A 57,671-nucleotide genomic window follows, 5' to 3' on the forward strand; every position below is an offset into this window, starting at 1 on the left:
TGCCGGGCGGAGCCGCGAACGATATTTCGCGGATAGAGCGGCATCAACGGCGCGCGGCATGCGCGAACGGCCATTGGTGCAATGTGGGTGGTAACACGGTTATTCGATCGTCCCTATGTCTGAATAGACAAGGGGCGATTTTTGCTTTTTCAACGCCATCACGATGCGGTATAAGGGCATTTTTGACATTAAGGGAGTGTTTTTGCAGTGAATATTATCGACGAGCTTGAATGGCGCGATGCCATCAATCAGCAGACGGACGCCGAAGGCCTCCGGGAATTGACGAGCCAAAAATCGGTCTCGTTGTACTGCGGGGTGGACCCGACCGGCGACAGCATGCATATCGGCCACTTGATCCCGTTTATGGTGCTGAAGCGGTTCCAGCTTGCCGGCCATCGCCCGGTGATTTTGATCGGCGGGGCCACCGGCACGATCGGCGATCCGAGCGGGCGTCAAACGGAGCGTTCGCTGCAATCGCTGGAACAAGTGCAGGCCAACGTGGACGCGCTGACCGCGCAGCTGAAAAAATTGTTCATGACCGAAGGCGACAATCAAATCCGGTTCGTCAACAACTACGACTGGACGCATCAAATCAACGTCATCGAATTTTTGCGCGATTACGGCAAAAACTTCAGCATCAACGCGATGCTTGCGAAGGATGTCGTGGCCAGCCGGCTTGAAAGCGGCATTTCCTTTACCGAATTTTCGTACCAAATCCTGCAGTCGCTCGATTTCCTCCATCTGTACCGGCATGAGGACGTGCAGCTGCAAATCGGCGGCTCCGACCAATGGGGAAATATCACGAGCGGGCTGGACCTCATCCGCAAAAAGGAAGGGCCCGAAGCGAAAGCGTTCGGCTTGACGATTCCGCTAATGCTCAAAGCCGACGGCACGAAATTCGGCAAGACGGCGGGCGGCGCAATCTGGCTGGATCCGAACAAAACGACGCCGTTCGAGTTCTACCAGTTCTGGGCGAACACCGACGACCGCGACGTCGTGAAATATTTGAAATACTTTACGTTCCTGTCCAAAGAAGAAATCGAGGAGCTCGCGCGCAAGGTCGAAACCGAGCCGCATAAACGCGAAGCCCAAAAAACGCTGGCCGAAGAGATGACCCGGTTCGTTCACGGCGAGGAGCTGCTGGAGCAGGCCAAGCGCATTACGGCCGCTTTGTTCAGCGGCGACATCAAATCGCTGACCGCCGATGAAATCGAGCAGGGCTTCAAAGAAATGCCGACGTTCGAAGCGGCGAAGGAATCGAAAAACATCGTCGACTGGCTGGTCGATCTGGGCATCGAGCCGTCCAAACGACAGGCGCGCGAGGATATCAACAACGGCGCCATTTCGATGAACGGCGAGCGGGTGACGGACTTGACGCTGGAAGTGACGGCGGATCACGCGATCGGCGGCCGGTTTATCATCATCCGGAAAGGCAAGAAAAACTACAGCCTGGTGAAAATATCTTAAGTTAAAAAAGCGGAAAGCTTCCTAAGAAAAATGGTCATAGCCCCGTCAAGTAGACAATAAAAAAAGAGAAATTTTCATTAAGCGGCGACTTTTTCCCGAAATTCAATCGGGGAGAGGTCGCCGAGTTTGTTTTGGAAACGTTTCTTGTTGTAAAACGAAATGTACTCCGTAATTTGGACCCTTGCTTCCTCTAGATTTTGTGGCTTCTCCAAATACAACTTTTCGGTTTTAAGATGAGAAAAGAAGGACTCGACGCAAGCGTTGGCGATATTATAGCTGCTAGTACATAAAGCAAAAAGGACTTCCGGATTGATCGGAGGTCCTTTTTTTAGGTTAATTAGTAGAAATTGTCTCAAGGTATTCTTTATCATTGCGATTATTAAATAAAGTTACATTACTTAGTGATTTTTTTTTCTAAGGACCTGTAGCTTTCTTGAAGTTTATTTATTTCCTCTTTCATTGATTTATAAGTGGAATATACCGATGAACCAATGATGATAAGAAGAATGCCAGCAATAGGAAGGAGGTAGCGTAAAATATAAATATTATAATAATACATATCTGGGGTATCTGATCTTGTTGTTCTAGGAATAAAAAGTAATAAGCCTGCTATGATTAGTATAATTCCAACAATGATAGAAAATCCAAAGAACCATTTACTTTTCGATGAATCCAATAATATCACTCCTAATTAAAATAAAGCAGTTGAGTAAAAATACTAATATCGCTCAACCGCTTTGCCGAACAATAAATTAACCTTTGTAATTTGATAAATAATAAAGCTGTGGCCCAAAATCTTTTAAAGATGCCGTTGGGCTCACCTGACCATAGTAGTAAATATCAAAGGTCCAAAGAAATTTAGCAAGTGATTGATAGTTCTGTGTTAGTCCAGTATCAATAGTTGAAATTGTTGCATTTAATTGTAAAGTAATCATTATATTTATCCCAATATACGCCCTTGGATTTCAAAATTGCCATACCCGCTGTTTTAGGATATTGCCCGTTTTCTGGATAGTAAGATATGCTTTGCTCGTTTTCTTCTCGGGAATTTTTTTGAGAAAATGAAATTGGAATAGAGGCACTTGCTAATTTTCCTGCAAGTCCAATTCCTAAGTCAAACGATACGTCTGCAACCCCTGTTTGTTTTGAATACGTTCCTGTCCACTTAGAGTAGTTCACGGTTGTATTATATCCTGGTGCAATATGACCTTTCAAATCATTTACTGATGCTTTGCCATTGTGAATAGTAAAATTGGAAGTATTGGAATATAACGCGCTGTCTATATAAGTACTTTCTTTTAGGGTCAGTGTTGTGTATGCGGTAGATACTGTCGCTCATTCATACAACAACGACATCACCCTTTTTCAAATCGACGCCGAGCACGTTGTTATCCTGTTTGACGGTACGGTCCATTTTGGAAATATTGAAGCGGTAACGCAGCATTTCCTTTACGGTGTTTGGCACCAGCTCCCGGTTCGCCGGACTTGCCCGTAGATCATATGCCCCATACTGGAAGCGGCCGCAATGACAATGCCGTGCTTCGGAGCAACAACCGCTGCATAAAAAAACGGTTCGATCGCAAACTTTTATAAAAGACCAACGAAAAGTGGGGACTGGCGTTGCAGCGAAACATGTTTGGGTATTCTGTCCGCATGATGCTTTTATGCTTTTTGTTTAACTGGGTATGGGGCGCTCAAACGGATTCGGCGTTTGCAGAACCTTCACTTCCCATCGTCGCCGACGAAGGGGAATTCGCCATCGAGGTTTATCCCGACAAACATCGGCTTATCGTCAAAAGAAAGGGCCTGATCGTCAAGAAATATGCCGTCGCGGTTGGAAACCCCTCCACCCCAACCCCGATCGGAGAATACAAAGTGGTTTACAAAGGAACAAACTGGGGACCGGCTTTCGGCCCCAGATGGCTTGGATTAAACGTTCCTTGGGGCATTTACGGCATTCACGGCACCAATAAAGCCTATTCCATCGGCCAGCACGCAAGCCACGGCTGCGTCCGCATGAACAACGCCGACGTGATTCGTTTGTACGACATGATTCCGATCGGGACGAAAGTCACGATCCACGGCCATGTCTTGGGCGAACCGCAACAAAATCCGAGAGACCTCGCCGAAGGCGACGTCGGCGGGGACGTGCAGCTCATCCAATCCCGCCTGAAAAGCGCGGGATACTTTCATGGCGCATGCGACGGAAGGTTCGGCCCTGGGACCACCGCCGCCGTCAAAAGATTGCAGCGCGAACGTCAATGGAGGCAGGATGGCGTCGTTTCGCGGAAAATTTACGAGGAGCTCGGATTGTGGGAGTAAACTGGATGGTTCAAACGGGCGGGTCAATGGATGGTGTCAGGACCCGACCGTTTGATTATAATGAGACATGTTCAGGTAGGACCCATGGTAGGAGGGGAAAGATGTTCTGGTTATTGGTGATGGCCGTGCTCGTGATGGCGGCCGGTTTTGTCGCAACCATGATGATCGGGCAATCGAAGAGCAATAAAGAGAGCGATCCGAATTACTTCAAGCACACGGGGAAAAAGTGGGGGCGCCTCAGCGGAATTTATGTCGCCTGCATCATCGTGCTTGCCGTCATCATGATTATGGTTGGAACGGGCAAATCATAAAAGGACACATGGAAAAACGGCCGCGCTTCGAACCGCGCGGCCGTTTTTATTTTGCTTTTTTTACGGTCGGGTAGGAATCGGTCAATCCGCGCAGAGCTTCGGCGAATTTTGCGATTCCCGGGCCGATCTCTTCCGCTTTTGCCCGTCCGAACGTAAACCTGACGTACCCCGAATCGGAGCCGTACACGCTACCCGGCACGAACACGACCCCCTTTTTGATCGCCTCTTCCAGCAGCTTGGCATCGCTCACTCTTGGAACGAGTCGGCACCACAGGTGGATGCCGCCTTGCGGAACATGAAAACGGACGGAATCCGGCAGTTCTTGTTGAAGAGCCTCGACGAGCAGGTCCCGCTTCCGCCGGAGCTGCGTGCGCAAACGATGCAGATGCGGTTCGAAATAAGGCGATTCCAGGAACCGGGCCGCAACCTGCTGCGGTATGACGCTGAGTCCGAAATCCATTTGCTGCCTGGCATCCGCAAGCCGTTCCACGATGGAATGGGGGGCGACCATCCAGCCGACGCGCAGGCCGGCAGCGGCCATTTTGCTAAAAGAGCCGATATGCAGAATCGAGCCGACCCGATCCATGGATTTCAGCGGCGAACGGGGGATGCCTGCATAATCCGTCAAGCTGTAGGGATCGTCCTCCACGATCGGCAGGCCGAGTTCGCTTGCGACTTCCAGCAGCGCTCCGCGCCTCTCGTCCGACAAAAGCGTCCCCGTCGGATTTTGGAAATTCGGGTTGACGAATATCATTTTGATGCGGTGTTTTTTGTGCAGCGAGCGGATCTCCTCCGGCAGGATCCCCTCCTCGTCGGCCGGAAGGCGGACCAGCCGGAGCCCTGCGGACTGGAACATCGGCAGCGAATAATGATACGACGGATCTTCGATCGCCACCGCGTCCCCGGGAGACAATAAACATTGCGTGATCAAATAAAGCGACTGCTGGGATCCCGAAGTGATCAAAATCGACGATTCCGTCGCCTGGATTCCGCGATACCGGTCCAGGTACGATGCGACGGCTTGCCTTAAAGGCATGTATCCTTGCGGGTGGTCGTACCCCAAGTATGAAGGATAGGGATTAGTTCCCATCAGTTCGGTCATTTCCTCGATCGGCGCCAAATCCGCGGACAACTCTCCGCTCGCAAAATCGATCAGCGCCGGGTTTTGCTGAAGCGCTTCGCGTATGCGCCGCAAAAACGGCAAGTTCGGCAAAAAACTCCCGCCTTCGGCATACCGCTTCCAGTTCGGGGTATGTTTGGGCACGGCCCCCCATTTGAATTTGCTTACCCGCGTCCCGCTCCCCGGCCGGCTTTCGATAATCCCCATGGAGCGAAGCTCGCCGAACGCCAAAATGACCGTGCTCCGGTTGACCCCAAGCTGTTCGGCCAGTTTCCTTTCGGACGGGAGCAGGCTCCCCGGAGGAAATTCGCCGTAAGAAATCCGCTGCTCGAGATGATCCGCAATTTGTTCGTAGAGCGGTTTTGGGTTATTTCGGTCGGGCTTCCACATCGTTTTTTCACTTCCTACGGCAAATAATAACTTGTCTTTGCTTATTATCATACCATCTGCCCGCGAAAAATCAGGATGCCTTTTTAACGTAAGGTTGACAATTCTTTGCCCGTTCGGCGGGGGGACAGCGCGCGGCAGTCTTTTTGCGTGGCTGCAGGCTTGGAGCCGAGGCCTTTTTTAGGCATAAAGAGGGTTGATAACCATTCAAAAAATTCGGCATTTTCGCTCCATGAAACGGGTAGGAGGGCTAGAGACATCGGCGCATAGGCCCTTTACAAGAAAATTATGGTTTGATAGAATGGCACTATTCTATTGTTAACCAATTTTAATATAATAGGTTGACGATTGGTAAGAGATCAAGCTCTTCGACGTGAACGGCCGGCGGTCGTCTTGATGCCGCCTTGTCTTCGGCTGCGCGGCATCGACCGGAAAACGATCCGGCTGAGAACCGGTCAAAGCGGTTTTATCCATAAATGATAAGGGGGATTCATTCCATGAACATGATTTCGGTCAACCCGTGGCGGGAGCTTGCCCAAAAAGCGCTGAACGGAGAACGGATATCGATGGAGGAGGCTTTGGCGGTGCTCCGATCCGACGACGATGAGCTGCTGCCGATCCTGCAGGCGGCTTTTGAGGTGCGAAAGCATTACTACGGAAAAAAAGTGAAGCTGAATATGATCATTAACGCCAAAAGCGGCCTTTGTCCCGAAAATTGCGGGTATTGCTCGCAATCGATCGTATCGACGGCGCCGATCGAAAAATACACCCTTCTGGACAAGGAAACGCTGTTGGCCGGGGCGCGCGAAGCCATGTCGCGCAAGGCGGGAACGTACTGCATCGTCGCTTCCGGCAGAGGCCCGACGGACCGGGAGCTGGATCAGGTGGTCGATGCGGTCAAGGAAATCCGGGAAACGATGCCGCTCAAAATTTGCGCTTGCCTGGGCCTGCTGAAGGAAGGCCAGGCCGAGCGCCTTGCGGAGGCAGGCGTGCACCGGTACAACCACAATCTGAATACCAGCCGAACGAACTATCCATCGATTACGACGACGCATACCTACGACCAGCGCGTGGAGACAGTGGAGAAGGTAAAAGCTCACGGGATGTCCCCTTGTTCCGGCGTCATTATCGGCATGGGGGAAACCGAGGGGGAAATCGTCGAAATGGCGTACGCGCTTCGGGAGCTGGACGCCGATTCGATTCCGGTCAACTTCCTGAATGCCATACCCGGGACTCCGCTGGAAAACGCGGGACGCACGGCGCCGATCAAAGCGCTCAAGGTGTTGGCGTTGTTCCGGTTCATTTGCCCGTCAAAAGAAATCCGCGTCGCCGGGGGGCGCGAGGTCAACCTTCGTTCCCTGCAGCCGCTGGCGTTGTATGCCGCCAATTCGCTTTTTGTCGGCGATTATCTGACGACGGCAGGCCAGGAAGTTACGGCGGATCACCAGATTATCGAGGATTTGGGATTTGAGATCGAGCTGAATGCCCTGTAAAAGGCCCAAGTTTCTAACGGATTGGGTCTTCGCAAACGGTTTGCCGAAATGTATAATGTTTACGAGGAGCGGTTCAGCATGCCTGGAGGCGTTGCTGCAACGTACGACGTTCTTTGGAAGCAAGCGGCGGCCGACTGAAAAAGAGGTTTCACCGGGGGTTCACGACTTTGTTCGGCGGATCCCCGGTTTATACATATCATATTTGAAAACGGTTACAAACCCTTCTTGATGACGGCCGCCGGCTCATGAATGCTCGATTGCGCTCCTGCTCCATGCTCCATTGTCTTTCAAAAATTGAATCGGCGGGGTGAACGTTAGTGAGGAAAATCAGTGTACTTTTGGCTGTCAGCATGTTTTTGTTTTTATTTTCTCCCGGGAATTTCGGCGCATCGGTTCAAAAAGCACGGGCCGAGACGGCCAACTTGCTGGTCAACGGCGGTTTTGAGCAGACGGCCTCCGCGCCGGACGCCAGCTGGAGCGGCGTGACAAGCCCGGCTCCCGCCTATTGGGCATTATGGATACCGACGGGAAGCGGCAAAGCCCCGAACCAGACCGCACGCGTGTACTTGGATTCAACCACGCGCCATGAAGGCATGCAGTCGATCGCCTTCGACGCGTTCGAAACGAGCAGGATATCCGTCAACCAAAAAGTGACGAACATTGCCGCGGGGAAATCCTACAAATTAAGCATGTGGGTGAAAACGGAGAACGTGATCGGAACCGGGGCCTATTTCAGGACGCAGTTTTACAATACAAGCAAAGTCGGGGACGGTCCGGCTTCGGCCAAGCTGCTGGGCACCAACGATTGGACGCTGCAGCAGGTCTACATGACCATTCCCGCAGGCGTGACCAAGCTGGTCATCGAACCGTTTCTCGAAACCGGGACGGGGAAAGTCTGGTTCGACGACGTAGTTTTGGAGGAATATGACGGGATCACGGGGCTGGCGCTGGATCAAACGGCCGTATCGATGGGGATCGGGGAATCCTTGGCGCTTGGATTGACGAAGACACCAGCCGATGCGGCGGATCAAACGGTCGTCTGGAGTTCAAGCAACCCGGATGCGGTTGCCGTGGATTCCGCGGGGAAGCTTTCGGCGATCGCGGCCGGTACGGCAACGATCACGGCAGCCACACCGGACGGAAGCGTCAAAGCGCAATGCCTGGTGAACGTCGAATCGGCCGAAACCGCCGAAGCTTACCGCCAATTGCGGCTCAAATGGGCTGAAAAATTAACGGGCGGTTCCGGGAACCTTGGCGGTGACCCGAACGTAAGGGAGGCCGTCGCCAGCATCGACGACAGCGTTTCGAATGACGCCGGCAGCGGGTATTGGGATCTTTTGAACCAAACGGAAGGCCGGACCTATTTGTGGAGCGACTTGAAAAGCGCGACGGACTCGGCGCAAATTTCAAGCGCCTACGGCAGAATCCGGACGATGGCCGTCGCTTATTCCACGCCAGGCTCAAGGCTTTACCATAACGCCGGATTAAGGGACGCGATCGTCGGCGCTTTGGACTGGATGTACGCGAACCGTTACAACGAGAGGAAAAGCGCCTACGGGAACTGGTGGGATTGGGAGATCGGCGCTCCGCAAATTTTGAACGATGCCGTCGCGCTGATGTACGACGAGCTGACGCCGCAGCAAATCGCCAATTACATGAAGGCTGTCGATGCGTTTGATCCCGATCCGAAAAAAGGGACCGTGCTGGGCGTCAAAGGTACGACCATGACCGGCGCCAATTTGCTGGACAAAGCGCTTGTCGTCACCGTTCGCGGAGTCATCGGCAAAAACAGCGCTAAAATCACGCTCGGCCGGGATGCCATCGGACCGGAATTTGCTTACGCGAGCCATGGCGACGGGGTGTACAAGGACGGATCGCTCGTTCAGCACTCGAATATCGCCTACACCGCGGGATACGGGGCCGTCTGGCTCAGCCGCGCCGCCGACATGACGTACCTGTTGAACGGATCGCCGTGGCCGGTGACGGATCCGAACGTAAACAACGTATACCGCTGGGTAACGGATACGTTCGAGCCCGTTATTTATAAAGGTTTGTACATGGACATGGTGAACGGCAGGGGGATATCCCGGGAAGGATCGGGCAGCGCCCGCGGCACGATCGTCACGCTTCTGCGGCTTGCCGAAGGGGCGCCGGCGGAAGTCGCCGCCTCCATCAAAAGCATGGCCAAGGAATGGATCAGCAAAGACACGACGTATGCCGACTATTATGCCGGTTTGCCCGTCTACGACTTGATCCTTGTGAAGCAGCTGATGAACGATGCGGCGGTTCAGCCGCGCGGCGAACTGGTCAAAAGCCGGGTGTTTGCCGGCATGGACCGCGTCGTGCATTTGCGGGAGGGGTACGGGTTCGGGCTAAGCCTGTTTTCCAACCGCATCTCCGCATTCGAAAAAGGAAACAACGAAAACTTGAAAGGCTGGTATACGGGAATCGGCATGACCTATGTCTATGACCGGGATCTGAAGCAATTCCGGGACGGCTTTTGGCCGACCGTGAACTCGTTCCGCCTCCCCGGCACGACGACGGACGGATCGGGAGAAGGGATGACGCCCGGGGAATGGAAAAGCTATATGAACACCAAAACATGGGTCGGCGGGACCTCGATCGACGGTCTTTACAGCGCCGCCGGCATGGATTTTTCCCTGTCGCAGGTCACGGGAAGCAGCCTTACGGGGAAAAAGTCGTGGTTCATGTTCGACGACGAAATCGTCGCGCTGGGCGCGGGGATCACGAGCACGACGGCCGGACCCCAACCGGTCGAAACGATCGTCGACAACCGAAAACTGAACGCGGCCGGCGACAACGCGCTTACGGTCAACGGGGTAAGGCAGCCGGACGGCCTCGGCTGGTCCGAAACGCTTAGCGGCGTCAAATGGGCGCATCTTGCGGGCAACGTGCCGGGTTCGGACATGGGCTATTATTTCCCCGGCACCCCGCAGCTTCACGCTTTGCGCGAATCCCGAACGGGATCATGGAGCCAAATCAACAGCGGCCAGTCCAAAACGCCGATCACCCGGAATTACCTCAGCCTGGCGTTCGAACATGGAACGAAACCCGCGAACGCGAATTATGCCTATATCCTGCTCCCAGGCAAAGACGCCGCCGCCACGGCAGCGTACAGCAGCAATCCTCAGGTGGAAATCATGAGCAATACGGCCGAGCTGCAGGCCGTCAAGCAAAAAAGGCTCGGCATGACGGCAGCCAACTTCTGGGTTCCGGGGACGATCGGTACGATCACCGCCAAAAATCCGGCGTCGGTTATGCTGAAGCAGACCGGCGGAGAGATTACACTGGCCCTGTCGGACCCGACCCAGCAGCAAAGCACGATCACGGTCGAGCTTCGCCAAGCCGGCCTTTCGCCGGTCGCGAAAGACGACTCGGTTCAGGTAACGCAAAACGGCGGCATAACAACCATCGTGGCGGATGTGAAGGGCTCCATCGGACGAACGCATACCGTGACGTTCCAAAACGTGTTGCCCTCGGCGGGCAGCCATCGGTATTTGGGGCATGAATGGCCTGCCGGCCAGGAAAATTAACGGCCGATCCCCAAAAAAAACGCAGCCTTGATCAAGGCTGCGTTTTTGCGCTTACGGACGGGATCGATGCAGGGGATGACAGCCCAAAATCAACCGGTATTCGGGTAGACGAATATCACGATTCCCATCCATGCGCATATCCTGGAATGAATTAAAGACGAGGAGTGAAGCCTTGATGAAATTATCATTGGAGACGGCGAAACGGCTGCTCTCCGCAGCGGAGCAAAAATCCCGGCAAATGGGCCTGGCAAGCAATATCGCGATTGTGGACGACGGCGGAAATCTGGTCGCTTTTCAGCGCATGGACCATGCCCGCCTGGCCGGAATCGGGATTGCACAGGATAAAGCTTGGACAAGTGCCAGCATGCAAATACCGACGGCGAACCTGTCGCAAGCGGCGCAGCCCGGCGGGCCTTCCTACGGGATCAACACCACCAACCGCGGCCGCGTCGTCATTCTCGCCGGAGGGATTCCGTTAAAAGTCGGCGAGGAGATCGTCGGCGGCATCGGCGTCAGCGGGGGCACCAGCGTGCAGGATGCCGAGATTGCCAATGCGGCAGTGCAGGCTTTTCAAGCGATGCAGGCAAATCCCGGAGGAAACGTTAACGTCCGCGCCCGCATCGGATCCGTTCGGTTTTAAGCCGGGTTATACCGTCGGAAGCTTTGTGCAGCCTGCCGCAGCCGCCCTTTCATAAGGGCGGTTTTCGTGTTGTCCGAGGGCATGGATGCGTTCGAGTTGCATCATTTTCCCAACCGCTTTCGGTCCGGGCTTTAAGGTTCGTTTAATCTTCAAAAGGTATACTTGCGCGTAACCGCACATGAAGGAGGAGTTTCCATGGGCAAACCGCGCATTGAAGAATGGACGCAGCTGAGGAGCCTTGCTTTTTTGGCTATCGTCATGCAGCACTCGATCGCGGAGTACATTTACAGGGCCGATATTGAACCGGCCGACTCCACGATGCTGACGATGATGTACCATCTGACCCGATTCGGAACGCCGACCTTTGTTTTTTTATCGGCCGTGCTGATGTTTTATAACTATGACGGGAAGCTGAATTATTTTGCGTTTATCCGCAAAAGGCTTGAGACCGTCTTCGTCCCATTCCTGTTCTGGACGATCGTTTACTGGCTTTACGTCCGCGCATTTACGCCGTCGTTCTGGCAAAAAGGAGGACAAGACTGGGGCAGCCTGCTGCGGGAGCTGGTCCAGCCGCAAATCGGCTACCAATTATGGTTTATTCTGATGATCATTCAATTTTATATTTGTTTTCCGCTGCTGGCCGCGCTTTATAGAGGCGCCAAAAACAAAATCAACCTTTTGGAGGAAGGAAGACGCACCGGGAGCGTTTTGGCGGTCCTGGCCTTCGTCGGCGCAAGTTATATCATCCTCCTGTATCTGTCCTACTACCGGATGGGCTACTGGGCAGGACAAATCGGAAGCCCTTGGGCAGCGTTGTTAACGCACCGCAGCTATTCGTTTCTCATGTACGGATTTTATTTTGTGCTTGGCGCGGTATGCGCCGCAAACATCGGGAACTGGCGGGCATGGTGCATGAAACTGCTGCCATGGTGCGGAATGGTTTTTCTGGGAATGTACATCCGTCTCGGCTATGACGTGCTGCGGGGCTCCGGCGAAACCGTCAACCTGAACATTTCCACGTATCTGAAGCCTTCGACCTTTATCATCATCATGGCCCAAATGCTGCTTTTGTACGGGCTGCTGCTTCTTCTGCGGGAGCGGAACCAAGCCTTTTTGCGCCTGCTTTCATGGATCGGCACCTATTCGTTCGGGGGTTATCTTGCGCATGCGTTGGTGATTTACGTCATCGCTTATTTTACCCGTCCCCTGAACCTTGCGGGCAGTCATCTGCCGTTTGCGCTGCTTACCTTTGCATTGACGGTTCTGGCTTCGCTCGGCATCAGCTATGCGTTGTCCCGCATGCCGGGGGCCCGCTGGATCGTGGGAGCAGGGCGCCGCAAGCCGCTTCGGGGCAACAAAGTCAACGATTACCGGGGCGATTCGCGCACCGTCTTCGGGGCAGGCAACAGGTAATACGACTGACCAAGGCAAGCTCCGGGCCATCCGGACAACTTCATATCAAGCGAGGATGCACCTCCGGAAAGAGGCATCGGCATGAACCGTTTCAGTTCGACCGGCGCATTTCCAGGGGTGTTTTTTTTGTTTCCCGAGTCCCATTGTGAATATTTCCCCGTCATTTAGAGGAATGTATCCCCTTACAAAATTTGCAACTAATGTATGATAAGAACAGACAGCATAAGTCGAACAGCGCATATGAAAAAACCATATTGAGGGGGATTTGCAAGTGAAAAGGTCTTCATTGATTCTTTTGAGCATGCTGGTCGTGTTTACGATGTTCCTGGCCGCATGCGGCAAAACCGAGGAGAAAAACACGGCGACCGAACAACCGAAAACGGAATCGGAAAAGCCGAAGGAAGAGGCGCCGAAAAAAGACGTATCGCTCCGCATATTCTCGACATTCGGCGGCACTGACGCCGCGCGCGAAGCCTTCCAGGCCGCGATCGACGAATTCGTGTCGAAAAATCCGAACGTCAAAGTTGAAAACGATACCATGTCGGCCAACGACGACGGCTTCAGAACGAAAGTCAACACGGACATGAACTCCGGCAACGAGCCTGACCTGCTGTTCTACTTCGTCGGCGCCGACGCTCAAGGCTTTGTGGACGCAGGCAAAGTGGTTCCGATGAACGACATTTTGGATGCGAACCCGGAATGGAAGGCGGGCTTCAACCCGACGGCGCTCGAAAACACGAGAATGCAGGACGGCAACATTTACGCCATTCCGTTAACGGGCTACTATGAAGGCTTATTCGTGAATAAAAAGATTTTTGCCGATAACAACCTGGAGCTGCCGACGGACTGGGATAAGCTGAAAACAGCCGTTTCGACTCTTTCCAAAAAAGGAATCATCCCGCTTGCGGCTCCGTTTGACCAATCGCACTATGTCATCGAACATTTTATACTCTCGGCCGCAGGAGCGAAGGGGCATGACAGCGGTCTGGCCAACGGCATCGATCCGAACTGGGAGAAAGGCTACGCTGCAATGAAAGAACTGTACGATCTGGGCGCTTTCCCTAAAGATGCGGCCACCATTGATCTCAGCATGGCTTCCAACTATTACGCTGAAGGCAAAGCCGCAATGATCATTGAGGGTTCGTGGGCGTCGGGAGCATGGAAAGACCCTGCCGTTATTGATAATACGACCATTCTTCCGTTCCCAGCCATGCCAGGCGGAGTCGGCACGGGCAAAGAAATTATCGGCGGTTACGGAAGCGGATTCTATCTTTCCAAAGCAACATACGATAATGCGGACAAGAAAGACGCAGCGATCGAATTGCTGAAGCACATGACTTCTAAAGACGTTATCGAAAAAATTTCCCTTGCCAACGGCGGTCTTCCGGCTGCTGCAGGCGTAGAGACCAAGGGCGCAACCCAAGTAGCCAATGACGGTTTTGCTTTGGCTGCCAGCGCACCTTCGGTAAGCAGACCGATCGACAACGTGGTTGCACCTGAGACGTTCTCGACGCTGCGTGCTGGCGTTGCTGCCGTCGTAACCGGCAAAAAGACTCCGGCCGACGTGTTGAAGGAAGCCAAAGAAATCGAGGATGCCAATAAAAAATAAGGACAGTTTCTACACGTCCTATAGAACGACATCAACGGATCGTTCATTCAATGAGCGACAAGAGAGAGTGATTTCCTGCTTAACAACGCCGTCTCTTTTGAGGCGGCGTCCTCTTTTAGGCACCTCGGATGCTATAGAAAATAAACTCAAGTGGTGATAAAGATGAAGGGCGATCGAAAGTATATCTGGATCTTTTTGTTCCCGATGGCTGCGTTTTTGACCGTATTTTTGTATTATCCGTTTTTCAAAAGCTTGTATTTCAGCTTTTACCGGACCAAAGGTTTTTTCGATAAAAAGTTTATCGGTTGGGACAACTACGAACGTTTAATTTCCGACAAGCTGCTGGGCGCTGCAACGCTGCACACGCTTGAAATCATGCTTTACGTCCTCGTTTTCCAGGTGGGGATCGCCTTGCTGCTGGCGGTCATGGTAGACAACATTACGAAGCTGAAGGGTTTTTTCCGGTCCGTGTTCTTTTTCCCCGTCGTCATTTCCGGTACGGCGATCTCGCTGTTGTTCGTGTTGTTTTATAACTACAATTTCGGACTGCTCAACAACGTGCTTGCCGGTTTAGGCTTCGAGAAAGTGCTGTGGCTCAGCGAGACCAATGCGCTCAAGGCGATCGCGGTTCCGACCGTATGGCATTACGTCGGTTTTTATTTCGTCCTGTTCGTGACGGCAATGTCCAAAATTCCCGAGGATTATTACGACGCTGGCAAAATCGAAGGCATTACCGGCTTCAAGAAAATGGTCAGGCTCACCATTCCGCTCATTTTGAGCGACATCAAGGTCGTCATAACGCTCGCCATCACGGGCACCTTGAAAGTATTCGATTTCGTGTGGGTCATTTCCAGGGCGCAAAACGGCACCGACGTGTTGGGGACATACATGTACAAAAAGGCGATGGTCGACCAGAACTTCGGTTACGGGTCGACGGTTGCAATTTACATGGTCGTGCTCGGGGTCGTGATCGCCTTGATAGCCAATCGTTTGTTAAAAAGCGAAGAAATCACATATTAAGCTGTTATTAGGGGTGTAATCGTTATGCAGCCAGCTATGAAGAGCAAAAAACGTTTCAAACTCAGCACGGCGCTGATGTACATCGTACTTTCGGCCTGGGCGATGACGACGATTTATCCGTTGTTCTGGATCGTCAACAACTCGTTCAAGGAATCCCGGGACGTGATGAACAAATCCTTTTCGCTCGCCCTGGAACCCGTGTTCATCAACTATACGACCGCATTCGACCGGATCAATATCGGCAGAAGCTACGTGAACAGCCTGATCATGTCGGGAGGCACGGTCCTGTTCGTGCTGCTGTTCGGCGGATTGGCCGCCTACGTCTTGTCCAGGTTTACGTTTCGGGGCAAACGGTTTATTTTCTCCATTTTGTACGCGACGTTGTTGGTGCCCGCATTCGCGACGGTCGTGCCTGTATATGAGCTTTTGATCAAAACAAGCCTGGTGAATACGTACTGGGGGCTGATTTTGCCGCAAACGGCCGGCAATCTGACCTTTGCGACGCTTGTCATTGCCGGGTATATGTCAACGATCGCCAAGGAACTTGAAGAAGCGGCATTTATGGACGGCTGCAACCGGTGGCAGATGTTCACGAAAATTTTCATGCCCGTTTCAAGGCCGGCGTTTGCGTCGGTCAGCATTTTCGTATTTTTATGGTCGTATAACGATCTGTTCTCTGCGCTCATTTTCGTCAACAAAGAGAAGGTTCGCCCGATCGTCGCGCTGCTCAGCGAAATCAGCTCGCAGTACGGAACCGACTTTGGCCTCATGGCGACGGCGGTAACCCTGACGGTCATGCCGATCCTGTTCATCTATCTCTTTATTTCCAAATTCATCGAAAAGGGCTTGACCGAAGGAGCCGTAAAAGGTTAGAAACGGGATTCATGCTTGAAAAAGGAATAAGCAATTTCAAAGATTCAACGATTAAACGGCAGAAATGTCGTTTTTTTCTTCATGTGCCGGTGGTTTGTTTAACCCGCCTTGGAGTGCCGGGCCCAGGACGCCCGAGGGCGGTGATCCGGGAGGATTTTGCAAGGATTGACAATGTTTTATCCGCAGTTTGACAGCATTTTTGGCGGAAGTATGAAAAAATAAAATTGTTTTCATAGATTCAAATTTTATTATTGACCAGCGTATAAAATCCAACATAATATTATCTGTATACAGATATTATTCTAAAATTTGTATTTTTCTTCCACCTAAGGAAACGCTGGCAAACGGCAGTTACTGACGAAAATTTACGGCTGATTGCAGGAAACAACAGCGATTGCATACATAGAGCTTTTTGCCGTCCGACGTCACGAAAGAGAAATACCGCCCGAATAAGAGCATGAAAAGCCTAAGAAGAGCATAGTTGAGCCGAGAGGATGGTAGAGCATCGACTCGTACCGATAAGAGCAACCAAAATGACAGGGAGGTAACCGGAATTCATGAATAGCACGGAATCAACGCAAATTTCCATCGAGGAAGCCAGGCAGAGGCTTTACCATATGGTGGATCAATACGGAGAGGTATGGAATCCCAAGGTGATCCGGTAGTCGATGGTGCTTGACGAACTGATCAACTGCTACAACAGGGCGATGAAAGATAAACGAGCGGAAAAACCGATCGCATAACCGGGAGGTTTTCGGCGTCTTTTTCGGGCTTATCTATCTTTCTGCGCTGCAATGAAGCAATTAAGCGTTAAATAAAATGCTTGCCACCCGGGTTCAGGTTGTAATACAATGCATTTAATTTCATTCGACGACACAAGCCATGAAGGAAAGAGTAAGCGGAGAACGTATTAACAGGGACGGCATGCCGGTAGACTGAGAGCATCCGAATCACCGCACCCGCCGAAGTTCATTCCGGAGCCGGCATCTGAACGTCTGTTTTCCGCAGACCGTAGGCATGCCCGTATACCTTGCGTTAAAAGGCCAGAAGTGAGATATGCCGCTATTGTTTTCGGGCATGTCTAATAAGGGTGGTACCGCGACTCCTCGTCCCTTGACGGACAGGGGTCTTTTTGTTTTTCAAAAATCGAATCCAAGGGATAAAGGAGAGACGTACGATGAGTCAAGGACGTTTGGAACAATTGCGCACGAAACTGGATGAGGTGAATCTGCAGCTGCTTGCGCTTCTGTCGGAGCGGGCCAAAATCGCCCAGGAGCTGGGCGTCGAAAAAGAAAAGCAGGGCGTCCCGAAATTCGACCCGGTCCGGGAGAAGGAAATGCTGGAGAAGCTGGTAGCCAGCAACGATGGGCCGTTTGACCATGAAACGGTACGGCATCTGTTCAAGCAAATTTTTCAAGCGTCATTGTCCCTTCAGCAGGTGGACCATAAGAAACATCTCCTCGTCAGCCGGAAAAAGAAACCGGAAAATACGCTCATACAACTGGGCGACGTCACGATCGGCGGCGGCAAACCGGTCATGATCGCCGGGCCGTGTTCGGTCGAAAGCTACGAGCAGGTCCGCACCGTCGCCAAAGCGCTCAAGGAGGCAGGGATGACCGTCATGCGCGGAGGCGCGTTCAAGCCGAGAACGTCTCCTTACGACTTCCAGGGGCTTGGCATCGAAGGGCTGAAAATATTGAAGGAGGTCGCGGACGAGTTCGGCCTGAAGACGATCAGCGAAATCGTGGACCCGGCGCATATCGAGCTGGCTTGCGATTATATCGATGTCATTCAGATCGGCGCAAGAAACATGCAAAACTTCGAGCTGCTGAAAGCCGCCGGCGACGTGCGGACGCCGATCCTTCTAAAACGCGGACTTGCGGCTACGTTGGATGAATTCGTGCATGCGGCCGAATACATCGTGTCCCGCGGCAACAGCCAGGTCATGCTGATCGAACGCGGCATCCGGACCTATGAGAAGGCGACCCGCAACACGCTCGACATTTCGGCGGTGCCGATCCTGAAGCAGGAAACCCACCTTCCGGTACTGGTCGACGTCACGCATTCGACGGGACGCAAAGACATTTTGGCTCCTTGCGCCAAAGCGGCGTTGGCCGCAGGAGCGGACGGCGTCATGGTCGAGGTGCACCCGGATCCGGCGACGGCTTTGTCCGACGCGGCGCAGCAGCTCAACATTCCTCAGTTCCATGACTTTTATGCGGAGGTGCAAAAATCGGGGCTGCTGTAAAACGGGCGATCCCGCTTTCGAGGCTCCCGAAGGGTTCGCTTCAATCCCCTTTTTCCCCGGCATAATTCGGGTCCCTCCAAGCATATATTTGTAGCTGGTTTAAGCCTTTTGCCGCTTTCCGTTCCATGAGACGGATCCGTTTTTCGAAGCTTGCAAAAGGCCCGGCTACAATAACGCTGAAGGGGGCTTTCGCATGAACGACGAGGCGCTGTTCGAACACAGGTTTTGGCTGCAAATTTTAGGGGATCATGCCAGGTTTATCTTCAATGGGCTGTCATCCAAGGAAACGGAGGACGTCCGGACGGCGGACCGGTTTATCCGGCAGTTCGACCAGCTGCTGGCGCAGTCGCGGAGCTTGGGGCCGGAGCAGGATTTGAAGCAGCTGAACGAGCAGGCATATCAAGCCGCGGCCGAGCTGCGGTCCTTCAAATTAAGCCTCCTGGACCGCGTGCTTCTCCGCCAAATCGATATCGGCTTATCCCCGACCTTCATCAACCACATGATCAACGAGCTGGAGGAGTACGAAAGGATTTTGAAGGAGCTGCTTGCGGGAAAGCCGGTGCCGCGTTATCATCCGCTGCATCACGACCTGCTGTGGCTGCCGGATGCGGCCTTTCATTCCGCGTCGATCGCATCCGATCTGGACGGGGTCGAAAGAAGGCTGATCCGCAAAAGCAAGGAATTCGAACAGCATTTTAATGAATTTTATTTAAAGGCGCTGGAGCTGGTCGGCTATTTGCGCACGTTAAAACCGACGTATCCTTCGATCAAAAAGTTCCATACCGACGTTGACGTGGAAATGTCCGCATTCATGGCGTTTCTGCTGGAGGTGGAGGAGCTGGATATCAGCGCCGAACTGTTGACCCGCCTGAACAAACTCGTTCCGGATCACATGTACAGGGAAGAATGTTATTATTTGCAGAAGCTTTCCCAGTTCGGGGAAGTGCCAAGGCCCGATTGCGATCCGGCCAAGCCGAGGGTGGAGTAGGGCCTGCGGCCGCGGGCAGGAGGTCCGGCGATAAGCTAAGGGAAGGTCAAGAAAAAACTAAGCCCCGCAAAAGGAGCAGCCGATGGTGCTCGTGTGCGGGGCTTTTTTGGATTGCCACTACCGTTTTTCGATGATCAGCGGCACGATTTGGCCTGCGTTGACGTCGATGAGGCCGCGGTCGGTAATTTTCAAATACGGGCTGACGGGCAGCGAGTGGGTCGCGATGGACATGATCGGGTTGTAATGCTTGTATCCAAGCGCCTGCATCGCCTCCCGCAGCTGCTTGACCGATTCGGCCGCCGCTCCGAGCGGCTCTTCCGTAAGGATGCCTCCGACAGGCAGATGCATGTTGGCCATCACTTCGCCGTCCAAGACGACGCAGAACCCGCCCTGCTGCCGGATGACAGTGTTTGCCGCCAGAAGCATGTCCGCCACGTTATGGCCGACAACCAGCAGATTATGGTTGTCATGGGAATACGTCGTGGCGACCGCGCCTTTTTGGATCGTATCGCCGTTTATGAATCCGAATGCTTTGCCGCCGTGTTTGCCGTAACGCTCGAACGTGGCGATCATGCCGCAGCCGGTGCCTTCCCATTTCAGGCGTCCGCCGACCGCGTCGAATTCGATATGGCTTTCCTGGGTAAACGTCGAGCCGTCCCGCACGGTCATCACCCGGCATAGATAGGTGCCGTCTTCCGCATCAACCTGAGCGGCGAAATCCGCTTCGTTCAGCTCGCTAAGCTGCACGCTCCGGTAAAAATGCTCCGGAAACCGGTACCGGGTTGCCTGCAGCGGGGATGGATTAGACGCCGAATAGGCTTCCTTGCCGTTTTTAAACACCGTTTCCAGCTGCATGCTCTCGAGATTGGCGATCAGCTGAAAATCCGCGATTTTCCCCGGCGCGATCGTTCCCCGGTCGTACAGCCGCATCCGGCGGGAAGGGGAGAAGGTAGCGGCGTAAATCGCCTTTTCGGGCGCCATGCCCATGCCGATCGCTTTGCGGACGATATGGTTCAGGTGTCCGCGGGCTTCGAACGAATCGGCCATCACGTCATCGGTCACGAAGCAGAAGCGTTCGGATACGTCGTGTTGGATGAGATAATCCATAATTTCCGGCGTCATCGACTTCTCCTGGATTTCGATAAACATGCCTGCGCCGATCCTTTCCTTCAGCCCTTCCACCGTCTGGTGCGTATGGTCGGAATCGACGCCGGCGGAGATGACGCGCTGCAGGTCCAGGTCAAGCAGCTTCGGCACATGCCCTTCGATGACCAGCTCCGGATGCCGTTCTTTCATATGCTTTAAAATCCGGTTCGTTTTGCAGTCCGGGTCGGCGATGATATCCACGTAGTTCATGATTTCGCCCAAACAGATGACGTCGCCGGTCGCCAGCAAAGCCTCCATGTCCTCGATTTCGATGGAGCCGCCCGAGGTTTCCAGCGAGGTGGCCGGAACCGAGCTTGGGATCGCGTAAAACATGTCCACCGCGCATTCCCGGCTTGCTTTGATCATTTCCAGCACCCCGCCCAGGCCAAAAACGTTGGCCATTTCATGCGGCTCCGGCACGATCGTGGTCACGCCGTTCCGAAGCAGCCCCTCCGAAAAGGAAGCGGGCGTGACCATCGTGCTTTCTATATGAAGATGGATATCGATAAAACCCGGGATCATGTACAGTCCGCTGGCATCGATCACCTGTTTGGCGCGGAACGTTTCTTCCCCGCGCGGGCCGATATACATGAATTTCCCGTCTTTGACGGCGACGTTGGCTTCCGTCCATTGCTTGAAGTAGCTGTTGTATACTTTGGGATTGAGCAGAAGCAGGTCTGGCTGCATGATAAATTCCCCCTATGGTTATTCGACAAGTACAAGCTTCTCCGATGGAAACAACAGGCGGATTTCCTGCCCATTGGCAAAGGGCTGCTGCATTTCCTTGTTGACCGTAAATTCGCCAAGCGGAGTGACGACGACATACTGGTAGCTGCGGCCCAGATACGTGCTGACCTTGACCTTGCCCGTCAGCACGTTGTCGCCGGGCTGAATTTCCGCAAGCGTTCCGGCGATGAGATCGTCGGGGCGGATTGCGCCTTTCATCGTTGCGGGCATGCCGGGCGCTTTGGCGGCGTGAAAATGGTAGTCCCCGCTGCGCAGGCTGTAGAACGAACCTTCGTCTTCGCGTTCCTCGAAAGCGATAAAATTGTTGAAACCGATAAACCGGGCAACGAATTCGGTTTTCGGATATTGGAAAATGACCGAAGGCTGATCGAGCTGTTCGATAATTCCTTTGTTCATGACGGCCACCCGGTCGGAAATGGAAAAACACTCCTCTTGGTCATGGGATACGTATATGGCCGTAATGCCAAGCTCCTGCTGAATGCGGCGAATTTCGACGCGCATGTTGACCCGGAGGTTGGCGTCCAGGTTGGACAGCGGCTCGTCGAACAGCAGCAGGTCCGGTTCGATCACCAGCGCACGCGCGATGGCGACCCGCTGCTTTTGCCCGCCGGAAAGGGCCTGCGGGAAGCGGCTCTCGAAGCCGCCCAGGCTGACGATTTCCAGCATTCGCATGACCCGTTTTTTGATTTCGTCTTCTTTGACCTTGCGCAGCCGCAGGCCGAACGCCACGTTGTCGTAGACGGACATGTGCGGGAACAGCGCGTAGCTTTGGAAGACGAATCCGAAATTGCGTTTGTTGATCGGGACGCGGGTATAATCTTTTCCCCCGAAGGCAAAGCGGCCGTCCGTGGCGTCGAGAAAACCGGCGATGAGCCGGAGCGTCGTCGTTTTTCCGCAGCCGCTCGGGCCCAGCAAAGAGATCAGGTGGCCTTTTTCGACGGAGAGATTGAAGTCCTTCAAAATGTATTGCTGGTCATAAGCGACCGATACGTTTTCAAGTTGCAGTAAAGACATCGTCTTACGCCTCCATTTATTGTTTGGTGAAGTAGGTCAGACCCAGCAGCCTTTCGATCAGGAACATGAATCCGGCGGTAATGAGCATCAGCAGCACCGAAATGGCCGCGATGGTAGGATCGAAATAGTTCTCGACGTACGTGAGCATTTGGATCGGCAGCGTGCTGACGCCGGGTCCTGTCATGAACAGCGAAATGTCCACGTTGTTGAACGATTCCAGAAAAGCGAGCAGCACCGATGCGATGATGCCGGACTTGATATTCGGCAGGACGATTTTGAAAAAGGTGGCCAGACGGCTGGAGCCAAGGCTGTGCGCCGCTTCTTCCACCGCAAAATCGAAGCCGGCGAGGCTTGCCCCGATGACCCGGATAATGAACGGCAGCATAATGACGGTATGGCCGATCAGCAGCGACGCATAAATCGGAATGTGAAAGGCGATCACGACGTATTTCAGCAGCGTGAAGCCAAGGACGATGCCGGGAATGAGCAGCGGGGACAGGAACACCGCGTTCAGCGTCTCCTTGCCCCGGAACGACGCGCGGTTCAGCGCGTAGGCGGCCGGAATTCCGAGCAAAATGGCCAGCACGTTCCCCAGCAGGGATACCAGAATCGAGGTTTTGAACGTGCTCATGAACATCTCGACTTCGAAAATATTTTGGTACCATTTCAGCGAAAATCCGGTCGGCGGGAACTTCAGGACCGTTCCCGGCTCAAAGGAGGTCACGGCGATAATGACGAGCGGCCCGAGCAAAAACAAATAGACGATAAAGGTAAACAGGGAAAGCCCCGGGTTTTTGGTTTTCATGCGTCTCTACCCCTTCGGTTTGAATTTAGCCGCCGCTTTGTTCATCAGCCCGATGACGACAAACGTGATGATCATCATGATGGTTGCGATGGCCGAAGCGGCCTGCCAATCGTTCAGCGTAATCGCGTTTTGGTACAAAAACGTGGCGACGACGCGTTTTTTGCCGCCGAGCAGGGCAGGCGTGGTATAAGCGGTCAGGCTGCCGACAAACACGAGAATGCTGCCGACGATCAGCCCCGGAATGCTGAGCGGGACGACGATTTTGCGGAACGCGGTCAGCCTGGAAGCGCCCAGGCTTTGAGCCGCCCGCACCAAATCGTGATCGATCGATTCCATGACGCCGACGAGCGTAATGAGAATAAGCGGCAGGAACAGGTGGACCAGGCCGATAATCATTGCCGCCGGCGTATAAAGAATGCTGAGCGGTTCATCGATGATGCCAAGGGCCGTCAGCAGATTGTTCACCAGACCGTTTTTGCCGAGGATGATCATCCAGCTGAAGGAGCGGACGACCGAACTCGTCAATAACGGGAAAATCGCAAGCGCAAGCATGATGCCTTTTTTGCGCGGCGGAAGTTTGGACAAATAATATGCGACCGGAAAACCGATCAAAATGCACAGCAAGGTGGTCATGACGCTGACGAGCAGGGTCGTGCCCAAAATATCGAGGAAATACGCGTCTTTAAAAAACTGCGCGTAGATGCCTGCGGTAAAGCCGCCGTCCTTGAAGAAGGTCGATCCGACCGTCAGGATGAGCGGAACGATCATGAACAACGTCAAAAACAGCAGGCCGGGTGCCAATAGCACGTACAAGTATCGCTTTTTCATGAATGCAATCTCCCGTTTTTAAATTTATCAAAGACGGAGCAGCCGTTTGCGCTTGATAAAATCAACCGCGCAGGACGCCGATCAAGCGGCGGATGAATTCTTCCGCATCGGCCTCCAGGCAGACGTCGACGTTCGGCTCCCGCTGCAGGCGGTTCTGAAAATCGCATACCGTTTGTCCGTCGCATAGTTCGCTTCTGGTTTCCACGTCGACGTAATGCCGCGCGGATCGGACCAGTTCGGGCCAGATGGCCGCCCCGACGGCCAGCGGGTCATGCATGGCGCAGGCCTGGACGCCGTTTCGCTCGAAATAGCGCTTCATATAATCCGCCGTGCTGGCGCGGACATAGCTGGCGATTTCCGAGGATCCCATGGCGTCGATATGCTCGCTTGACAGCAAAGCCGTGCGCGTCACGTCGAGACCGACCATCAGGAGGCGCGGAAACCCGGCCTGGAAAACGAGCTTGGCCGCCTCCGGGTCGACGTGCATGTTGTACTCCGCCACAGGCGTAATGTTGCCGTACGTTTGGACGGCGCCGCCCATGACGACGACTTCCTTCAGATCATGAACGAGCCCCGGATATTTGGCCAAGGCCAGCGCGACGTTGGTCAGCGGGCCGGTGGCGATCAGCGTCACTTCCCCCGGGTAACGCCGGGCCTGTTCGATGATGAAATCGGGACCGAACAGGCTCCGGTCGACGCGATCGGCAGGGCGCATATCGGCCAGTGCCCCGCCAAGGCCGTCCCGGCCATGGACCCGGTGCTCGAACAGCCGGTCGCGCAAAAGCGGACGGGATGCCCCGGGGTATACCGCAATGGAGGGCGCGGCGTGGATCAGCTCCAGTATTTTGCAGGTATTGGCCGTTGCCGTTTCGAGCGACACGTTGCCGTTCACCGTCGTAATCCCGAGCACGTCCAGCTCGCCGCTCCGGATCGCAAGCATAATGCCAAGCGCATCGTCGATGCCTGTATCTACGTCCAATATGGCTTTCTTCACGTGGATTCCCCTTTCGTGGCTTGAATAAAAAGGGCAGGGGCAAGCAGCCCCTGCCGTACAAATGCTGCACGGACCCGCAAACGCTTAGCGGGTGACTTCCCGGTTAAAGCGGTCGGTCCATGTTTTCAAATGGCTGTTCACGAACCCCATATCGAGCTTTTGCAGCTTCTCGACGACTTCGGGTCCGTAGGTTACGCCTTTGGCTTCTTCGGCCGTCAGTTTTACGTTTTTATTGGCAGGGGAATCGACCTTGGCTTTCGCCGCTTTTTCCTGTACCTCCTGGCTCAGCTGCCAGTCGATGAATTCTTCGGCCAATGCCTTGTTTTTGCTGCCTTTGACGACGTTCAGCGTATTGATGATGGCATAAGCGCCTTCTTTCGGCGTGACGAATTCGATGCCGGGAACGGCTTTTTGCAGGTCGCCCACGTACATTTGCATGATCGGCCCGGCAGCGGCTTCGCCTTGGGTAAACATGTTCACGAATTCGGAGGTTTTGCTGTAGTATTTCACGACGCTCGGATTCAGCGCGGTCAATCGTTCGAAAGCTTTGTCTTCGTTAAACTCGGCGCTTCCCGCAACTTTGGAGGCGGCGTCGACCATCATCGGGCCGCTGGTGGACGTGATGCTCGGCATCGTCAGCTTGCCTTTCAGCTCGGGTTTCCACAAATCGCTCCAAGACTCGATTTTCATGCCGGCCGCTTTCGGATCGTAGGCGATGCCGAGTTGGCCGACCGTATAGGCAGGACCGTATTCCTCCCCGTTTGGCGCTTTGGCGATGTCATAAATTTGATCCAGGTTTTTGAGGCGGCTGCGGTCGATTTTTTCGAAGGCGCCCGCTTCGATGCCCTGCTGCGCGTAATAATCCGACAAGTAGATGACGTCGACGTCGGAGCTTCCTTGAAGGATTTTGCTGAGCCGGTCGGCATTGTTTCCCGTTTCCAGAACGATGTCGACGTTGTGCGCCTTTTCGAACGGTTCATAAACTTCCTTATTATAGAAGTCTTCCGCAAAGCCCCAAGTCGAGACGACGAGTTTTTGCTTCTTGGCGCCGGACGAATCTCCTCCGTCCCCGTTTGTGCTGCCGCATCCGGCCAGGACAAGCGCGGAAAGGCTGCAGGCAAGTAGTCCTTTGATCCATGTTTTTTTCACGATGATTCACTCCCGTATAATTTTTGGTTAAATTTGTATATTTCAGAAAAAAGAAAAGCGCCCTAGGTAGAATGAATCTCTAACTAGAGCGCTTTTTCAATGTAAACAAAGAAATAGCGGCATCCGTTTGCTTTCCTGGCACGGGCAGTCCTTAAGATAAATCAAAAGGAAAGCGCCGCGGGTTATGAATCTGTTTTTAAAATAATGTTCGTGACCGCCCACTGCGTTGCGGGATCGTAGTCCCGAAGAAGAGCTTCGATCCGGAGATCCAGCTCATCCTCCAGTCGGGATTTCAGCTTTTTCTTGTAGATCATCGACATATAAAAGTCGACTTCGTATTTCAAAGCCGGAACCTCGCCTTCCAGAACGGTGGAGCGGGGAGAACGACGGTGCCGGGCATAAATCGCGATCGCCTCGGGATGGATGCTTGTCCTCAGCAAGGAAGTTCCAAAGCCGAACAGTTCCTTCGAGACATCATTGTATACCTGGCTCAGCTTCTGCTTGAATTCGTTGGAATCGGAATGAACCATTGGTCACCTTCAAACTATGAAATATTTTTGGTGATAAGGAGTTCACGAGATTTATAATACAAAAAAAACGAAGAATTATCAAGTTATTGTTCGGATTTTATGTGAATTACTCACTATTTTTATTAGGTATTTCCTTAAAAACGACTCATTTACGAACTTTTCTCGGGACGAGAGGTGTTTTTGCCGATAGAGGAACTATCGAAAGAGTAGCGGAAGACTCGGGAGGGGGAGCGGGCTTAACAAACGGCGGCGCGGGCCAAACGCAGGAAAGCTGGGCGAAAAACATTCTGGCGGGCATCTCGATTTGCGGAAAATATGGACCGGTTGAAATCTCCAAAAAACCTTATAACGACGGGGATTTCCTGCTTTTTTGCAAAACCGGAATGTTCCGTCTCCGAAAATATTGCGAAGCCGATCAAAAAATGTTGCTTGCCTTCGTTTGAAACGGCCCATTATGATGAATCCAGCGGAAGCGGGCCCGCAAGACCGCGAGACCGATGAAGAAAGGGGAAGACCATGAAAGCCGTTCGACAACCGGGCGGGCGCATGTCGTTCCGATGGCGCGACAATATGCAGCTCTACCTGATAATGCTTCCCGTTCTTGTCCATATTTTTATATTCAGCTACATTCCGATGTACGGCGTCATCATTGCTTTTCAAAATTATTACCCGGGAAAACCTTTTTTCTCGCTGCATGAGACCGATTGGGTGGGCTTTCAGCATTTCATCGATTTTTTTAACGGCCCGTATTTCGGCAGATTGATGCGCAACACGTTTTTGCTCAGCTTTTATTTTCTCGTGTTCGGTTTCTGGGTGCCGATTCTGTTCGCTTTGCTGCTGAACGAGTTGAAAAGCGGCGTATTCAAAAAATACGTGCAGACGGCCAGTTATTTGCCCCACTTCATTTCGAACGTCGTCGTGGCGGGCATGGTTTTGTCCTTTATCAATACGGACGGCATCGTCAACGCGATCGTCAAACTGTTTGGCGGCACGCCGGTGGCGCTGAATACCGAACCCGGCTATTTTACGGCGATTTATACCATCACAAGCATTTGGAAATCGTTCGGATGGAGCAGCATTTTGTATTTGGCGGCCATGTCCTCCGTCGATCCTCATTTATATGAAGCAGCCAAAATGGACGGAGCAAACCGTTTCAAGCAAATGCTCCATATTACGCTGCCGTCCATCCGGCCGACGATTTTTATTTTGCTTATTTTCGCGATCGGCAATCTGCTTTCGGCAAACAGCGAGTTCATCCTGCTTATTTACAACCCGATGGTATACGAGACGGCGGATGTCATCGGCACGTATTTGTACCGCGACGGTTTGCTGGGCGGAAACTTCAGCTCGGGGACGGCGGTCGGATTGTTTATTTCGCTCATTAACTTCACGCTGCTGTACATCGCCAATTCGCTCAGCCGCAAATATTCCGATTACGCCTTATGGTAAGGGGGAGTACGATGGCCGCCTCGGTCAGAAGAAATCCGAACAAGATCAAGCAGGGTTCTGTAGCGGTCGACATTGTTTTGTATGCGCTTGCGCTTTTTATTTGCCTCATTACGCTGTATCCTTTTTATCTCGTCATCATCATGTCCATCAGTTCGCCGACGGAAGTGGCAGCCATGAACGTGTTTTGGTACCCGAAAGGATTTTTTCTCGATTCCTATAAACTGATCGTCAGCGACACGAAAATGTGGTGGGCATACTCCAATACGCTCATCTACGTGGCCGCAGGGACGTTGTTGAACTGCCTTACGGCTGTTTTAGGCGCATACCCGCTAACGGTACGCACGCTAAAAGGGCGAAAATGGCTCGTCGCTTTCCTGCTGATCCCGATGTATTTCGGCGGCGGGTTGATTCCTTCCTATCTGCTGGTCAACAAGCTTGGATTGTACAATACGATGTTTGCGGTGATCATCCCCGGCATGGTCAGCATTTGGAACATCATTCTCGTCAGAACCTTTTTTACGACCATTCCGGACGGACTCAAGGAATCGGCATTTATCGACGGCGCTTCCCATTTGCAGCTGCTGTTCCGCGTAATTCTGCCCATTTCCAAACCGATTCTGGCGGTCATCGCCATTTATTCGGTCGTCGGCATTTGGAACAGCTGGTTCGACGCGCTCGTGTATTTGCCGAACGAAAAGCTGCACCCGCTGCAAATGTATTTGTACCGCGTCGTCGTGCAGCAATCGGTCGATTTGAAAATGCTGTCGCTTGAGGATACGAAAAATGCCGTGGCCAACATGCTTTCCAATATCCAACTGAAATACGCGATCATCGTGTTCACCACGCTGCCGGTCATTTTTACGTACCCGTTTTTCCAAAGGTATTTCATTAAAGGAGCGCTTCTCGGCTCGTTAAAAGAATAGGCTGCGACCATTCAAAGGGGGAAAACGCAATGAAAAAGTGGAAAAAACCGTTCGTATCCGCTATGATGGCGGTTGTTTTAATCATATCCGTAACCGCTTGCAACAGCGGCGGCAGCAACGGCGGCGGGGCCGACAGCAAAAAAGAGGAAGCCGGCGGCAATCCCGAAACCGGGCAGAAAACCGGCAAGCTCCGGCTGCTCGGGCCGGCCGGCTCGAACAAATATATCAAATTCGAGGACAGGGAGAAGTATCCGGTATGGAAGGAAGTCGACAAGATGCTCACCGATGCCGGCTTGCAATTGGATTACGAGCTGGTTCCGGCGGAGCAATACAAAGTGACCATTCAAACCCGGATGGCTTCCGGTTCTTCTCTTCCCGACATCGTGAATATCTCGGCTCTGGACAACACGACGGTACTGAATTTGGCAAAGCAGGGCGTGCTGCTTGATCTGAATCCGCTGATCGAGAAGTACAGCAACGGCAACATCAAAAAAATGTACAACGAGGAAATGACTTTCGCCAAAAAATCGACGACATCGCCTGACGGCAGCATGTACTGGTTTAGCAATCTGCACAAAAAAACATACCAGGGAAATATACCGGCCCCGGTATCCCTGACCATGCTGCTCCGCAAAGATTGGCTGGATAAGCTGAATCTTCCGGTTCCAAAAACAGCCGAGGAATATTCGCAAACCTTAAAAGCATTCCGGGAAAAGGATGCCAACGGAAACGGCAAGCAGGACGAGGTTCTGGTTTACGATCCAAGCGCGTTTAACGGCGCCATCGCTCAATGGTTCGGGCTGGGCACGGATATCACGGCGGTGGATGTCGAAAACAAAAAGGTGGTATCGCCATGGTATCAAGACGGCATCAAAGATTACTTCCGCTACCTGCAGCAGTTAGTAAAAGAAGGCGTTCTCGATACGAGCCTGATCGGGGCGACAGGGGAGCAAAAGCAGCAAAAAATGACGGAAAACCAGGTGGCTTCCTTAACCGACTACAACCTGGAAACGTACCAGGAGCCGACGATCAATGGCGGCGGCGAATTCCTGCCGCTCATGCCGCTCCAAGCGGTTGACAACATCACTCCGGCAGCCCAATTGGAACCGCCGTTCCTCGTATGGCAGAAATATGCGATTACGAAAGACTGCAAGGATGTGGAAGCCGCGATCAAGTTTTTCGATACGATCTATTCGGAGAAATACGCAGATCTTCTGTATTGGGGAATTGAAGGTCAAACGTACAAAAAGGACGCCAACGGGGCAAAAGTATATATCAACAATGTATCGGAAGAAGAGCTGGCCAAAATGGGTCAGGCCACGGGCCGTCAGCTGTTCGGGGATACCGTCTTCCCTCGCGTTCAATTCGCCAACCTCGAGTTTGAGCTGATCGACAAACCTCAGCACAAAATCGATAACGAGTTAAACATCCTGAACTACAAGCCGTATTTCGTCAACATGAACGACATGTATTTGGCCATCCCGGACGATCAGCAGCTCGAAAAGAAGACGAAAATTTTGACCAACTTGACGACGTACTCGCAGGAGCTTGCGACCAAGCTGGCTCTCGGTCAGAAATCGCTCGACAATTGGGATCAATATATCTCCGAGCTGAAGAAGCTCGGGCTGGACGATTTGATCGAAATCAACCAGCAGCTGCTTGACCGGTACAACAGCATCCAATAACGTTAACGGCAACGTCGAACATCCAATAGGGAAAATGGCGGTTATTCGCAAAACGCGCGAAAAGATCGCCGTTTTCCTGCTTTTGCTTTTTATCGTTTGCGTCATACCAACCGGAGGAGGGGTTGTTTTTGCGCTATAAAGGTTTCGGAAGCGGAACGTTCCGCAACATCTTTTTGTCGTATACCGCGATCCTGATCATTCCCATCATCGTATTCAGCTCGCTTAACGTGCAGCGGAACATGATGGAGGAAAAACAACAGCAGCGCCAAAAACAGGCGGCGGATGCCAGCCGGATCGCGGATCTCGTCGACAATAAGCTGAACGAGCTGAAAAACATGGGCAAAATGCTGGGCAACGAAGCCTGGGTGAAAAAGCTGATGCAAAATACGAACGTATACGATCAGGAATTCGACTTGTTCAAGATGCTGGAGATCCGCAAAAGTCTCGATAACGATATCAATTCGCTTGGCATCCTCTCCTTCGGCATGGTCGTGTTCCCCGAAAAAGGCCAGGTTTTGACGCCATGGGGCATTTATCCGGAAGACCGCTTTTTTCAGGGGGTCGCCGCATTCGACGGGCAAACGGAGCGGAAGCTTCAGGCCGCGTTGGCCGAGCAGCAGTATTTCAAGATCATGCCGCCTGTGGACATGAAATTATGGGGCAGCGGCAAGCGGGTCATTCCGGTGCTGCAAAGCCTGGAGGTCGTCAACCATCCGCGCGCGGTTTTGGTCCTTTTTATTGACAGCGCTTACTTTTCCGGTTATATGCATCGTTTTGCCGGGATCGAATCCAAGGAGATCGTCATGTCGTCGCATGGCGCCTTGATTTACCGCCAAACGCGCAGCGCGCCTGGAGACCTTCAGGCCGATTCGGGCCGTTATGCGTTTGAGCTGCCGTCCAAGGCCGGCGATTTGCGGTACACGATTACCTATACCGACAGCAGCGTGATCGGCATCAACAATCTTGTCGGCTCGCTGCTTGCGATCGCGATTTCCGTCGTCCTCGGCGCCTGCATGGCCTTTTTGCTGGCCAAGGTCAGCTACCGCCCGCTCGGCGCCCTGCTGAACAAGCTGTCTGCGGCGGTCCGGATGGAAGACGGGAAGGGCGGCGCCCCAATTTCCGGCTCGGAATACAGCTATATCGAAAAATCGTTCGACCGGCTGCTGCTCGAAAACAAAAACCTCCAGCAATCGATGCAGGATTACGAAAGCGCCGCGAGATCGAACCTGTTTCTGCGCCTGCTGAAAGGGTATTTTACGGATGATCAGCAGGTGAACGGGCTGAAAAAATTCGGCATCGGTTATACCGACGACATGTTTTATTGCACGCTGCTGATCAGTTTCCATGCACTCCGCGATTTGTCCGACATGGAACGGATCCGGAAAATCGAAATGATGACGATCGTGATCGTGGAACAGGCGATGAGCCGTCACCGGCTCGCGTACGAGCTGTTTGAGGTGACCAATGCGGACAAAGCGCTCATTCTTTCTTCTGTCGAGCCGCTTGGCAGCGAAGGGGAGCTGGAGAGCATCGCGGCCGAAATCGCGGGCGAGATCGGGCTGGCCTGCGGCTTTCAGCCGGACGTTTTATGCGGCACGGCGGAAAAAGGGCTGGTCGGCATCAGCAAATCGTATTATGCGGCCAACGAAAGCCTGCAGTATACCCTCTTCGCGAGGGAGCATCTCCCGGTGCAGAAGGAGGAGATTCAGCCAGGCGTCGATTATTATTATCCGACCGATTGGGAGGTTCAACTGATCAATAACCTGAAAATCGGCAACCTGGATACGACGATGCAAATCTTGCACGAAATCAGCGAGGAAAACAAAAAGCGGCGGCTGCCCGAACCGAGCGAAACCAAGCTGGTATCCTTGTTGATGGAAACGATGCTGAGGGTGCTGCATGAGCTGAACCTGGACACGTGCCTATACGCCAAGCAATTCGCGAGCCGGGCGGGAGCGGGGGACATCGGCGGGATGTGGAGCTACGTTTTTGAGGTCGGCACGTTAATTTGCGAACGGAAACGTTATGCCAATACCTCGCCTTCGCTTGCCGTCGGCAGCGAGCTGCTTCAATTCGTGAACCAGAACTACACCAGCGCCGACATTTCGCTGAAGCAGCTGGCGGAAAGATGCGGCATGTCGGTATCCCATGTCTCCAAAATCTTCAAGGAAGTGTCCGGCATCAACTTCTACGACTATTTATGCCGGCTCCGGATGGAAACGGCCAAGGAGCTGCTGCGGGAGAAAACATTCGGGATGGACGATATCGCCCGCCGGGTAGGTTACGAAAACGTCTATTCCTTCAAACGTGCTTTCGTGCGGTACGAAGGCATCAAGCCGGATGAATACGTGGAATCGGCGATCTGAATCAACCGCTCGCCTCGTCCATCTGTCGGCAACGATATTGGGCCGGCGTCATGCCGGTCGCTTTTTTGAAGGCGGTAAAAAAATGGCTTTTCGTCTGAAACCCGGCTTGCTGCGCGATTTCGGCAACGCTCATGTCGGTCTCCGTGAGCAATTCCTTTACCTTTTCGATCCGCATATTCAAAATATAATTGGACAGCGACATTCCGTAATGGTCGAGAAACAATTGACGGGAATATTTGGCGGACAACTCGATGTGGTCGGCGATGCTTTCGACGGATAGTCTTGGATCGTGAATGTGGTATCGACCGAACACCAGAAACAGCCCATTCAAAAATACGGTGTTCCATGTGACGCGCAGCCAGTCATTGGTTGAAAAGAAAAACTCGAAGTTTCTCCATCCTACCCATTGACTTCCCAATAGACCGTCTGAAAGCCGGTAATTCTGAAAGGCAAGCAAATGTCCCAGCATCGGCGTATACGCAAAGACAAGCAGGAACAGCATGCCGGGAAGCGCAAGCAGATACAGATAACGGTTCTTTGCGACCTCATGGATAAATCCGTGATGTCCTCTTTTATTGTTGTTCAATCATTCACCTCCCTGCGATCCATGGAATGAAGATGCCTTATGACACCATTATCGTAGCAGCGGTTCAAAGGCTTTGAATAGTTCTGATTGGTACGAAGGAGTTCTTATATGGCTGATGGGGGGGTATTCATTTTTCCCGCCAAGTTCTGTATCGATCTCGGAAGAGCGCTTGGTTATAACAAGATGAACGATGTATAAATCAAGGAAACGGAAGCTATCGGTTGTAAATGAATGATTGGGCAGGATCAGGGGCCGGAAACCGGCAAAAGCTATAAAAAAGGCCATGAATTCTATTGTAACCAACCTTTACAGTTCGTCGGCTCAGGCGTATATTCAACTCATTATGAAAAATCTTTGGTTCATGAATGGATTACGCTGAATTTTCAATCGCGAAAAGCGGGGGAACCACATCGGCACCGGCATGCATTCCGAGTCTCCATGGATATAGCCGGCTGCTTGGGGTGAATCGGATGAAGAGGCTGTCTTGGATCAGCTTTCCGTCCGTAGGGCAGCTCTCACGGCCCGAATCCGACAGCTAACCTCGTAAGCGTCGCTAGGAGAGAGGAGTGAAACTGTGAGTTGTCAACGAGCACAGGGTATCCGCTCTGTGTTTTTCTGTGCGAAAAAATAACATGAATGTCTATGATCGCTGAATTTCCGTTCCGGCGGAAAACGGGGGAACCGGCCGTGACAACCAACCGTTCGTCACATGGGGTGAATCTTGAAATCGCATTCGAGTAGGGCTACTCTTGGTCCGAATCCGACAGCTAACCTCGTAAGCGTGAGAAGAGAGGCTGCTTTTATACATGCCAAGCAAGGTTTATTTTGCCTTGCCTGAAGAAGCATGGAAAGAGGGTTCCTCTTTCCGTGCTTCTTTTTTTGACATGAGCATTTTGCCGAGGTTAACGAAGGTTCGACCCACATATAAAAAAACACATCGACAGACCATGCATAGCGGGAGGAGAAGGAAGTTGCCTAACATACAAGTGAATGGAACGTCGCTATATTACGAGACGCATGGCAGCGGGGTGCCGATCGTCTTTATTCACGGACATCTTTCATCTCATCATAGTTTTGAGCCTCAAGTGGAATATTTCAGCAAAAGGGCGAAGGTCATCGTCCTCGATTTGAGAGGTTACGGCAATTCGGGTAAATTGAATGTGGAAGTCGAGGAAATCGTCGACACCCAGTGCAGGGACCTGAAAGAGCTGCTGGATAAGCTCGGCTTGCCGAAGGTGACGCTGGTCGGCTGCTCGAGCGGCAGCCTGCTGGTGCAAAAATTCGCGGAAACCTATTCGGACCGCGTCAACGCGCTTGTGCTGGTGGATAGTTATTTTTACGGGCCGTGCGGCCCTTTCGGCACGAAAAACGGCATCTGGAAGCTGCTGGAGGCCTGCAGCTGGATTTCCTATTATCTTCCCGCCGAGTTTTTTCTCCGGTCGCTGCGCGTAACGTATCACAGGTGGATTCCGGCCTACAGCATTTTAAGGAACGAGCTGTTTCATAAACGGCCGACCGAGTCGATCAAACAACGGATGGCGCTGCTTAAGGCGGATATCGATCCGGTGTTGTCCCGGCTGCGGATGCCGGTGTTATGCGTGGCCGGCAGGCAGAGCGAATGGTTCGTCAACCAGATGAACAAGGCGGTGGAGCGGTTCGCCTGCGCCCAGAAAGCGGTGATCGAGGACGCGATTTATCCGAGCCATTTGTGCCAGCCGCGGGAATTTAACCGCATTCTGCTCAATTTTTTGATCGACCAAAAGCTTTTCCGGATGGAGCAGCAGCATTCGGGCTGAAAACGGCTTCCGCCGGCAACAATGAGGGATGTGCCGCTAGGTTCGGCGGAAAGCATCCGGCAAAGGTGATGACATGAATAAGGAATACAGGCAGCTGAAATCGCTGCTGAAGCTGCTGGACCGGGAAGAACGGTGGTTTACGTTCGCAGAGGTGGAAAGCGAGATGGGCGTATCGGACAAATCCGTCCGTAAGATCGTCGAGTCCGCCATCCCCCTGCTGCCCCCGTCCATGCAGATCGAGGTATCCAGGGGGAAGGGCATCATGTTCCGCCGGGACCGGCATGGGACAAGCATTCAGGAAGTTTTGGAACCGCTGCTTCGGGAAACGCCGTATTTCCGCCTGATGCAGCGTTTGTTCATGCATGACGGCAACACCTCCGCCGAGGAGGTAGCGGAAGAGCTGTATATGAGCTTTTCTTCGTTCAAAAAATGGATCATCCAGCTAAACCGGGACGAACTGCGCCCGTTTCAGCTGCGGATCACGTATTCGGCGCCGGCGCTGAAAGGAAACGAAATCCATGTCCGCTATTTTTTATGGAAGCTGTTCACCGAGGCTTATCCTTATACCGGATGGCCTTTTTCGAATGCCGATTACGCGCGTCTGGACGGCTGGGTGGCCGAGATCGAGCGGGAAAACGGAATGATTTATTTTTTGAACGCAAAACGGAGTTTGTCGTTCCTGATCGCGATCGTGCTCGAAAGGGTCAAGCAGGGGCACCGGGTTGCGCTTAAAAGCGGAAGCTACGCATGGGAACGCCATCCGTTTTTCGGGCCGGTCCTGAAGATGTCGGAAAAGCTGGCTGCGGCGTACGGCGTCGTGTTGCCCCGCGAAGAGGTTTATTTTTTGCAGTCGATGTTCAGCTTGAGCCAGTATCACGGCAAGGACGGGTTCCCTGTATTCGGGGGAAGGGCCCTTGCTTCGGAGCAGGAAGACGATGCAGAAAGCCGGATGTCCGGCCTGCTCATTTCGATTCTGGAAAACGCATTTCCGGCGCTGAACGCCAGCTCCCGTTTCCTGGCCGAAATCCGGGAATTCATGGACAAGCTGCGCATCGATAACGCCATTCCCGAGCTGATGGCCGTCTCGCACAGCCACCTGACCGGGTATATCCGCGACAAGGAGCAGCCGATCTATGCGGCGGTATCGGAATGCATGCGGCAATGGCAGCGGAGTTTTCCCGAGCTCATGTACAACGACTATCATTTGACCAAACTGACGTTTATGGTCAGCGCCAGCCTCCGGTATAAAAGCAAAAAGGCGTTTTTGATCATCGGCGAGGAGTTTTCGGTGCGCCATTACGTCGCGAACCTGATCAAACGGGAAATCGGGGACGACCTGACGATCGAAACCTCGATTTTGCACGGGCTGACCGATGACATCATCCGGGAGCAGCAGATCGATTTCGTGATCAGCACGATGCCCGTCTCCTTGACGAGCGTGCCGACCGTTCTGATTTCGACCATTCCGACGAAAAGGGACCTGGAGAACATCCGCCAGGAGCTGATGTCGTAAATAGCATGGTCCTTTTTCTTCCGTTTCCAACGGCAGCATTTGGGCTAGTTTCGGCCGCGGATTCCCTTTAAGATGACTACTGTAAGCGATCACAGAAACATCGCTCGCGAGTTTAATCCAAAGGGGAAATGCAACATGAGTATTCATCTGGGAGCCAATGCCGGAGACGTCGCGGAACGGGTGCTGCTGCCCGGCGATCCGCTGCGCGCCAAATTCGTGGCCGAACATTTTCTGGAGAACGTTCGGTGCTACAACGAGGTCAGGGGGATGTACGGCTTTACCGGGTTGTATAAAGGGGTTCCGGTATCGGTGCAGGGGACGGGCATGGGAAATCCGTCGATGAGCATTTATGCCACCGAGCTGATCCAGGATTACGGGGCGAAAAAGCTCATCCGGATCGGCACCTGCGGCGCGATGCAGAAGGAGCTGCAAATCCGCGATATCGTGCTCGCGCAGGCGGTTTCTTCGGACAGCAACATGACGGAGAAAATTTTCCTCGGCTGCAACTATGCGCCGTCGGCGGATTTCGGCCTGCTGATGAAAGCGTACCAGGAGGCCGTTCGCCGCAGCGCTAACGTGTCCGTGGGGAATGTGTACAATTCCGACGAGTTTTACAGGGAGACGATGGCAAGGCTTCATAAATTCATGGAGTTCGGGGTGTTGGCCGTCGAGATGGAAAGCACGGCGCTGTATACGCTGGCCGCCAAATACGGGGTTCGGGCATTGACGATCCTGACGGTGGGAAGCCAGCTGCTGACGGGCGAACGCTCCGCGCATAAAGACAGCGAGCAGTCCTTTAATCTCATGGCGGAAATTGCGCTTGAGACCATTATAGCGGACGCGTAGCGCTGTAGATCCGGAAAATATTGTGATTTAATTCACAAAAAATGGGGGAGACATCATGAAATATGTGATCGCTCTGATTGGACTTGTCGTCGTGCTCGCGCTTGCCTGGCTCGTCAGCTCGGATAAGAAGAACATCAAATTCCGTCCGATTCTCGTCATGATTGCGCTGCAGATCGTGCTCGGACTGATTTTGCTGAAGACAAGCATCGGGGAATTTTTGGTCAGAGGTTTTGCCGACGGCTTCGCGAAAATTTTGAATTTTGCGAACGAAGGCACGGATTTCGTGTTTGGCGGCATCGTCAACGAAGGCATCCATTCGTTTTTTTTCCACGTCCTGATGCCGATCGTGTTCATGTCGGTGCTCATCGGCATTTTGCAGCATTATAAAATCCTGCCGTTTATCATTAAATACATCGGCCTTGCGCTCAGCAAAGTGAACGGATTGGGCAAGCTGGAGTCGTACAATGCGGTCGCTTCCGCCATCCTCGGCCAAAACGAAGTGTTTATTTCCTTCAAAAAGCAGATCGGCCTGCTGCCGCGGCAGCGGCTGTACACGCTGTGCGCATCCGCGATGTCGACCGTGTCCATGTCGATCGTCGGTTCGTACATGACGATGCTCAAGCCGGAATACGTCGTGGCTGCGCTCGTCTTGAACCTGTTCGGCGGATTCATTATCTCCTCGATTGTAAACCCTTACAAGGTGCAGCCGGAAGACGATATTCTCGAAGTGCAGGAAGAGACGAAGCAGACCTTTTTCGAAATGCTCGGCGAATATATCATGGACGGCTTTAAGGTGGTCGTCATCGTCGGCGTGATGCTGGTCGGATTCGTCGCCCTGATCTCCATGGTCAACGGGATTTTCAGCGGCGTGTTCGGCATTTCGTTCCAAAACGTTCTCGGCTACGTGCTTGCTCCGTTTGCATTCCTCATGGGCGTGCCATGGAATGAAGCGATCAAAGCCGGAAGCATTATGGCTACGAAAATCGTGGCCAACGAGTTTGTGGCGATGCTCGACTTCGTGAAGGTCCAAGGGGAATTCAGCGAACGCGCCAAAGCGATCGTATCGGTGTTCCTGATCTCCTTCGCCAACTTCGGCTCGATCGGCACGATCGTCGGCGCGGTGAAGGGCTTGAACGAAAAACAGGGCAACGTGGTGGCCGGATTCGGGCTGAAGCTGTTGTACGGAGCGGCGTTGGTGAGCTTTTTGTCGGCGACGATCATCGGCCTCGTGTTTTAAGGAGAATTAAAAAAAATCGGCGCAGTTCATCCAGAGCCAATTCCGTCTAACCCCCGTAAGTAGCGATTTCGTTGCCTTCGGGGGTTTTGGTTTGGTCTTATGGAAGGGAGCAGCGATGACGAAAAAGCAAAAAAACCAGATCTGCCGGGAAGGCAATCTGGTTTTTAATATGTAATATTAGACATAAAGTGTATACCTATTTTTGGACCCAAGATAAAAATATAATACTACAGCCGAAAGAATAAGTCTATATTTTTTTTCGTTTTTCTCTATACTTAAGTTCATTCTTAAGGGGAAGAGAGGCGAAGACGCAATGTTATACGAAAGCGAAGCGGCCGAACGGCAGCATTTGCGGGACATCATAAATAAGCTTCGGGTGGCGCTGGCCGCGATGGAGGATAAAGTATCGGATGCTTATCAGGACATTATTGAAGCCAAAAAATATCTGTGGATCAACATGGCCCAGCTGGACCCGGCGGAACGCGCGGCAAACCGGGTGGACATCTCGTTGTCGATCGATGCGGGAGAAAAAGCTGTGGCCAAGCGGCAGCGGATCGGCAAGCTGGTCGGCTCGCCTTATTTTGGAAGGGTGGATTTTAAGGCAGAGGACCGACCGGAGGCGGATGCCTGTTACATCGGCGTGCATGCGTTCAGCGAAGAGGACGGCCAGCGCAACCTGATTTATGATTGGCGTTCGCCCATTGCGAGCCTGTTCTACGATTTCCATGTGGGGAAAGCCCGTTACGAAGCGCCCATGGGAAGAGTGGAAGGCGAAATGACGGCGAAAAGGCAGTACAAAATCAAGGACGGCGTCATGGATTACATGATCGAAAGTTCGATGAACATTAACGACGACGTGCTGCAAAAAGAGCTCAGCAGCAGCTCGGACGAAAAAATGAAAAACATCGTGGCGACGATCCAGCAGGAGCAGAACCGGATCATCCGGAACGAAACGGCGGGCGAACTGATCATCCAGGGGGTGGCGGGCTCCGGCAAAACGTCGGTTGCCCTGCACCGGGTCGCTTATCTGCTGTACCGGTTCAAAGAAACGCTGACCTCGAGCAACGTGCTCATCATTTCGCCGAATAAGGCGTTTTCCGATTTTATTTCGAACGTGCTGCCCGAGCTCGGCGAAGAAATGATCATGGAGACGAGCATGGAAGAACTGGCTGCGCAGGAGCTCGGAAGCCTCTGCCGATTCCAGACGTTTTACGAACAGGCGGCCGTCTTGCTGGAGGAGCGGGACGGGGCATTTGCCGAGCGGATCCGGTTCAAGGCCCGGTTGGAGCTGATCCGGGAGTTGGAGGAATTCGCGAAACATGCGGAGTCGTTTTTCTTTGAAGCCGAGGATATCGTGCTGGATCGCGTTACGATCGCCAAAGAGGTTGTTATGAACAGCTATCTAGCGGCGGCGGGGCTGCCCCTGCAGCAGCGTCTGGCCAAAACGGCGGCGGTCGTCGGCGGGCAAACCCGAACCGAAGACGGGGAGAGATTGACGCCCGCTGCCGTCAAAAAAATAAAAACGGGCGTGAAAAAAATGTTCGGCGCGCAAAACATGCTTGCGCTGTACAAGGCGTTTTACGATCATATCGGCAGACCGGAGATGTTCAAGCCGCTCGGAAAAAAAACGATCGAATTTGCGGATGTTTTTCCGCTGATTTATTTGAAGATGCTCATCGAGGGTACGGAACCGATGCAGCTCGTCAAACATCTGCTGGTGGACGAGATGCAGGATTACGCCCCCGTGCAATACGCGGTGCTTGCCAAACGGTTTCCGTGCAAAAAAACGATCCTTGGCGATGCGACCCAATCGGTGAACCCGTATTCCTCCACGACCCTCGCCGAGATCAAGAAGGTGTTTCAACGCGCCGAAACGGTGGAGCTGCTCAAAAGCTACCGTTCCACGCTCGAAATCACGAACTTCGCGCTGCAGATCAAACCGAACCCTGACCTGGTTCCGGTGGAGCGGCACGGGGAAGAGCCGCAGGTCACGGGATATGGCAGCATGCAGCAGGAGATGGACGGAATCCGCGCATTATGCCGCCGGTTTTTGAATGGGAAGCTCCATTCCCTCGGCATCGTCTGCAAAACCAAAGCGCAGGCCGAGCGGGTCGTCCAGGGGATCGGAGATCTGCACGCGGACGTGCATTTGCTGGATTTCGACAGCGACGGCTTCCGGGAAGGCATCACGGTCACCTTTGCCCATATGGCGAAAGGGCTGGAGTTCGATCAGGTGATCGTTCCGTTTGCCGACCGCGAAACATACTTCACAGAGCTGGATCGGAGCCTGCTGTACGTGGCCTGCACAAGGGCGATGCACCGGCTGCATGTGACGTATGCCGGGGAAATCACTCCTTTTTTGAAGCAGGTCGGCAAGTAACCGCAGTCCACGAGCGGCCCCCGGCATACCGCGGGCATGCGATGTTTCGGCCGCTCTCTCGTTGATCCGCATATTCAGGGTCCCTTTTCAAAGATTCCGTGCATACGATACCTCAGTGCTGCGCCGATGGTTATCTCGCAAGTCTTCCGATGTTTGCGCGCTTGCTTTCCTTCGGGGCGTTTTCATGGTATTTTTAAGCAATGCGGCAGATATGGATTTTTATGCACGGGGAGGAGATCTGTCAAACATGTTCGTTCAGAAGGTGATCAAAACAGCGTTGGGCTTTTGCGTGTTCCTGTCATGTTGGTTCGGAATGGGGAATCTGGCGGCGGATACGTCCTATGCGGCTTCCGGGAATGAGTATTATGTGGCCGTTACGGGCAGTGACCAGAATTCCGGCAGCGCGGACGCCCCGTGGAGAACGCTGCAAAAGGCGGTTAACAGCCTGGGTCCGGGGGACACGTTGTATGTCAGGGGCGGCGTTTATTCCGAGTTCGTGAACGTCAACGTCTCGGGGACGGAAACGGCCGGCATTGCCGTGCGGAATTACCCCGGCGAAACCCCCGTCCTTGACGGTTCGGGGCTGGAAGTGGCTTCCGGCAATCAGGCCCTGGTGTATTTGGCAGGCGTAAGCAACTTGACCTGGGAAGGTTTCGAAATCCGGAACTTGGCGACGTCGAGCTCCTCTTACGATCCGGCGGGGATCCGCATCAAAAACGGAGGCAGCCGCATCCGGATTTTGAACAACGATATCCATGATATCCGAAACACCTCCACGTCCGGAAACGCGCACGGGATCCACGTGCTGGGCAATACTTCGGTCCCGTTAACCGGCCTGACGATCAGCGGGAACCGGGTCCATCACCTGATGACCGGAAAAAGCGAATCGCTGACGCTTAGCGGCAACATCGACGGTTTTGAGATCACAAACAATAAAGTGTTCGAAAATAACAATATCGGCATCGAACTTGCCGGATTTTACGGCGCGTGCGCAAGCGGATGCGTGGATCAGACCCGGAACGGCGTCGTATCCGGAAATATCGTGTACGGCATCGATTCCTCCGGCAATCCGGCCTACGGGACGGGCATTCATGCGGCAGGGGGCATCTATGCCGACGGGGCGGCCAACATCGTCATCGAACGCAATCACGTGTTCTCCAACGATTTCGGGATCGAGCTCGCCAGCGAGAAAAAAGGAAAAGCGACGAGCCATATCACGGTGCAAAACAACTTCATCCACGACAACTACGGCGCCGGGGTGATCATGGGAGGCGCGGATTCGTCCAACGGCGGCGCGGCCGGCAACAAGATCGTAAATAATACGTTCGTGGAAAACGACGCATTGATGCAAGGATACGGCGAAATCACGCTGCAATGGAATACGGTGGACAATTTGATCGCCAACAATATCATTTACAGCAACAAGCAGAAGCTGTCCGTCAACAAAATCAATGCCAGCGGCTCCGGCAACAAGCTGGATTATAATCTGCATTACAACGCAAGCGGGGGGAGCGGCACGATTTGGAGATGGCAGGGGGTCACGTATAAAAGCTTGCCCGCCTTCCAGACGGCAACCGGCTTCGACATTCATTCGCTGATCGGCAACCCGATGTTCGTGGATATCGTCAATCGCAATATCCGGCTAACATCGGCTTCCGCCGCGGTCAACAAAGGCTCCAACACGTATGCGGCGGGACAAAACAGGGACTATGAAAACGGGCTTCGCATTCGTGAAGGCACGGTGGACATCGGGGCGCTGGAATACGTTGCCGGAAAGGATCCGGTATCGGCGCCCGCATTCAAATATGCCGCCGACGGAAATCCGGGCGAATGGCAGCAGGTTCCGGTCTTAAGCAAAGGCGGCGCGTACGCCTCCCTATTTAAAGCGGTAATCGAACAAAAGCGGCTCTGCATCCTCGTTCAGGGCAACGGACTGACGAAAAAAAGCCAATTTTTCTTGAATACGGACAATAACGACAAAACCGGTTTTAAAATCGGCAAGTTTACGCAAAGCGGCGCCGAATTTTTGCTTGAAAACGGAGTGCTGTACCGGTATACGGGAACCGGCGGAACGGATTGGTCCTGGAAGCTCGTCCGGACCTACAAAGGAACAAGCGATTATGCGGCAACCGACACGGCGATCGAAGCGTTAGTGCCGCTGGCCGACCTTGGGGTAACGGCCGATCAGACGATCAAAATCGGATTCGTCCTCAACGACTCCTCCGTAAACAAGCTTCCCGCCAGCGGCGGATTGATTGCGGTCCCGAAACCTGCGGCCAACAAGCAGCAGCAGAACTAAACGGATAACTGCCCTCCCTCCCAATCTCAGAAAAACTGAAATGGGAGGGAGGTTTTTTTTATTTCCAAAATTCGATAAGAACCCATTGTAAAACTTGAAGAAATGGGTTATATTTTCATTTGATGTGTAAGCCATAAGTCCTGCTATCATTTTATTTTTCTCTATTATCCCGGTAAGTAGTACATTTATCCCGGGGTTTTTTAATGAGATTTACCCTCGAAATGTCGGAGGATATGAAGGATTTTGAAACATTATCGGCTTATATGTCGTTAAAATAGATCGATAGGAGTGGGGCCATGAAGGTATTAATTACCGGGGGTTTGGGGTTTATCGGCTACCATGTGGCGGAGCGTTTCTCCAAGGAAGGCTACGAGGTTTATATCATCGATAACCTGTCCACGGGTACCAAAGAAGGCGTGCATTTCAAGCATAAATTGTACGAGCTGTCGGTAGAAGATACGAAATGCGAAGAGATTTTCAGGAACAACCGGTTTGATGCGGTCGTCCATTTGGCGGCACAGGTCAACGTCGTGTCTTCGATTGCCGATCCGAGGCATGATTCGGAATCCAACGTGCTTGGACTCGTCAACATGCTCAGTTTATCGCAAAAATACGGGGCGAAAAAATTCATTTTTGCTTCTTCCGCCGCCGTGTACGGAGCCAACGAGCATTTGCCGATTTCGGAATCGGAGCGGGCCAACCCGATCTCGCCGTACGGCATCAGCAAATGGGTCGGAGAGTCTTATTGCAGCAAGTGGAAAGAGTTATACGGCCTGGATACGCTTTGCTTCCGTTTTTCCAACGTGTACGGCCCGCGCCAAGGGAGCAAAGGAGAGGGCGGCGTCGTATCCATCTTCTTGGAGCGGCTGTTGTCCGGGCAGCCTTTATACATACGCGGAGACGGAGAGCAGACCCGCGATTTCATTTACGTCGAAGACGTGGCCGATGCGATTTACCGCGCATCCTACTCGTCGCTGACGGGAGTTTATAATCTATCTACGAATACGGAATGCAGCGTCAACCAATTGGCAGGCGAGCTGAAGGAACTGCATGGCGCCGCGGAAGTGGTCTATCAGGATCCGCAGCCTGGGGATATCCGCCATTCGAGGCTGGATAACGCCGCGGTGAAACGCGATTTGGACTGGACGCCGATGTACGGCGTCAAGGAAGGGCTTTTCAGGACGTACACCTGGTTCTCCAAACATGCCGCCGGGCGGGAAATGGCCGCCGCATCGGAAACGCAGCCGGGGTCCGGACGGGCCAAGATCCGGGTTTGGATGCCTCTTGTCGAAAATCTGGTCGCGTTTGCGTTAGCCGCTTTGCTCATCCTGAGCGACTGGAACGACACGGTTGCTTTTATCGATATCCGTTTGTTGTACATCGTCGTCATCGGCATTATTTATGGAAGCCGGCAGTCGATCGTGGCGGTCGCGTTATCCATCGGGCTTCTTATTTATGAAAAAATCGCGGACGGACGCGAACTCGTTTCCTTGTTTTACGATACGGACTTTTTCTTTCAAACGGCCGTGTACCTGTTCGTCGGCCTGGTCGTAGGTTACGCGATCGATCGGAAAAACCGCAAGCTGCAGGCGCAGCAGGAGCAAATCGTGCTTCTTGAGGACAAGCAGGCCTTTCTTACCGGCGTTTACAATGAAGTAAGGGCGGTCAAGGACGAATTGCAGGAACGGATTCTGAGCAGCGAGGACAGCTTCGGAAAAATTTATTCCATCACGAAAGAGCTTGAAAGCCTCGAGCCGGAGCTTATTTTTAACGCCACGTTAAACGTCGTCGAATCCATCATGAAAACGTCCGACGTTTCGATTTATGCCGTAAATTCGGACTTCAGCTATCTTCGTCTTGTCGCGCAATCGGGCGGGGAGGATAACGGCGCCAAATCTTTGAAAGTCAGCGAGCATGATTACCTCCGGGACCTGTTCGAAAACGGAAAACCTTTCGTGAACAAGCAGCTGCTGGATCATGCCCCTGCGCTTGCCGCGCCCGTGATGAACAAAAACGAGATCGTGGCGGTCATTTTCATTCGCAGCATGAAATTCGACAATTTCTCGCTGTATTATCAAAACCTGTTTAAGGTTACGGTCGAACTCGTTTCATCCTCGTTGTCCCGGGCATTGTCTTATGTCGAGGCCATGCGGAGCATCCGTTACGTCGACGGGACCGCAGTGCTTAACGCCGAAGCGTTCGCGGCGATTTTGGACAGCAAGCGGCAGGCGAAAGAGCAGCACAATACGCCTTATCTGCTGCTGGAAACGGATTGCGGCGGGATGTCCCTGAAGGCGTATGCGGACAAGCTCTCCGGCATTCTCCGCGAGACGGATTATATCGGCGAAGGCGACGAAGGCCGGCTGTACATCCTTCTGTCCAACACCGGACAGGAAGACGCCCCGCACGTGTTGAAGCGTTTTGAGCAGCATCAAATTCGGCTGCGTTTAATCGAAGAGGAAGCGGCGTCATGATCGAACTCGTCGTATTGGTATATATTCTGTTGTGTGCCGTCGTGTTATGGTTTTTTTACCGCCAAAATCGGCGCGAATGGCTGCTGCGGTGGGTTTGCGTCAGCGCTTTTCCTGTCATCGGGTGGCTGTTTCCGCTGTTTTGGCCGGACGCCTGGCTGCGGAGAGGCTCCAAAACCAACGAGGAATTGTTTGCCGAGAAAGGCAAGGCCGAGTTCGAACTGATGGATATTTACACGGAAACCCAGGCTAACCGGGATCGGGGCGTGCTGGCGATCGAAGAAGCGCTTGTCGTCAATGAGCACGCGGAACGGCGCAAAGTGATGCTGGAGGTGCTCAAGCAGGACGCGATGGCTTACATTGACGTTTTGCAGAAGGCGGTCAGCAACGAAGATACCGAAACCTCCCATTACGCGGTCAGTATGGTGATGGAAGTCAAGCGGAAGCTGACCTTGTCGATGCAGGAACTCTCGGTGCAGTATGAGGCGAACCGGAGGGATCCCGATTTGCTTAGAGCGTATGCAAACGTGATCCGCGACTACATCCGGAGCGGGTTTCTGGATGAGCGGACGCTGCAGCAATACAAATTCACCTATCTTGCGGTGTTAAAGGATTTGATCGAAGCGGCCCCGGATACCGATTTTGCCTTCGAAGAGAAAACGAAAACGGAACTTGAGCTCAAACGGTATACGGAGGCGGAGCAAACCGCAACGGCTTATTTGCAGCGCTGCCCGGACCGGGAGGAAGCCTACCTGCTATTGATTCAAGTTTATTATGAAATGAAGTCGCACAAAAAGCTGCTGGAGACGCTGGATTTGCTCAAGCAATCTCCTATCCGCCTGTCTCATCGAGCGCTGACCACGGTGCGATTCTGGTCGGAAGGAGCATGACATGAATGTAGATGTGAAGCTGAAACGTAACGTGTATATCATCATCGCCGCCATTGTGCTGATGGCGGTTGCGGTCCAGGTGTCGCGGTCCGAGTTCATCATGGAATTCAGCCAGAACCATGACCTGGCCAAGGATCGGCAGTCTCTGATCGCCTTGTCCAAACAGCAGCTGCCGGCGGATGCCGGCGAGCCGAAATATTGCGTCGTTTATGACGGCAACGATGAATACGGCGTTAAGATCAAAGATAACGCGGTAAAAATGCTGCAGTACATGAAAAAGAATACGGTAAGCGTCAATTCGGCGGAAGCCCCCGTGCCTTTCCAAAATTGCCGGATGATCGTCTTCGCCAATCAGGAACTGGATCCGATCCGCAACATCGCCGAAGTAAGCGATTATGTGCAAAACGGCGGGTATGTCATGTTCGCCAGCTCTTTGCAGCAGGACGACATGTTTTACAGGCTGTACCGGAAATTCGGCATCGTTTCGGTCGGCAACCAGTTTCAGAGCAACGGAATCGAACTGAAGTCGAACGTGCTGATCGGGGAAAGCGGGCTGCAAATGAACGAGCCCTTCATCAACAACACCTCAAGCAGCGTGGAGCTTGACCGGGATGCCGAGCTGTTGGCCGTCAGCAGCGAGGGAACGCCGCTGATGTGGAAGCGGGACTATGGCAAAGGCAGCTTTATGTTTTTTAACGGGACGATTCTGCAGGAAAAAATCAACCGCGGCCTGTTGGCCGGCGGCATCAGTATGCTCGAGCCCGACTTCGTTTACCCGGTGTTCAACACGAAGCAACTGTTCATCGACGATTTCCCTGCACCGATCCGCAGCGGGACGACGCCTTTGATTTATGATGCTTACAAAAAGGATATTCCCCGTTTTTACCATGACGTTTGGTGGCCGGACATGCTCAAAGCTGCCAAAAAGTCCGATTTCAAATATACCGCCGTCCTGATTCAATCTTATCTGGATCATGTCGAACCTCCGTTCCGTTATCCGGTTGACGAAGACCGCTACAATCTGATCTCGTACGGCAGGGAAGTGATCAAGAGCGGCGGCGAAATCGGCATCCATGGTTATAATCATCAGGCGCTGACGATGGACCCTGCCGTTGCGGGCGCCTATGAATACAAGACGTGGAAAAGCGAAGCGGACATGGCCGCCTCCATAAAGGAAGCGAACCGGTTCCTTCAAGAAGCGTTCCCGTCTTACCAAACCTATACTTACGTACCGCCTTCCAACGTCCTGAGCAAGGAAGGCCGCAAATTGCTCCCGGAAGCTTGGCCGGGGTTGGCCACGATCGCTTCGTTATACGAGGAGGACGCCCAGAACCTGTCCTACGTGCAGGAATACGAGATTGCTGCGGACGGCATCGTGGAGATGCCGCGGGTGACCTCCGGATACGTGGAAGCGCCGTTTGAGCGCTGGGCCGAGGCCAACACGGTCTCCTCGCTTGGGGTATTTTCGCATTTCGTCCATCCCGACGACGTGATCGACAGCGAACGGGGAAAAGGGCTGACGTGGGAAAAACTGTACGACCAATTTTCCTCCAAGCTGGAGAGGGTCGGAAAAACGTACCCATGGCTGCGTCCCATGACGGCAACCGAAGGGGCCAACAGTCTGGTGAACACGCTCACTTCCCAGGTGTCCTGGACGACCGAAGCGGACCGCATGACCGGGCGGATCACGAATTTCCGGGAGGATATGTACTTTATTTTGCGTACGGAACGAAACATCGGGCAGCTGAAACATTGCAAGGTGCGCAAAATCGATCAAAATACGTATCTGGTAACCGCAGAGAAGGAAAAATTTGAAATTGGATTGGGCGGTTGACGCAATATGAAAATATGTATCATTGCCGAAGGGTCATACCCATATATCACCGGCGGGGTATCGAGCTGGATCCATAGCCTCATCACGCAAATGTCCGAGCATGAATTCATCATTTACGCCATCGGCGCCGAAAGCAAGCAGAAGGGCAAATTCAAATACAAGCTGCCGCCGAACGTCGTGGAGGTCAAGGAAACGTTCCTCGATGCTTATTTGGACGAAGAAGTTCGCTGGGGCAGCCGCTTCCGCCTTTCCGCGGAGGAGCGGAACACGCTGCAGGCGCTCATTGGCGGCGAAGGCGACCTAAACTGGGATCGGGTATTTGCGCTGCTGCGCTCCGATAAATTCGTCAACGTTTCCGATTTTCTGGCGAGCAAAAACTATTTTGACCAGCTCGAGCAGCTGTGCCGCTTCAAATATACCCACGTCCCGTTCACGGAAATGTTCTGGACGGTCCGTTCGATGATTTTGCCGCTTCTTTTGGCGATTCGAAGCGACGTGCCGCAGGCGGATATTTACCATAGCGTATCCACGGGGTACGCCGGCGTGATCGGCGCCCTCGGCAAATTTTTGTACGGGTCGCCGCTGCTGTTGACGGAGCACGGCATCTATTCCCGCGAGCGCGAAGAGGAGATCATCAAAGCGGATTGGGTCAAAGGGTATTTCAAGGATCTATGGATCGAGTATTTTTACAGGCTTTCCGATTGCATTTATACGGCGGCGGATCAGGTCGTGACGTTGTTTGGCCGCAACAGGGAGATCGAAATCGAACTGGGCTGCCCGGCGGAAAAAATCCGCATCATTCCGAACGGCGTGCGGACGAGCGATTACGAGGCCCTGCCTTCCGCGCCGGAGGACGGAAAAATCCGGATCGGAGCCGTCGTGCGAATCGTGCCGATCAAGGACATTAAAACCATGCTTCAAAGTTTTGCCCTCGTCAAAAGGGAGGTGCCGAATGCGGAGCTTGTCATTATGGGGCCCGTCGAAGAGGACGAGTCGTATTATGAAGAATGCCTGCGGATGGTCGAAGCTTTGGAGGTCCAGGACGTCGTTTTTACCGGCGAAGTTCAAGTGAAGGAATATTTGGGGAAAATGGACCTGCTGCTTCTGACCAGCATCAGCGAAGGGCAACCGCTTGCGGTGCTGGAAGGAATGGCCGCCGGCAAACCGTTCGTCACGACGAACGTCGGAAGCTGCAAGGAACTGCTGAACGGAGCGGACGACGGGATCGGCCCATGCGGGCTCGTGGCCCCCGTCATGCATTATGAACAGATTGCGCAGGCGATCGTCACGTTATGCCGCAATGAAGGGCTGCGGAAGGACATGGGCAGAAATGCCCGGGAACGGGTGCAGCGCTACTACAAGTTTGAAGATTTTATCTCCGAATACCGCAAGCTATACGCAACTTTAGGGGGGGACGTACGCAGATGGCCGGAATCGGTTTTGAATTAAGGAAATTGTACCGGCAGCAGGGGCTGCTTAATAATGTTAAAGCATATGCGTATTCCTCCATTTCAACGGTCGGGCCGATGATTTTATGCATGTTTTTGGTTATCGTGCTGCAGAGGCTGATGTCCTACAGCGGCGGCACGCATTTGCAGTGGGAGTTATACATCGCGACGATGCAATACAATTTCGTGTTTTCGATTTTGATTACGAGCGGCCTTGCCATGCTCCTGACCCGGTTCGTGGCGGACATGATTTTCCAGAAGAAGCTCGATCACATCCTTGCTTCCTATTACGGGTCGCTGATCCTGATCCTGCCGGTCGGTTCTGTGGTCGCGTGGTTGTTTTTGCGGGGAGTGGAGGCCGGAACCGGTTATAAATTCGCGGCATATTTCCTGTTCATGGAGCTGATCGTGATCTGGATGCAGTCGGTTTATTTGTCGGCGTTAAAGGACTATATGCGGATCGTCCGCAGCTTTGCAATCGGCACGGCGGTCGCGATCGCCGCGGGCTGGGTGCTGATGAACGTGACGGGGATCGACCGGACGACGGGCGCGCTGCTGGCGATCGACATCGGCTTCATGCTGATTGTGCTGATGTCGAACCGCCATCTGGATCAGGTGTTTCCGCGCTGCGACGGCCGGATCTATTTCTCGTTTTTGTCTTATTTCAAAAAGTACCCGGCTTTGTTTTTGATCGGTTCGTGCATGTATGCGGGCATTTACGTCCACAGCATGGTGTTCTGGTTCAGCGATGACGGGATCGTGGTGGCGGGCAGGTACTACATATCCCCGGAATATGATCTGCCGGTATTTTATGCTTTTTTGTCCGTCATTCCGACCTTGGTCGCTTTTATCGTTTCGGTCGAAACGGAGTTTTACGAAAGATTTCAGGCCTACTACAAGCATGTGCTTGAAGGAGGGACCCTGCTCCAAATGGACGCTTCGAAAAAAGCGATGCAGCGGACGTTGATGCAGGAAATCAGCTTTTTGATGGAGGTTCAGCTGTTGTTTACGATCGTTTCCATTGCCATTGGCATGAAGCTGCTGCCGAGAATCGGATTTACGATGGCGCAGCTCGATTCGTTTAATATTTTGGTGCTGGCATATTTTCTTTTCATTATGATGTTTGTGACGCTGCTGCTCCTGTTGTATTTCGATGACCGGAAGGGCGCGGCGGCCATCAGTTCCCTTTTTATCGTGCTGAATGCCGGGCTCACGTATTGGACGCTTCGGCTCGAATATGACGGACTCGGGATGTTTTACGCTTCCTTGGGCGGGCTTGCCCTCGTCTTGTTCCGGCTGATGTACGTCCTCAAAAATATCGATTATTACACGTTCTGCTCGCAGCCGATGCATCATCAGCGCAAATCGATGCGCTTCGGCAAGCCGACCGCGACGGTGATGGTGATCGCTTCGTCCATGCTGATCCTCTCCGCCTGTTCGGAACCCGCCGATGAGCCGAAATCCGCAGCCGGAAACGGGGTTTCGCAAGAAGCGCCTGCCGCTCCCCAGCCAACCGGCATCGAGGAAGATAAGCGCATCTACGAACGGGATCAGGATGATGCCTTGAAGGCTCTGTACGTGACGGTGCTGCCGCCGAAAGGCGACAACAAAAAAGGCCTCAGCTGGTACGGCCTGAATCGGAACACGGACCGCTACAGCGAAGACAAGCTGAACGTCATCATGCAGGAAGGCGCATCGGACGGCAGCGGGCCGAAGTCCGGCATGTTCGGGTACGGCGCGGATCACGCCAACGGGAGCATCAGCCTGCGGGGCAATACGGCCCGCTATGCTTCCCAGAAATCTTACAAAATCAAGCTGTTCGACGAAGCGGGATTATGGCAGGACCAGCGGTCGATCAATTTGAACAAGCATTCGGCCGATCTGTCCCGCCTGCGCAACAAGCTGAGCTTCGATCTGTTCGAGACGATTCCGAATTTTACGAGCCTGCGCACCGGATTCGTTCATTTATACGTCAAGGATCTCTCGGAAGGCGGATCGAAGCAAACGTTCCAGGATTACGGCCTTTACACCCAAATCGAGCAGCCGAACGAAAAGTTTCTGAAATCCCACTGGCTGGATCCTTACGGCCAACTGTATAAGGTCACGTTTTTCGAGTTCCAGCGTTATTCGGAACAAATCAAGCTGCAATCGGACCCGGCTTACGACAAAAAGGCCTTCGAGTCGATTTTGGAGATCAAGGGCAGGGAAGACCACGAAAAGCTGATCCGGATGCTGGATGACGTCAATAACATGACCATTCCGATCGATCAAGTGATCGAAAAGCATTTTGACCTTGACAATTATTTGACCTGGCTTGCGGTAAACATTTTGACCGACAACATGGATACGGACGCGAACAACTTCTACTTGTATTCGCCTCTGAATTCGGAAAAATGGTATTTCCTGCCATGGGACTATGACGGCGGCTGGGGGCTGCAGCGGAATTTGAAGAGCATCAGCCCTTACCAAAGCGGCATCAGCAACTATTGGGGCAGCACGCTTCATAACCGGTTTTTCCGCAGCACCGAACATGTCGAACTGCTGAAAAAGAAAATCGAGGACATCTCGAAAAATTACATCAACAAAAACACGGTGGAGCAACAGCTCGCCAAATATAAAAACGTGGTGGAGCCTTTCGCCAAACGTTCGCCGGATGTGCAGTATCTCCCGGGCAAACTAAGCGAGCTTTCGAAGGATTACGAGCGGATCGTATCGACGCCGGAAACGGGATACAAGCTGTTCCTGGAAGATCTGGAAAAACCGAAGCCGTTTTACATGGACGAGGTGGACGAGCAAGAAGGAGGAGCCTACCGCTTTTCTTGGGAAATATCGTTTGATTTGCAGGGAGACGACCTGACTTACGATTGGACGCTGGCGACCGACCCGAACTTTGCGAATATCGTCGCCCAAAAGAAAGGGCTGGCGCAAAACAACGTCACGATCCCGAAACTTTCGCCGAACACCTATTATTGGAAAGTGGTCGCGCGCGATAGCAAGGGACATTCGCAGATTTCGTTCGACAGTTTCGAAGACGAGGAAGGCACCCCTTATTACGGCGTGAGGAAGTTCGAGGTGGATTAAATGGAGTTTCAGGGGAACAAGCTGCGCCATGAGTTGAAATATTATTTGCACATGCACGAATATTTGGCGCTAAGACATCGGATATCCGCTGCGATGACGATGGACCGGAATTCCGTCGACGCGGAAGGATACGGCATTCGGAGCCTCTATTTCGACGGGGTCCATCAGCATTCCTTATATGATAAAAACAACGGCATCTTCCGCCGGAACAAATACCGGATCCGCGTCTACAACGGGAGCGACGCAAAAATCACGCTGGAGCGGAAAAGCAAATACGGCGATTATATCAGCAAGGAATCCGCGCCGTTGTCCAAAGAGGAGTACGGGCTCATCCTGCAAGGGGATCCGTCATGCCTGTCGGCCAAGGAACATCCGCTGCTGAAGGAATTTTACGTCTCGCTTGCGCATCACGGGTTCCGTCCTTCCGTCATCGTGGATTATACCCGGGAGGCTTACGTGTACGAGATGGGAAACGTCCGCGTGACGTTCGACAAAAGGCTGGCCGCAGGCATCAACACCGTCGATTTGTTCGACCCGGCCCTCGTTTTGGAAGAAGCGTTGTCTCCGGCGCTGACCATCATGGAGATCAAATACGATTCCTTTCTGCCGGACGGCATCCGGCAAATCGTTCAGCCCCAAGCGCATGTGCGATCCGCCATTTCGAAGTTCGTCATTTGCCGGGAAGTGGGCGTCAAACATTTTAAAGATTAACGTTCAGGAGGAACTGCAGTGGGGGATAACCTAAATTTTCAGGATCTTTTCAAAAAAAGCGTGCTTCATTTGGAGGCGTTCCGCGATATTTCGTATATCGATTTGTTTTTGGGCCTGATTTCATCGTTTGCGATCGGCATGTTTATTTTTTGGATATACAAAAAAACCTTCAGAGGCGTCGTGTACAGCTACAACTATAACGTGTCCTTCGTCCTGATGACGATGATCACGACATTGATCATCATGACGATCAGCACGAACATCGTGTTGTCGCTCGGGATGGTCGGCGCGCTCAGCATCGTGCGCTTCCGGACGGCGGTGAAAGATCCGCTGGATATCGTCTACATGTTTTGGTCCATTGCGGCAGGCATCGCCTGCGGCGCCAAAGTGTATCCGGCCGCATTGATCGGCTCCGCGGTGTTCGGAATCGTCTTGATCTGGTTGGCCAGAAAAAAGGTGAAGGAAATGCCTTATTTGCTGATCATTCGTCATACCGAAGCCGCAGCGGACGAGGTAAGGGTGCATTTGCGCAAACTTGCGGGCACGCTGAAGTCGAAAACCGTACGCAAAGAATACACGGAAATTACGTACGAGGTGCGGATTCGCGACGACAATACGGCATTTGTCAATGAAATCAGCGCGGTAAAAGGCGTGCAGGACGCATCGCTGATCAATTATACCGGCGATTATGCGCAGTAAACCGTTCGACAATTTCCCCGGAAATAAATCAAAGGTTTCAGGGCCGTTTTTTGGCCGGAGAACATAACATTAAGGGCTTCCTTGGGTCGTTTTCACGACGCCGGGAAGCCCTTTTGATGCTTCTATAGGGAACAATTACCGACTTGCGGCCCGCAACAAGGCAGACAGGGGAGCGACCGTTTCCATCGCCTTGGCGACCAGCTCCGCGATTTGCCGTGCGCCTTCCTCCGAAAAATGGGTATCGTCAGCGACTCCTTCCGGGTAGTTGGGATGCCGGTTGGGCGGCAGGTGCAAAAATAAGGTTTTGGACGCATCCGCTCCTAAATCGCGGTATAAACGCTGGGAAGCCGCAAAAACGTCAAGCAGCAGCGTCCCGGTTGCCACCGCCACCTCCCGCATGGCAGCCGGATAGGGGCCGACCGCCAGCGGATCGGGAAGGCCGTCGGCGGCAAAACGCCGCCGGCTGACGGAAGTGAGCAAAACCGGCGTGGCTCCGCGCCGTTTGGCCGAAGCGATGAACAGCATTAAATTGCTGCGGTAGTCGGTATCGGGATCCGTGTAGCGCGAAGGGTCTTCCTTTTTCTCGTCGTTATGGCCGAATTGGATCATGACGATGTCGCCGTCCCGAAGCTCGCCTTCGATGGCGGCCCACCGTCCTTCCTCCAGGAAGGACTTCGTGCTCCGGCCATTGACGGCGCGGTTGTCGATGCAAAGCGAAGGGGTTACAAAATGATGCAGGTATTCGCCCCAGCCCGCCATCGGTTTCTGGGAAGCATCCTTTGCGGCTGCGGTCGAATCGCCGGCGATATACAACGTTTGCGGCATTTAGGTCTCCTCCTTCACAAAATGATGCTGCCGCAGCCAGGTTTTGAGGCATTCGAGCCATTGCCGGCAGGACGGATTATCATCGGCCAGCCCGAGTCCATGGCGTCCGTCCCCGAACACGTGCAGCTCGAACGGAACGCCGGCCTTGGACAAAGCTGCGGCAAACCGCAGGCTGTTCTCCACGGGGACGGCGGCGTCGTTTGCCGTTGTCCACAGGAACGTCGGCGGCGTGTCGGCCGTTACCCGGCGGTCGGAGGAGTACTTTTGGATGTCTTCGGGCGAAAGGCGTTGCCGGAGAAACCGCTCGCGGCTTCCTTGATGCGTGTACATCTCTTCGAACGTAATGACCGGATACGACAGGATGAGGAGATCGGGTTTGGAGGAGGCGGTCGTGGCCGTGATCGAAGCCAAATGACCGCCGGCGGAAAAGCCGATCATTCCGATCCGATTCGGGTTCACTCGGAACGCCTTGTCTCCGGTACGGGCCCATTCGATGGCGCCGGCAACGTCCCGAATCAAAGCTTCGGGGTCCAGAGGCTCCAGTTGATAATGCAGCACCCCGGCATGCATGCCGAGAGCGTTGAACCACTTGGCGATCGGCTCGCCCTCGTGCGGAGCCAGGTGCTGGTAGCCTCCGCCCGGGAGAACAAGCATAAACGGCAATTCCCGGCCCGAATCATTCTCGGCCGGGTAGAGCCAAAGAGAGGAGCCCGGAGACGCTTGGGTCTCCGGAGCTCCTTCCAGGTGACGGCGAATGTGCAGCATGGCCGAGTCCTCCTTATTCGGCGGCTACGGCAGCCGGGAAGCCGAAATACGCCGCGGCGTTGCGATAGGCGATGTCCTCGACCATTTGCCCGAGCAGCGCCATGTCGTCCGGCGCTTCGCCGCGCTCCGCCCATTCGCCGATCAGCTCGCACAGCACCCGGCGGAAATATTCATGCCGCGTGTAGGACAAAAAGCTGCGCGAATCCGTTAACATGCCGACGAAACGTGACAGTAGGCTGTTGTCGGCAAACATCGTCAGCTGATGCCGCATGCCGCTGCGGGTATCGTTGTACCACCAGCCGGAGCCGAGCTGCATTTTGCCCGGCGTATCCTTTTGGTAGCAGCCCATCAGCGCGAGCAGGGACGGATAATCGTTCGGGTTCAGCGAATACAGGATCGTTTTCGGCAGCCCGTGCGCGCTTTCGGCGCGGTCGAGCAGACGGGACAGGGATTCGGTAAGCGGCAAATCGTTTAAGCCGTCGTACCCGGTATCCGGCCCGAGGCGGTTGAACATGACGGTATTGTTGTTGCGGTATGCATGGATATGCAGCTGCATCGTCCAATTTTTTTCATGATACATGCCGATCAATGCCGACAGGAGTTCGGTCCGGTACACGGTAATTTCGGATGGGGAAAGCTCCGAACCTGCAAGTCTTTTGGCGAAAATGCTTTCCACCGCGGCGGCGTCGCCGGCTTCGTAGCGCAGCACGTCGAGCGCATGGTCGGAGAGGCGGCAGCCCTGCTCATGGAAAAAGTCGACGCGCTGCTTCAGCGCTTCCGTCAACGCCGCATAGGAACGAATCTTAACGCCCGCAGCCTGCTCCAAACGCCCGATCCAGTCGGTAAAGCCCGGCGCATCGATGTTCAGCGCTTTGTCCGGACGGAATGCGGGGAGCACTTGGAAGTCCTGCTCCTCTTTTCTGAGCAGCTGATGATATTCCAGGGAATCCGCCGGGTCGTCGGTCGTGCAGACGATTTTGACGTTTGAATTTTTGATGATGCTGCGGCGTCGGAACGCCGGGGTGGCCAGCTTGCGGTTCACTTCGTCCCAGATCCGCGGCGCGGATTCCTCGTTCAGCAGTTCCTCGATGCCGAAGAAGCGGCGAAGCTCCAGATGGGTCCAGCTGTACAGTGGATTGCCCACCGTTTTCGGGACGGTGACCGCCCAGGCCATAAACTTGTCGTAATCCGAGGCGTCCCCGGTAATAT

The 57,671-nt window shown here is 53.3% G+C and carries 45 protein-coding genes, 1 pseudogene and 2 riboswitches (1 of these 48 only partly in view); of the genes and pseudogenes, 30 read left to right on the forward strand and 16 right to left on the reverse strand.

Annotation, left to right across the window (positions count from 1 at the left end):
- Positions 1–207: 207 nt before the first annotated feature.
- Positions 208–1,467, forward strand: a complete 1,260-nt coding sequence (gene tyrS, locus AC27KL_RS10795) for a tyrosine--tRNA ligase (protein WP_487169646.1) — start codon at positions 208–210, stop codon at positions 1,465–1,467.
- Between the two features lie 77 nt (positions 1,468–1,544).
- Here tyrS and AC27KL_RS10800 read toward each other — a convergent pair.
- The 4 genes and pseudogenes from AC27KL_RS10800 to AC27KL_RS10815 form a co-directional block, all read right to left on the reverse strand.
- A pseudogene (locus AC27KL_RS10800) lies at positions 1,545–1,730 on the reverse strand (IS3 family transposase); the annotation flags it as partial.
- Positions 1,731–1,861: 131 nt separating this feature from the next.
- A complete protein-coding gene (locus AC27KL_RS10805; RefSeq protein WP_339321700.1) occupies positions 1,862–2,143 on the reverse strand; it encodes a hypothetical protein in 282 nt (93 codons plus the stop codon).
- Between the two features lie 218 nt (positions 2,144–2,361).
- Positions 2,362–2,646 carry a hypothetical protein gene (locus AC27KL_RS10810; RefSeq protein WP_487169647.1) on the reverse strand — a complete coding sequence of 95 codons (285 nt, stop codon included), beginning with the start codon at positions 2,644–2,646 and terminating at the stop codon, positions 2,362–2,364.
- Positions 2,647–2,806: 160 nt separating this feature from the next.
- Entirely contained in the window at positions 2,807–2,932 is a 126-nt protein-coding gene (locus AC27KL_RS10815) for a cytochrome P450 (RefSeq protein ID WP_445164698.1), read from the reverse strand.
- Positions 2,933–3,120: 188 nt separating this feature from the next.
- Between AC27KL_RS10815 and AC27KL_RS10820 the strand changes: the two genes are divergently transcribed.
- Positions 3,121–3,789: a L,D-transpeptidase family protein gene (locus AC27KL_RS10820; protein ID WP_445164697.1), complete on the forward strand. Its 669-nt coding sequence runs from the start codon at positions 3,121–3,123 to the stop codon at positions 3,787–3,789.
- Between the two features lie 101 nt (positions 3,790–3,890).
- Positions 3,891–4,100, forward strand: coding sequence for a hypothetical protein (locus AC27KL_RS10825; protein ID WP_339321698.1), 210 nt, complete (start codon positions 3,891–3,893; stop codon positions 4,098–4,100).
- A 46-nt stretch (positions 4,101–4,146) separates the two neighbouring features.
- Here the strand turns inward: AC27KL_RS10825 and pdxR are convergent, their stop codons facing one another.
- Positions 4,147–5,610 carry a MocR-like pyridoxine biosynthesis transcription factor PdxR gene (gene pdxR / locus AC27KL_RS10830; RefSeq protein WP_487169648.1) on the reverse strand — a complete coding sequence of 488 codons (1,464 nt, stop codon included), beginning with the start codon at positions 5,608–5,610 and terminating at the stop codon, positions 4,147–4,149.
- A 494-nt stretch (positions 5,611–6,104) separates the two neighbouring features.
- Here pdxR and bioB point away from each other — a divergent pair, with 494 nt between their 5' ends.
- From bioB to AC27KL_RS10875, 9 genes are all read left to right on the forward strand, one after another.
- On the forward strand, positions 6,105–7,100 hold the full coding sequence (gene bioB, locus AC27KL_RS10835) for a biotin synthase BioB (protein WP_487169649.1): 996 nt from the start codon (positions 6,105–6,107) through the stop codon (positions 7,098–7,100).
- A 317-nt stretch (positions 7,101–7,417) separates the two neighbouring features.
- Entirely contained in the window at positions 7,418–10,654 is a 3,237-nt protein-coding gene (locus AC27KL_RS10840; protein WP_487169650.1) for a polysaccharide lyase family 8 super-sandwich domain-containing protein, read from the forward strand.
- Between the two features lie 175 nt (positions 10,655–10,829).
- Positions 10,830–11,294, forward strand: coding sequence for a GlcG/HbpS family heme-binding protein (locus tag AC27KL_RS10845; protein ID WP_487169651.1), 465 nt, complete (start codon positions 10,830–10,832; stop codon positions 11,292–11,294).
- A gap of 195 nt (positions 11,295–11,489) precedes the next feature.
- Positions 11,490–12,707: an acyltransferase gene (locus tag AC27KL_RS10850; protein ID WP_487169652.1), complete on the forward strand. Its 1,218-nt coding sequence runs from the start codon at positions 11,490–11,492 to the stop codon at positions 12,705–12,707.
- 271 nt (positions 12,708–12,978) lie between these two features.
- A complete protein-coding gene (locus AC27KL_RS10855) occupies positions 12,979–14,316 on the forward strand; it encodes an ABC transporter substrate-binding protein (protein WP_487169653.1) in 1,338 nt (445 codons plus the stop codon).
- A 162-nt stretch (positions 14,317–14,478) separates the two neighbouring features.
- Positions 14,479–15,336 (forward strand): carbohydrate ABC transporter permease, encoded by an 858-nt coding sequence (locus tag AC27KL_RS10860; protein WP_339321691.1) that lies wholly within the window; start codon positions 14,479–14,481, stop codon positions 15,334–15,336.
- A gap of 24 nt (positions 15,337–15,360) precedes the next feature.
- Positions 15,361–16,209, forward strand: coding sequence for a carbohydrate ABC transporter permease (locus tag AC27KL_RS10865; RefSeq protein WP_339321690.1), 849 nt, complete (start codon positions 15,361–15,363; stop codon positions 16,207–16,209).
- A 1,177-nt stretch (positions 16,210–17,386) separates the two neighbouring features.
- Positions 17,387–18,457 carry a bifunctional 3-deoxy-7-phosphoheptulonate synthase/chorismate mutase gene (locus tag AC27KL_RS10870; RefSeq protein ID WP_487169654.1) on the forward strand — a complete coding sequence of 357 codons (1,071 nt, stop codon included), beginning with the start codon at positions 17,387–17,389 and terminating at the stop codon, positions 18,455–18,457.
- A 193-nt stretch (positions 18,458–18,650) separates the two neighbouring features.
- Positions 18,651–19,445, forward strand: coding sequence for a DUF2935 domain-containing protein (locus tag AC27KL_RS10875; protein WP_487169655.1), 795 nt, complete (start codon positions 18,651–18,653; stop codon positions 19,443–19,445).
- Between the two features lie 117 nt (positions 19,446–19,562).
- Here AC27KL_RS10875 and AC27KL_RS10880 read toward each other — a convergent pair whose 3' ends face one another.
- From AC27KL_RS10880 to AC27KL_RS10910, 7 genes are all read right to left on the reverse strand, one after another.
- Positions 19,563–21,278: an adenine deaminase C-terminal domain-containing protein gene (locus AC27KL_RS10880; protein ID WP_487169656.1), complete on the reverse strand. Its 1,716-nt coding sequence runs from the start codon at positions 21,276–21,278 to the stop codon at positions 19,563–19,565.
- Positions 21,279–21,296: 18 nt separating this feature from the next.
- Positions 21,297–22,352 carry an ABC transporter ATP-binding protein gene (locus AC27KL_RS10885; protein ID WP_339321686.1) on the reverse strand — a complete coding sequence of 352 codons (1,056 nt, stop codon included), beginning with the start codon at positions 22,350–22,352 and terminating at the stop codon, positions 21,297–21,299.
- A 16-nt stretch (positions 22,353–22,368) separates the two neighbouring features.
- Positions 22,369–23,157, reverse strand: a complete 789-nt coding sequence (locus AC27KL_RS10890; RefSeq protein WP_487169657.1) for an ABC transporter permease — start codon at positions 23,155–23,157, stop codon at positions 22,369–22,371.
- Positions 23,158–23,163: 6 nt separating this feature from the next.
- Positions 23,164–23,985: an ABC transporter permease gene (locus AC27KL_RS10895; RefSeq protein WP_487169658.1), complete on the reverse strand. Its 822-nt coding sequence runs from the start codon at positions 23,983–23,985 to the stop codon at positions 23,164–23,166.
- A gap of 61 nt (positions 23,986–24,046) precedes the next feature.
- Positions 24,047–24,979, reverse strand: coding sequence for a nucleoside hydrolase (locus AC27KL_RS10900; protein ID WP_487169659.1), 933 nt, complete (start codon positions 24,977–24,979; stop codon positions 24,047–24,049).
- 84 nt (positions 24,980–25,063) lie between these two features.
- Positions 25,064–26,128 carry an ABC transporter substrate-binding protein gene (locus AC27KL_RS10905; protein ID WP_487169660.1) on the reverse strand — a complete coding sequence of 355 codons (1,065 nt, stop codon included), beginning with the start codon at positions 26,126–26,128 and terminating at the stop codon, positions 25,064–25,066.
- Between the two features lie 182 nt (positions 26,129–26,310).
- Positions 26,311–26,658, reverse strand: coding sequence for a hypothetical protein (locus tag AC27KL_RS10910; protein WP_036708005.1), 348 nt, complete (start codon positions 26,656–26,658; stop codon positions 26,311–26,313).
- Between the two features lie 86 nt (positions 26,659–26,744).
- Here AC27KL_RS10910 and AC27KL_RS10915 point away from each other — a divergent pair, with 86 nt between their 5' ends.
- The 5 genes from AC27KL_RS10915 to AC27KL_RS10935 all read left to right on the forward strand — a co-directional run bounded on the left by AC27KL_RS10915 (position 26,745) and on the right by AC27KL_RS10935 (position 33,081).
- Entirely contained in the window at positions 26,745–27,101 is a 357-nt protein-coding gene (locus AC27KL_RS10915) for a hypothetical protein (protein ID WP_487169661.1), read from the forward strand.
- Between the two features lie 73 nt (positions 27,102–27,174).
- A complete protein-coding gene (locus AC27KL_RS10920) occupies positions 27,175–28,107 on the forward strand; it encodes an ABC transporter permease (protein ID WP_487169662.1) in 933 nt (310 codons plus the stop codon).
- Between the two features lie 11 nt (positions 28,108–28,118).
- On the forward strand, positions 28,119–29,030 hold the full coding sequence (locus tag AC27KL_RS10925) for a carbohydrate ABC transporter permease (RefSeq protein ID WP_487169663.1): 912 nt from the start codon (positions 28,119–28,121) through the stop codon (positions 29,028–29,030).
- Positions 29,031–29,059: 29 nt separating this feature from the next.
- A complete protein-coding gene (locus AC27KL_RS10930) occupies positions 29,060–30,715 on the forward strand; it encodes an extracellular solute-binding protein (protein WP_339321678.1) in 1,656 nt (551 codons plus the stop codon).
- A gap of 128 nt (positions 30,716–30,843) precedes the next feature.
- A complete protein-coding gene (locus AC27KL_RS10935; RefSeq protein ID WP_487169664.1) occupies positions 30,844–33,081 on the forward strand; it encodes a helix-turn-helix transcriptional regulator in 2,238 nt (745 codons plus the stop codon).
- A 1-nt stretch (position 33,082) separates the two neighbouring features.
- Here the strand turns inward: AC27KL_RS10935 and AC27KL_RS10940 are convergent, their stop codons facing one another.
- Complete coding sequence (locus AC27KL_RS10940; RefSeq protein ID WP_487169665.1) at positions 33,083–33,667, reverse strand: helix-turn-helix transcriptional regulator; 585 nt, start codon at positions 33,665–33,667, stop codon at positions 33,083–33,085.
- A 363-nt stretch (positions 33,668–34,030) separates the two neighbouring features.
- A riboswitch (cyclic di-AMP (ydaO/yuaA leader) is annotated at positions 34,031–34,232 on the forward strand.
- Between the two features lie 72 nt (positions 34,233–34,304).
- Positions 34,305–34,465, forward strand: a riboswitch (cyclic di-AMP (ydaO/yuaA leader).
- Between the two features lie 173 nt (positions 34,466–34,638).
- Between AC27KL_RS10940 and AC27KL_RS10945 the strand changes: the two genes are divergently transcribed.
- From AC27KL_RS10945 to AC27KL_RS11005, 13 genes are all read left to right on the forward strand, one after another.
- Positions 34,639–35,463 (forward strand): alpha/beta fold hydrolase, encoded by an 825-nt coding sequence (locus tag AC27KL_RS10945; protein ID WP_339321676.1) that lies wholly within the window; start codon positions 34,639–34,641, stop codon positions 35,461–35,463.
- 73 nt (positions 35,464–35,536) lie between these two features.
- Positions 35,537–36,976 (forward strand): AcpB/EbpR/MafR family transcriptional regulator, encoded by a 1,440-nt coding sequence (locus tag AC27KL_RS10950; RefSeq protein ID WP_487169666.1) that lies wholly within the window; start codon positions 35,537–35,539, stop codon positions 36,974–36,976.
- 135 nt (positions 36,977–37,111) lie between these two features.
- The gene (gene deoD, locus AC27KL_RS10955) at positions 37,112–37,822 is read left to right on the forward strand and encodes a purine-nucleoside phosphorylase (RefSeq protein ID WP_487169667.1); all 711 of its coding nucleotides are present in this window, start codon (positions 37,112–37,114) and stop codon (positions 37,820–37,822) included.
- Positions 37,823–37,877: 55 nt separating this feature from the next.
- Entirely contained in the window at positions 37,878–39,059 is a 1,182-nt protein-coding gene (locus AC27KL_RS10960) for a NupC/NupG family nucleoside CNT transporter (RefSeq protein WP_487169668.1), read from the forward strand.
- 313 nt (positions 39,060–39,372) lie between these two features.
- Positions 39,373–41,439, forward strand: a complete 2,067-nt coding sequence (locus tag AC27KL_RS10965; RefSeq protein ID WP_487169669.1) for a HelD family protein — start codon at positions 39,373–39,375, stop codon at positions 41,437–41,439.
- Positions 41,440–41,686: 247 nt separating this feature from the next.
- The gene (locus AC27KL_RS10970; RefSeq protein ID WP_487169670.1) at positions 41,687–43,738 is read left to right on the forward strand and encodes a right-handed parallel beta-helix repeat-containing protein; all 2,052 of its coding nucleotides are present in this window, start codon (positions 41,687–41,689) and stop codon (positions 43,736–43,738) included.
- A 296-nt stretch (positions 43,739–44,034) separates the two neighbouring features.
- A complete protein-coding gene (locus tag AC27KL_RS10975; RefSeq protein ID WP_487169671.1) occupies positions 44,035–46,212 on the forward strand; it encodes an NAD-dependent epimerase/dehydratase family protein in 2,178 nt (725 codons plus the stop codon).
- Positions 46,209–47,099 (forward strand): tetratricopeptide repeat protein, encoded by an 891-nt coding sequence (locus AC27KL_RS10980; protein ID WP_487169672.1) that lies wholly within the window; start codon positions 46,209–46,211, stop codon positions 47,097–47,099. The genes AC27KL_RS10975 and AC27KL_RS10980 overlap by 4 nt, the downstream gene beginning before the upstream one ends.
- 1 nt (position 47,100) lies before the next feature.
- Positions 47,101–48,933 (forward strand): DUF2194 domain-containing protein, encoded by a 1,833-nt coding sequence (locus AC27KL_RS10985; protein WP_487169673.1) that lies wholly within the window; start codon positions 47,101–47,103, stop codon positions 48,931–48,933.
- 6 nt (positions 48,934–48,939) lie between these two features.
- Positions 48,940–50,382: a GT4 family glycosyltransferase PelF gene (gene pelF / locus AC27KL_RS10990; RefSeq protein ID WP_487169674.1), complete on the forward strand. Its 1,443-nt coding sequence runs from the start codon at positions 48,940–48,942 to the stop codon at positions 50,380–50,382.
- On the forward strand, positions 50,358–53,462 hold the full coding sequence (pelG, locus tag AC27KL_RS10995; RefSeq protein ID WP_487169675.1) for an exopolysaccharide Pel transporter PelG: 3,105 nt from the start codon (positions 50,358–50,360) through the stop codon (positions 53,460–53,462). Before pelF ends, pelG begins: the two co-directional genes overlap by 25 nt.
- Entirely contained in the window at positions 53,463–54,173 is a 711-nt protein-coding gene (locus AC27KL_RS11000; protein WP_487169676.1) for a polyphosphate polymerase domain-containing protein, read from the forward strand.
- A gap of 18 nt (positions 54,174–54,191) precedes the next feature.
- Positions 54,192–54,872 carry a DUF4956 domain-containing protein gene (locus tag AC27KL_RS11005; protein ID WP_212950382.1) on the forward strand — a complete coding sequence of 227 codons (681 nt, stop codon included), beginning with the start codon at positions 54,192–54,194 and terminating at the stop codon, positions 54,870–54,872.
- Positions 54,873–55,007: 135 nt separating this feature from the next.
- Here the strand turns inward: AC27KL_RS11005 and AC27KL_RS11010 are convergent, their stop codons facing one another.
- The 3 genes in view from AC27KL_RS11010 to uxaC are tightly spaced (at most 13 nt apart) and all read right to left on the reverse strand, a layout consistent with a single transcriptional unit that may run on beyond the window.
- On the reverse strand, positions 55,008–55,697 hold the full coding sequence (locus AC27KL_RS11010; protein ID WP_487169677.1) for a rhamnogalacturonan acetylesterase: 690 nt from the start codon (positions 55,695–55,697) through the stop codon (positions 55,008–55,010).
- Positions 55,698–56,462: an alpha/beta hydrolase gene (locus AC27KL_RS11015; RefSeq protein WP_487169678.1), complete on the reverse strand. Its 765-nt coding sequence runs from the start codon at positions 56,460–56,462 to the stop codon at positions 55,698–55,700. It abuts the gene before it with no gap.
- Positions 56,463–56,475: 13 nt separating this feature from the next.
- Positions 56,476–57,671 carry the 3' portion of a glucuronate isomerase gene (gene uxaC, locus AC27KL_RS11020; RefSeq protein WP_487169679.1) on the reverse strand. 214 nt of this gene lie beyond the right edge of the window, so the window shows 1,196 of its 1,410 coding nt (coding positions 215–1,410); its start codon lies off the right edge, out of view — the gene reads right to left on this strand; the stop codon is at positions 56,476–56,478.

Source organism: Paenibacillus sp. YAE3 (genome assembly GCF_057546105.1).

Excerpts from the sequence above, each read along its gene's own strand:
- AC27KL_RS10870 (WP_487169654.1), top strand. The coding sequence starts at position 17,387 with ATGAGTCAAGGACGTTTGGAACAATTGCGCACGAAACTGGATGAGGTG.
- AC27KL_RS10875 (WP_487169655.1), top strand. The coding sequence starts at position 18,651 with ATGAACGACGAGGCGCTGTTCGAACACAGGTTTTGGCTGCAAATTTTA.
- AC27KL_RS10885 (WP_339321686.1), bottom strand. The coding sequence starts at position 22,352 with ATGTCTTTACTGCAACTTGAAAACGTATCGGTCGCTTATGACCAGCAA.
- AC27KL_RS10845 (WP_487169651.1), top strand. The coding sequence starts at position 10,830 with ATGAAATTATCATTGGAGACGGCGAAACGGCTGCTCTCCGCAGCGGAG.
- AC27KL_RS11000 (WP_487169676.1), top strand. The coding sequence starts at position 53,463 with ATGGAGTTTCAGGGGAACAAGCTGCGCCATGAGTTGAAATATTATTTG.
- AC27KL_RS10985 (WP_487169673.1), top strand. The coding sequence starts at position 47,101 with ATGAATGTAGATGTGAAGCTGAAACGTAACGTGTATATCATCATCGCC.
- deoD (WP_487169667.1), top strand. The coding sequence starts at position 37,112 with ATGAGTATTCATCTGGGAGCCAATGCCGGAGACGTCGCGGAACGGGTG.
- AC27KL_RS10965 (WP_487169669.1), top strand. The coding sequence starts at position 39,373 with ATGTTATACGAAAGCGAAGCGGCCGAACGGCAGCATTTGCGGGACATC.
- AC27KL_RS10820 (WP_445164697.1), top strand. The coding sequence starts at position 3,121 with ATGATGCTTTTATGCTTTTTGTTTAACTGGGTATGGGGCGCTCAAACG.
- AC27KL_RS10930 (WP_339321678.1), top strand. The coding sequence starts at position 29,060 with ATGAAAAAGTGGAAAAAACCGTTCGTATCCGCTATGATGGCGGTTGTT.
- AC27KL_RS11015 (WP_487169678.1), bottom strand. The coding sequence starts at position 56,462 with ATGCTGCACATTCGCCGTCACCTGGAAGGAGCTCCGGAGACCCAAGCG.
- AC27KL_RS10890 (WP_487169657.1), bottom strand. The coding sequence starts at position 23,157 with ATGAAAACCAAAAACCCGGGGCTTTCCCTGTTTACCTTTATCGTCTAT.
- AC27KL_RS10860 (WP_339321691.1), top strand. The coding sequence starts at position 14,479 with ATGAAGGGCGATCGAAAGTATATCTGGATCTTTTTGTTCCCGATGGCT.
- AC27KL_RS10970 (WP_487169670.1), top strand. The coding sequence starts at position 41,687 with ATGTTCGTTCAGAAGGTGATCAAAACAGCGTTGGGCTTTTGCGTGTTC.
- AC27KL_RS10895 (WP_487169658.1), bottom strand. The coding sequence starts at position 23,985 with ATGAAAAAGCGATACTTGTACGTGCTATTGGCACCCGGCCTGCTGTTT.
- AC27KL_RS10850 (WP_487169652.1), top strand. The coding sequence starts at position 11,490 with ATGGGCAAACCGCGCATTGAAGAATGGACGCAGCTGAGGAGCCTTGCT.
- AC27KL_RS10925 (WP_487169663.1), top strand. The coding sequence starts at position 28,119 with ATGGCCGCCTCGGTCAGAAGAAATCCGAACAAGATCAAGCAGGGTTCT.
- bioB (WP_487169649.1), top strand. The coding sequence starts at position 6,105 with ATGAACATGATTTCGGTCAACCCGTGGCGGGAGCTTGCCCAAAAAGCG.
- AC27KL_RS11010 (WP_487169677.1), bottom strand. The coding sequence starts at position 55,697 with ATGCCGCAAACGTTGTATATCGCCGGCGATTCGACCGCAGCCGCAAAG.
- pelG (WP_487169675.1), top strand. The coding sequence starts at position 50,358 with ATGGCCGGAATCGGTTTTGAATTAAGGAAATTGTACCGGCAGCAGGGG.
- AC27KL_RS10910 (WP_036708005.1), bottom strand. The coding sequence starts at position 26,658 with ATGGTTCATTCCGATTCCAACGAATTCAAGCAGAAGCTGAGCCAGGTA.
- AC27KL_RS10825 (WP_339321698.1), top strand. The coding sequence starts at position 3,891 with ATGTTCTGGTTATTGGTGATGGCCGTGCTCGTGATGGCGGCCGGTTTT.
- AC27KL_RS10920 (WP_487169662.1), top strand. The coding sequence starts at position 27,175 with ATGAAAGCCGTTCGACAACCGGGCGGGCGCATGTCGTTCCGATGGCGC.
- AC27KL_RS10950 (WP_487169666.1), top strand. The coding sequence starts at position 35,537 with ATGAATAAGGAATACAGGCAGCTGAAATCGCTGCTGAAGCTGCTGGAC.
- AC27KL_RS10960 (WP_487169668.1), top strand. The coding sequence starts at position 37,878 with ATGAAATATGTGATCGCTCTGATTGGACTTGTCGTCGTGCTCGCGCTT.
- pdxR (WP_487169648.1), bottom strand. The coding sequence starts at position 5,610 with ATGTGGAAGCCCGACCGAAATAACCCAAAACCGCTCTACGAACAAATT.
- AC27KL_RS10865 (WP_339321690.1), top strand. The coding sequence starts at position 15,361 with ATGCAGCCAGCTATGAAGAGCAAAAAACGTTTCAAACTCAGCACGGCG.
- AC27KL_RS10975 (WP_487169671.1), top strand. The coding sequence starts at position 44,035 with ATGAAGGTATTAATTACCGGGGGTTTGGGGTTTATCGGCTACCATGTG.
- AC27KL_RS10880 (WP_487169656.1), bottom strand. The coding sequence starts at position 21,278 with ATGCAGCCAGACCTGCTTCTGCTCAATCCCAAAGTATACAACAGCTAC.
- pelF (WP_487169674.1), top strand. The coding sequence starts at position 48,940 with ATGAAAATATGTATCATTGCCGAAGGGTCATACCCATATATCACCGGC.
- AC27KL_RS10980 (WP_487169672.1), top strand. The coding sequence starts at position 46,209 with ATGATCGAACTCGTCGTATTGGTATATATTCTGTTGTGTGCCGTCGTG.